Source organism: uncultured Endozoicomonas sp. (assembly GCF_947495845.1).
Taxonomy (GTDB): domain Bacteria; phylum Pseudomonadota; class Gammaproteobacteria; order Pseudomonadales; family Endozoicomonadaceae; genus Endozoicomonas.
In genome coordinates, this window is record NZ_CANMAO010000003.1 from 1 (window position 1) to 57,671 (window position 57,671).

The following is a 57,671-nucleotide window of genomic DNA, read 5'->3' on the forward strand; positions in this document are numbered from 1 at the left end:
ATTGTGCGGGCTGTGTTTTTCTACCTCCTCTGTACATCTTGCAGCTGTGAGGCTTCAGGAAAGAGCGGGAATTGCTGCAGATATAGCATCCTTTGAAAAACAAGTTACCTACTTTATCTCTGAATACAGAATCATTAAAGCATGGGCAGAAAGTGAATCACAAAAGCTGGAACAAGCACTGGCAATGTTAGGCCCAAACGATCAAAACCAAGTTGACGTTAGTGATATACTCCCGGAAGTGCTTAACCATCTGAACACTGAGGTTTTTGATCCATTAAATCAACTATTTCAACCTAAGAAGGGCGATGAGCTAAATTTATATAATTTTATCCGTGGTGAAAGCTATGTGGATTTAACCACCCTGGAATTAATAATAAAAACATGGCTGACCTTAAGCATTATTCCCACAAATGCCGAAAAAATTTTCACCATAGAAGAACTGCCACCAGGGAGAGGCAGTGTTGAAGACGAAATAAAATCCATTGAAAAAATAGTGCGTACTGTTAATGAATCGGTACTTCTCCTCCCCCCTACCTTGCCTGACACCGTAAGTGTTAACGTTGACGTTCAGATTTTAATGAACCAGCTCATTGACTTGGTTGATAGTGTTGCCAAATCATCATCACCAGCAACCAACAAAGAACTATCAGATAAAAATACTGTCAGGGCAGAGGTTAAACTGCTGCTTGATGAACTGGCAGATTCCATCGATGAATCAAAAGCGACTACTGGTGAATCATCAACACATGAAGAAAAGGTCCGAGAGGGCATTAAGACGATTCTAAACGAAGTAGTAAGTAATGCAATTGATGCTGCAGGTCAGAAATCGGAATCGAATGGAGAACCGGTTCAGTTGTTGAGTACTGACATACCAACCACTTCTAAAGCACCGGATATTTGTCAATCATCTTTGAAAGACCCTGAAAAAGATCCTCTTGTACTGATGACATTTTCGCGGCTTTTATTTTTTGTCTGCCGGTCATCAGAAATCTGTGACGATATGAAAAAACTGGCGCTAGATAATAAACTCACCCCCCTATCCCTCAATCATCTGACGACATATTATTTCAATAGTCTGAAGAATAAGGATCGCTTTACCCTTCTTGATCAGGCGATCGAGCAGACAAAAAACACAGATGATGTTGTCAAGTTCTTTTCTTCTGCCAAAATTCTGCATTTAATCACCATTGACTCAAAACTAAAAAAAGATGTTTCCAGCTCACTTCGCAACAACTTTTCACTCTACCCCAGTAAACTCAATAGCTTACTGGACAGTCTTATTGAACATCTGACCTTTTCTAACACTGAGCAGGAAGTCAATGCAGAAAACCAATTAGTGAGCATTTTCAAAGAATGCATACTACAGGGCAAAGCTCTACCACTGTTTATTGACAAAATTGCAATTCGGCTGGAAAAGGATCAACGGAGTGGCCTTATTTCCCTGATACAATACACGGTTAATCTTGCCACCTTGGAAGAATTAGCCTGGACCAAGCCACCCACCTTATCGAACCTGAGAAAATGGGGTCTCATCGAACCGGACGCGGTATATCCAAAGCTCAAGAGGGAAAATAACCCAGACGGTATTCTGCAAAGGCTGATCAGGCAGTGCATTAAAGAACAGCATGGTGACTTTATCGAGTTATTGCTATTAACCACTCTGAAACGGTCCCACTTTGAACCCGTTAACGGCCAGGTACTGATGCTGTTTGCCAAACAAGGGCTTATTCAGGGGATCACTCAGCTGATCCAGGATGGAGAAGATCTCACCAGGCTGGATATAAATAGCTGGAGTGCATTTATGCATGCTGCGGCCAATGGACAAAGTGAAACGGTCGAGTTTTTGTCCGGAAATATACCTCCCCAAAAATTAATGCAAAAAGACAATGAGGGTCTCGACGCAGCTCTACTTGCAATACAAGGAGGGCACGAAGACACGTTACGGACACTGATCCAATATTGCCCGGCATTGATTACCGCAAGAAAGGGTGAAAACAGCGGTTATTCTGCCCTTATATTTGCCATCAGACAAAAACAGAACAATTGCGTCAAAGTCATTGCTGAAGCGTTCCCTGACGCGATATGTACTCCTGTGACGACGACAACCTCGCCACTCTTACAGTCACTCTCCCCCGGTCACCTGGATTGTTTCCAACAACTCTTGCAAATATTATCTAAGCATAATCCTGTGAAGCGGGATTTCTGGAATTCTCCGATTTTTTATCAGACGCTCAACTGCAAAAACCCTGAAGCCGCTCGATGGATGATTCAAGAGCACCCAGATTTGATTCACTATCCTCATAACAGCTTCGAACAACCTCTGTCGTTGTCCATTATCCATGACATGGATGACCTCTCTCATGAAATGCTCAAACTTGAGAAGGTTGACATTAACGCAGTGAATACCAAGGGAGTCACTGCGCTGATGATCTCGTCCATAAAAAATAAAGACAACATTCTTCTCGAATTGGTGGATAGAGTAGAACTCAATGCCGCCAGTAAATGCCATGATGGTAAATCAGCCCTTCACCTTGCAGCTTTCTTTGGCTCTTTTCAATGTTTGCGCATACTGACTGATCGATACCCGGAACAGTTGTGGGAGACGGACGTTAATGGAAACACCGCTTTACACGCTCTCATTTTAGGGAATGCCATATCACGTGGTGCCTTTGATACGGCTATCAGCAGCGACGGGCTAACCCCCTCCGCCAATGATGGTGCTTTCGAAAACTGCCTGAACCTTGTGCTTTCCAACGCCATTGGCAGGCAGCAAATTAATAAAAAGAGTAACCACGGTTTATCGCCTCTGATGCATGCCGCCCAGTATGGCAACAAAAGCATAATCACCGAACTATTAAAAGTCGGGGATATTGACATCAATAGTCAGGATCATCAGGGGAAAACAGCACTCATGCACGCTGGCGCAGCTGGCTATATGGGCGCAATACAAACACTCTTAGAGCAGGACAAAACAGATGTATCTATTACTGACGTATACGGCTCTAGCTTCCTGTTACATATGGCTCGATCCGAACAATTCCAAGCGATCATAGAACTACTGACGACTGCTGATGAAAGCGTCCATGCAAAAATCCAATCTATCGTTAACACGCCCGATAGCTGGGGATGGACATTAGCCACTATTGCCGCGTTCAATGATAAAACTGAAACCTTTGGCTTATTACAGGCTTTATATACAGTCCAACTCGGAGCTGGGGAGGTCAGAATGAAGCGCAGAGAAAACGGCGTTCTCAGTGTGCCCCCTATATTTACCCCAATATGGGCAGACAGCGTTGAGCTATTCGATTCAATGCTATCACGAGGTGATAAGGCGAGCCTGCTCAACGCTGAGGATAACTTTGGTTACTCGTTATTAATGCGTGCCATTTCGGAAAAGAAGGGCAATAAGATTATCGATAGGCTACTGTCTGACGCCACCATGAATGTCGATATTAATCATGCTAATGATGAGGGAAGTACTGCACTGATGATGGCGGTTAAGGAGGATATGACCAACTTCATCAAAAAACTGCTCTCCCATAAGGACATAGAACTTGATATCAGGGACAAAACGGGTGAAACAGCTTTTATGAAAGCAATCAGTTTGGGTAAAACTGAAAGCCTGAAGTATATACTCAACACCGCAGGAAAAAACCTTCCCGCGATTGACAGGGAATACGCTAAAGAATGGGTCAGGGATTCTCATGACAATGAAGAGATTCTCAAACTATTGAAACCCTACCTGAAATCTAAAAGTGTTCTTCAAAAACTGTTCCGACATTGATTGGTTTTGATGCTTATGCAATTACTGCTTAAACTTGTCAGGCGACAAAGGCATTCTACATGTGACTCTTTGACACGCACAGTTGGGAATGCCCCCTAGGAGTGTTGTGGTCAAGTAAAAAAGGACACCTGATTAAGCCGCTTTCCTGAGTTCCCGCTGCTCAAAGTCCACAGGACTCACGTAATCAAGATACGAGCGCAGTCTGTGGTTGTTGTAGAACAAAATATAATCAACCACTGTCGCCTCTACATCTGCCCTTGTTTCGAAAATATAATGGTCAGTCCTCTCTCGTTTCAGACTGCCAAAAAAGCGTTCCGTTACCGCATTATCCCAGCAATTTCCCTTACGACTCATGCTGCATATCATGCCGTACTCCCTAAGTTGAGCCTGATAGTCCAGTGAGGCGTACCGGCTTCCTTGATCTGAGTAGTTGAAGAACTCCCGAGCCAGGCTTACGACTCCACCACGCCATTCTCAAAGCTTCCAGGGGCAGTTCTGTGGTCATGCGCTTGTCCATTGACCAGCCCACTATCTTCCTTGAATAGAGATCCATAACCACTGCCAGATACAGCCAGCCCTCTCGAGTCCATAAATAAGTGATATCAGTCGTATAGACCTTGTTTGCCTCCGTGACAGCAAACTCCCTGTTCAGAAGGTTTTCTGCTATCGGAAGCTTATGTTTGCTATTCGTCGTTACCTTGAATTTTTTCGCATACTTCACAACCAGTCCCAAGCGCTTCATCAGTGTTGCGGCTTGATAACGACCGATATTGTAGCCCTTGGCTTGCAGGGCTTTCACCATTCTCCGGCTGCCATAAGAGCGATCGGAGTCGATAAAAATCTGTTGTGTATCAGACTCCAGGCGGAACTGCTCAGCCAGAATGTTCTTCTGATGTATTTGTTGATTCTGCCAGCGATAAAAGCCACTGCGCCCAACCTGCATTACTTTGCAGAGTACCTGCACTGGGTAGGCCTCCTTCTCCCGTTGTATAAATGCAAATCTTACAACAGGTCTTTCGCGAAGAAGGCCGTCGCTTTTATGCCCTTTGGGTATTTTTTAATATTTCCTGCTCCATTTTCAACTGACGGTTTTCAGCTTCCAGCTCTTTTATTCGCTGCTGATCAGGCGTCAAAGCTTGCTGACCTTTGCCTGGAAAAGACATTTCCTTTTTTTCATCCTGTTCGCGTATCCAGCGTCTCAGGTTGTTGTCATTGATGCCAAGGCTCCTGGCAACCTCTGTTATACCAATGTCGTTTTTAAATTGTGGAGTGAGCAAGTTATTTTGGGCGACTGGGCAAGGCAAAGCGACGAGTCATAGCCGTAGCTATGGCGAGGAACTTCAACGCAGATCCAGTCGCCCAAAATGGCTGCACAGCCCATAATTTAAAAACAGAATTGGTATTACAGCCTGATTCTGCTCGACTACCATGGCAATGGCTTTGCGCTTGAATTCCGGAGAATAGTTTTTACGCTGCTTTGTCACTTTCTACCTCATCATTAACTGCACTATTGTGCTTAACGAGGTGTCCTAAGTCATTAGACCACTTCAGATACCATCGACACCCAAGGCCCTGTGCTTATCGCTGGTATTGGTCACTTTGGACAGATCGTGAACCACCTTTTAGTGGCTTAAGGCGTAAATACCGTGGTACTGGATAAATCCACCGACCAGATCGATATGATGCGCAGGATCAATGTACGAAGTTTCTACGGAGATGCCTGCCAACCGGATCTGTTGCACACCGCAGGCATCAACGAATGCAAGCTGATGGTTGTCGCCATTGATGACCCGCCTCGATCGGTCACCATCGTTCATTACATTAAGCAGCACTCCCCCATGTGCAGGTACTTGCCCGGGCTTTTGACCGCGGACATCACTATGAGTTATGCGACGCTGGTGCGGATTATGTCATTAGCGAAACCTATGATTCCGCCCTGAACCTGGGCGCCGAATCCCTTGTTCGCCTCGGGGTTCATCCATTTAAGGCGGAACAGATAAAACAGGGATTTATACCAATTCTGTTTTTAAATTATGGGCTGCGCAGCTATTTTGACCGCCTGGTTCAGCGTTGAAGTTCCTCGCCATAGCTACGGCTATGACTCGTCTCTTCGCCTTGCCCAGTCGCCCAAAATAACTTGCTCGTTCCACAATTTAAAAACGCCATTGGTATTATTCAACTGGAAAGAAGCCAGAAGGATGAACTTTACCGAAGCTGGCTATAAGAAGACGGGTTAAGGGGCTATGGCGAACACTATCAAAAACTGTTTATCCGACTGGAAGCATTACTGAAAGAGGCGTTTAACAGTGACCGCTCTGACCGCCACTCCAAATCAGAACGTGGCTGGACACCACCGCCCAAAGATTATCTTAAGGACTTTGACGACAAGCATTAAACGTCGGAAGACTTTTATATCTAAGGTAATTTAAAGCAGCCAAAGCTGGAATTTTTCATATCAAAACCCTATCCTAACGGCCAAAATACAAAAATAACAAGACATGAGCTGTATGAAAAAAACACTTATTACTCTCTCCATCACCGCCGCTGCTCTCGTTGCAGTGCCTCCTTACTTTCTGGGCTTCTCCATTTTTAACCTTGGCCATGCGGCTCAGGTTGCCACCAGCTTGAGCGCCAAGCTTGCCTGTTCTGCACGATATATTTCCGGGTTTGATGATCAGCAGATTGTCAGTGATTTGTCGTCTTATTCTCCGATCACTGAACTGGTGGAACTGCAGTGGAGCGAATCTCCTAGCCGTGTGTCTGCCAACCTGTTTGGTCTGGCACCAACGGTGGCCACCTATCGCGATGGCATTGGATGCTCTCTTGATCACGAAGAAGGTTTTGACCTGGACAGCCTCGCTGTGCAGAAAACCGAGATCCGGCCTGATTTAGAATGGCCTCGGGGAAGTCTTGTCACAACGATTAACTCCGAACTTCAATCCACGTTGGACAATATCATCCAACAAGACAATGAGCAGGGTTTGAACAGCCGCGCCATGGTCGTTGTTCAGGATGGAAAGGTTGTTGCTGAAGCCTATGGTGACAATACTCATCCAGAGACGCCTTTACTCGGCTGGTCCATGGCGAAAAGCGTTACTGCCATGATGCTTGGCCGTCTGGAACTCGAAGGCAAAGTTTCCAGAGATACCAGCGGTTTGTTCCCTGAATGGGATGATGAACGCGCCGATCTTAAACTGCGTGATTTATTGCAAATGAGCAGTGGCCTGACATTTGATGAAACCTATGCACCTGGCAGTGATTCGACCCATATGCTGTTCACCGCACCCAGCGCTTCTGGCGTAGCTATGACCAGCCCGCAAGGCCATGAGCCCGGCACTCATTTTTCCTACTCTTCTGGCACAACAAACCTTCTCTCCAGATACATACAACAGTTACTGGATAATCAGCCACAAAATACCATAGACTTTCTAACCCGTGAGCTGTTTGCTCCTGCTGGAATAGCCACGGCAACCTTTGAGACCGACCCTTCGGGCGTGCTTGTAGGCAGCTCTTATCTTTATGCCTCCGGCAGGGACTGGGCACGTCTTGGCCTGATGATGGCAGCAAATGGTGAAATCAACGGTTATCAGGTTCTTGCACCAGAGTGGGTTGAAGCAGCAAGCACTCCAAACAACAGTGACAATGAAAAAGCCTACGGCTATCAGTTCTGGTTGAATCGTGGTGATGATCAGCTTCGCTGGCCTTCACTACCGGAAGATGCTTACGCCATGATGGGAAACCGGAAGCAATCAGTTATGGTAATTCCTTCTGAACAAGTGGTTCTAGTTAGACTGGGCTGGACAACGGGTGAGTATCCGATGGAAACAAATTACAGAGGTTTGTTGCAGAGCATGTGACTATTAAATACTTATAGTTAGACTAAGGTTCCCGGCGCAGTTGAGATCACTGCGTCTGTGTCCATGAGTTGCCTGTGAGCAGCCTCATAATCGGTAATGGCTTTTGCAATGACATCTTCCACTGGCTCCAGTTTTATGTAATAGTTTGCGCCGTTTAACTTTAATACTTCAGAGATCTCTGTATATATTTGAGCCTGTAAAGTTCTAGCACGCAGAATCATATTATCTCTATCTTCTTCTATGCTTTTATCCTTACAGGTTACATTATCAACTCTTTCTGCTTTTTCCCTGACAATCCTTAAACAAAATGCAGTCATTTCACGTTGCAACAATTTCCGCAAACTGCTTACAATCTCACAACCAATCGTCAAAAGACCATTAGAGGTTCCTTCATCAACATATCTTTTTAATACTCCACGCATTTCTCTTACGAGAGAGCGTTTCATTTCCTCATTCACTTCACCAAAATTAATCAGATTAACTCCATATTTATCCAGAGGAATTGCAGACCTATGAACCCCAATAGCAATTTCGGTACCGTCCATACTGTTTTGCTCAGCAATAGCCGTAGCAAAATAAACAACATTTTCCAGATAACATAAGTTAAGGCTTGTCTTAGAAAAATCACTTTCAATATTCTTCATTGCTTCATAAGCCGCTATTTTTTGAGCAATAGAATCCTTTATATATTTATTAGCAAGTGCTTTACAGGCAGTTTCCATTTCATCAATAACTATTTTTTTTTGCTGAAAATACTTAATCAGTAAAAATACAATCATCCTTGTTTCCGACATATTCTGAGCACTCATACCCGTTATATGTTTCAGAACCGGACTCATTTTTTTATCACCATTACTGTTTCTCGTTTTTTTAAACTCCTTATCCAAAGACTTCCAGATTTTGGTTTTAGAACAGAGTCTAGTTTGATATTTCAGATTATTTCCATCCATCCTGACAACTTCCCCTTTGTCATCTTTAGGTTCTGTTCCTTCAATGACCGCTGAGACTTTCGTTACTTGAGTTTTAGGCTTCTTTATAATCACTACCTGCCGCTCTTCCTCTGTGACCAACAGCTTAACTTCAGCATATGGCCTCATTGACTCAATATATCCATCGCTCAATTGTATTACAGACCTATTACCAAAACGTGCTTCTGACATTGAAGCCTTATGCTTACAACCTTGCTCATTCTTATGCCTGAGTCCACAGCCAGAAAATAAGAAAGAAATGCAATTCAAATTGAAGCTCCAATTAACCAATACGATGGGATAACAATACTAGCAGCTGATAAACAACAAAAAACTGATATTGTGATTTTTTTTGAATAACACCTCTTTGATTCAAGCTCTACAGACAGGAAATAGACTCCACTGGTACTATACAAGCCAATATGTAGTAATATTTTCACATCACGTACTGCTCAATTGAGCGTGCACCCATTAGAAACCATCAAGTACTCGCCCATCAATGACTAGTACCGACCTATCAAGCCACACACCCATGATGCAGCAATACCTGCGCATCAAGCAGCAGCACCGGGATCATCTGGTGTTCTATCGCATGGGCGATTTTTACGAGCTGTTTTACGACGATGCAAAAACGGCATCGCAGCTGCTGGATATCACTCTGACCAAACGCGGGCAATCCGGCGGTGAGCCCATCCCAATGGCCGGCATTCCATACCATGCAGCCGAGGGTTATTTAGCACGCCTGATTCGTTTACGTCAGTCCGTGGCCATTGCCGAACAAATTGGCGATCCGGCCACCAGCAAAGGACCGGTAGAGCGCAAAGTGGTTCGCGTCCTGACACCTGGCACCGTCAGTGATGAAGCGTTGCTGGATGAGCGGCAGGACAATCTGTTGATGGCCGCCACCGGATACGATGGTCGTTACGGTTTGGCGTTTCTGGATATCAGCAGTGGTCGTTTTAATGTTCTGGAAGTCAGTGGTGAAGAAGCCCTGCTTTCGGAAGTGGAACGCTTAAGTCCCGCCGAGTTATTGGTAAACGATGATAAAAACTGGCCAGACGCTATTACCAAAAGAGCTGGCGCCAGCAAACGTCCGCCTTGGGATTTTGATCTTGAGGGAGCAAAAGAACAACTAAACCGACAGTTTCAAACCAAAAGTCTGGATGGTTTTGGTTGCGGACAGTTAACCCTCGCCATTGAAGCTGCCGGCTGTTTGCTGCAATACGCGCGAGAAACACAGCGCACTGCCCTGCCCCATATTCGCTCCCTTGCTCAGGAAAACCGGGAAGAGAGCGTGGTGCTCGATGCCGCCAGCCGTAAAAATCTTGAGTTGACCATCAATATGAACGGTGGTCGGGAACATACCCTTGCCGCCGTCGTGGATCAAACAGCCACTTCTATGGGCAGTCGACTGCTGGCACGGTGGATCAATCGTCCACTGCGTAATTTCGAGAAGCTTACCGCTCGACAATCCGCCATCAGCGCCATTAAAGAGGGCTTTCATTTTGAAAACCTCTACCCGCTGTTGAAAAACATCGGCGATATCGAACGGATACTGGCACGGGTTGCCCTGAAATCTGCTCGCCCAAGGGATCTGGCAAAACTGCGTGACTCCCTACAGGAACTGCCCGAACTTCAACAGCTGCTGGCAGTGATCGACAGTGAAACCATTCATTTTCTGGCTCAAGGGATTAGCGAACATCCGGAGTTGGCTGACCTGCTAACCCGTGCCGTTATTGAAAACCCACCAGTGGTGATCCGTGATGGTGGTGTCATCGCCGAAGGTTATGATGCGGACTTGGATGAACTGCGTTCCATAAGCGAGAACGCTGGTAACTATTTAGTCCAGATGGAATTGCGGGAACGTGAGCGCACTGGCCTGCAAAGCCTGAAGGTGGGTTATAACCGGGTGCATGGCTATTACATCGAATTAAGCCGCCGGGAATCCGATGACGCACCAGTAGACTATATTCGTCGTCAAACCCTGAAAAATACCGAGCGCTTTATTACGCCGGAACTGAAAGAGTTTGAAGACAAAGCATTGTCCAGCAAAAGCCGGGCACTGGCTCGGGAAAAAGCCCTCTACGAGGCATTGCTGGATCAGTTGCTGGAATCACTGGGCCCACTTCAGGAATGCGCCATGGCACTTTCTGAGTTGGATGTACTGAGCAATCTGGCAGAGCGGGCCGAATCCCTGAACTTTTGTCGTTCGGAACTGCATGAACAGCCCGGCATTAATATCACGGAAGGCCGTCATCCGGTGGTAGAACAGGTTCTGGATGAACCCTTCGTTGCCAACAATGTGTCTTTCCACGATGAACGACGCATGCTGGTTATTACCGGGCCGAATATGGGTGGTAAATCGACCTATATGCGACAAACAGCATTGATTGTATTGTTGGCGCATATAGGCAGTTATGTACCCGCCACCCAAGCAAGTATTGGTTTGGTGGATCGTATTTTTACTCGTATCGGTTCATCGGACGATCTGGCTGGCGGCCGCTCGACCTTTATGGTGGAAATGACTGAGACAGCCAATATTCTCCATAATGCGACAGAACAAAGCTTGGTGCTGATGGATGAAGTTGGCCGTGGTACCAGCACCTTTGATGGACTTTCTCTTGCCTGGGCCTGCGCACACTATCTGGCTGACTCAGTAAGAGCGTTCACTTTGTTTGCCACCCACTACTTTGAGCTGACTCAGCTGCCCGAAGAATGCGCTACCGTTGTTAACGTTCACCTGAATGCGACAGAACACGACGATCGCATTGTGTTTCTCCATGCGGTTCAAGAAGGTCCGGCCAGTCAGAGCTATGGTTTGCAGGTCGCCCAGCTTGCCGGCGTACCAAGGCATGTAATTAATCAGGCTCGCCAGAAGCTGTCGCTTTTGGAACAACTGGAATCCGGCACTCCAGCACTGAAGACCGTTCTGCCAGCCACGACGGTGAATCTACAGGCAGATCTGTTCGCCAGCCATGAACCTCACCCTGCTGTGACTCTGTTGGAAGAGACTGATCCGGACAGCCTGAGCCCCCGACAGGCGCTGGAACTGCTGTATACTCTCAAGGCATTAAAGCAATAATATTGTTTATTCCTTATATCCCGGGTTTTCTACTGACTATTCAGGATATAAGGTTATGGTAAACGCGGCTGTTCACCAGGTTTACAACTCTGGTAAACTGCTTCGAAATTTCGTATGACCCGATGCGAACGAAATGCTGTCAGGTCGATTTCGATAAAAAACTCTGAATTTATTTGGAGAATATAATCAAGGTCATACGCTTCCAGTCAAATCAAATGGAGTTTCAACACCATGGCTTTCGTAGTGGGTGAGAACTGCATCAAGTGCAAATACACCGATTGCGTAGAGGTCTGTCCAGTAGACTGCTTCTATGAGGGACCAAATTTTCTGGTCATTCACCCGGACGAGTGCATCGATTGCGCCCTGTGTGAACCAGAGTGTCCTGCCAATGCAATTTTCTCAGAAGATGAAGTACCTGAGGATCAACAGGAATTTATCGAACTGAACGCAGTTCTGGCGGATGTGTGGGAGAACATTACCGAGAAAAAAGATCAGTTACCTGACGCTGCCGAGTGGGATGGCGTAAAAGGTAAGCTCGATCAATTAGAGCGTTAAGTAGTATCTCAACTTTGTTTGACAAAGAAGGGTTAACGAAAAAGGCCATGACATTGTCATGGCCTTTTTGTTTGGTGACGATTGCTCCGACAAAACCGTTCTGACAAACAGCAGCTTCACGATTAATTAAACAGCGATTCTCCTGAAAGCCCCTGTTTCTCTAGAATTAAGCGCAGACGCTTTAGAGCTTCAACCTGAATCTGCCTGACGCGCTCTCGAGTCAAACCAATCTCACGCCCCACTTCTTCAAGCGTACTGGTTTCATAACCTCTCAAACCAAAACGGCGTGCAACCACCTCACGCTGCTTTTCTGAAAGCTCACCTAACCAGCGATCCAGACTGTCGTTCAAATCCAGATCCTGAAGCAACACCGCAGGGTCTGCTCCTTTCTCATCAGAAATGGTATCCAGTATGGATTTATCCGAATCCGGCCCCAAAGGTGTATCCACCGAAGTGACTCGTTCGTTCAGTCCCAACATCCGCTTAACATCAGCCACAGGCTTATCAAGCAGCTCAGCGATTTCTTCCGGACTGGGGTCGTGATCAAGTTTCTGGGTAAGTTCCCGGGCAGCCCGGAGATAGACGTTAAGTTCTTTCACCACATGGATAGGCAAACGTATCGTTCGGGTCTGATTCATGATCGCCCGTTCAATGGTTTGTCGAATCCACCAGGTGGCGTAGGTTGAAAAACGGAACCCTCTTTCAGGATCGAATTTTTCCACCGCTCTGATCAGACCGAGGTTACCTTCCTCAATCAAATCCAGCAGTGTTAGCCCACGATTCACATAACGCCGGGAAATTTTCACCACCAGACGAAGGTTGCTTTCAATCATCCGACGACGACCCGCCTCAACGCCTTTACGAGCCAAACGGGCAAAATGAACCTCTTCCTCCGGTGTTAGCAGAGGCGAGAAGCCAATTTCATTCAGGTACAGCTGAGTTGCATCAATGGACTTGTAAAAGCCATCGTCTTCTTTGCGACGCGTAGAGGTCGTAGCTGATACTGGCGCTACCCGAGTTTTCTCAGGAGATGCCTGCTCCTCTTCGATTTCCGAAGATTCTTCAACTGCTTCCACCAGCGCTTGTTCGGAAGAAGAATCATCCCCCTCCGAATCAAACCCATCCTGTCCCTGGATTACATCGTCAGCATAACTGCTTAGCTCTGCGTCATCCCTCTTCGATGCCATAAGAGTATGTCCTATCGGAAATTCCCACACTATGCCGGGCAGCAAATCTGCACCCGCACCCGTGAGATCCCTCTACCACAACCGCCGTTATCCTTCGTAATGAATCAACGTTTCGGCAGAAACCCCATAGGGTCTACCGGCTTGCCGTCCCGTCTGATTTCAAAGTGAAGCTTGGGTTCTGTTGTTCCTGTAGAACCTATTTCGGCTATCTTCTGGCCCGCTTTAACTGAGTCTCCCTCACTGACGAACAGATCCTTATTGTGAGCGTAAGCACTTAGATAGCTACTGTTATGTTTTAATATGATCAGCCTGCCATAACCAGACAGGTCGCTCCCTGCGTATACCACTTCACCATTGGCGGCTGCCTTTACAGGCTCTCCTAATTTGCCGCTAATATCAATCCCCTTATTAACCGGGGATCGAGTCGAATAAGCAGCAACCACCTTACCCTTCGCAGGCCATTGCCAGCCATTAAATGCTGCCGTTGGACTCTTTCTGGGCGGAGACACCGGTGTTGGTTTATTAACCGGTTTGACAACAGAAGGTCGAATTGGTTTCTTTTTTGGTGGAGTGGATTTTGCAGTCACTAGAGGATAGTACTTTCGTGCTGATAAATTAATCCTCTGCCCAGGGTAAATAGTATAAGGCGAACGTATGCCATTATTACGCGCTAACTCTTTGAAATCCCTACCATAACTCCAGGCAATAGAATAGAGTGTCTCACCGGTTACGACCCGGTGAGAACCTGAAGTAACTTTTGGAGGCGACCTTAATTCTTTCACCACTACGCGAGATGGATCGTGACTACACCCTGCCACAAACAGGGTAACCGCCCCGGTAAAAAGCAGAAAAAGCATTTTTTTTGAGCAATCACTCATTTTAATTTGAGCGGCCTTCCATAAACTCAACACTTTATCTACTCCGCCAACCTCGTCTGATTTTTGAAGAAAATTATCGATAATCGGAATAATAATAAAAATGAACAACAAAAAATATCATATTGATTTATGAAGTTTTACCTGTAACAGCTCAGCTCTCCGTGTTTTTTCCACCAAACCATTCGATGGTCGCAACCAGTACAATGGCAGCGATCATCAAAGCAAAGGACTCCAAAAGAAAAGCTGGATGGCCTGTCACCATTTCATAATCAAAAGGTGAGATATTCACCTGAACCAGTGGCACTTCTGATCCAGAGCTATTGACCCGGGTACTCAGGGTTTCTTTCCAGGGCCATACTTTGCCCAGCGCCCCCAGCATTAACCCGGTCAACAAAGCAATCGCCAAGTCACGATGACGCTTCAGCAACCATGAAAGTACATGGGAAAAACTTAACAGACCACCAATGCAGCCTGTTCCAAAAATCAGCAGAACCCCTAAATCCAAAGCTTTAACCGCTTCAATCACCGGGCTATACAACCCCATGAGCAGTAAGATAAAGCTACCAGAAATACCTGGTAGAATCATCGCGCAGATGGCAATGGCTCCGGCAAAAAACAACGTCATCGGTTCCGGCTCAAGACTGGTAGGCGATAATACGCCAATACCATAGGCAATCAGAACGCCCATCACCAAGGCAACCATTGTCGGCCCATGCCAGTGACTGACCTGACGAATCATATGCAAGCCCGAAATCAGGATCAGACCGAAAAAAAAGGCCCAGAGCATTTCCGGATAGCTGGCTAAAAAATAGGTGATGACATGGGCAAACGAGAGAATGCTGCTCAGCACACCACCAAAAACACACAGTAGAAATGTGCCGTCTATATGCCGCCAGACACCGGTCACGCCTTCGCTGCGCAAAACGTTCAGCAATGATGGATTGACACTTTTCAACGCATTCAGCAGGCGATCATAAATACCGGTAATAAAAGCAATTGTTCCCCCGGAAACCCCGGGCACTACATCCGCAGCCCCCATCGCCATTCCTTTGGCAACCAGCGAAAAATGGGTAGCAAATTTCGTCATACCATGACCTTTAATAAACACACTTGGGAACTGTCACAAAATAACTGTCACTCTTAACCAGAACCGTTTTTCGTTTTCCGTTATCCGTAAAAGCCTTGCTGTTTGTGCTTTTACGGATAACGGACAACGGACAACGGTAAACACTTCTCTGAGTAGTGAAGTTATCCAGGGACAGTTCCTTAGCTATAAAAAATAAGAACAAAACGCCGAAGCTTTCAGCGCACAACACCGGCAAGCAATGGTACAAAACGCACCGGCTCGAGCACTTTACGACGATACTCATCATCCTGTCGGGTCACCAACACCAGCTTCTGTTCGCCATCATGGCCAACAGGAATCACCATACGACCACCGTCTGGCGATAACTGGCTTAACAACTCTTTGGGAATATCCCCGGGTGCGGCCGTCACAATGATGCCATCAAAAGGGCTTTCGGCTGGCCAGCCCATACCGCCATCAGAATGCCGGAGCCTTATATTGAGCAACGACAAGCGACTTAAACGCTGACGAGCCTTTTCCTGTAGAGGACGAATCCGCTCCACAGAAAACACTCTCTCCATCAACTTTGCCAGAATGGCGGTCTGGTACCCTGAGCCAGTCCCCACCTCAAGCACTTTTTTCAACGGGCCCTGCTCAAGCAACGCTTCAGTCATTCTTGCGACAATATAAGGCTGTGACAGCGTCTGATTATGACCAATAGGCAGAGCGGTATCTTCATAAGCTCGATGCGCCAGCGCCTCGTCGAGAAAAAGGTGACGTGGCACTTGTCGTATAGTATCCAACACTCGGGTAGAACAAATACCCTGCTCTTCCAACCGCTGAATCAGACGATCCCGGGTTCGACGAGACGTCATGCCAATCCCTGCAAGTTCCAGATCCTTTGTCATGGTCATCTCATTGCCCCAACCCAATCCTCCAGTAACGACAAAGTACTGTGGCCCGTCTTGTCGTACTGCAATGGTGTAATAGAAACATAACCGGCACCAATCGCATGAAAGTCGGTACCTTCCTCTGCAATTCTAGGATTACCCACACCACCAATCCACCACACGGTGTGACCTCTGGGATCGCTGAGTTTGGTTGGCGGCAGCGCCGGGTCCCGATGACCAAGGCGGGTTATTTTCATACCTTGCAGTTCATCGTAATCGCAGGCTGGCACATTCACATTCAGGATAGTGCCCTCTGGCAATTGCAGGGTATCCAGTCGAGTCATAATGTCGTGTAATACACGAGCCGTGGTTTCCAGATGTCGATCTTCCCGCCCACAGGAGGAGATGGCAATGGCATTTTTTCCAAGCATTCGACCTTCCATGGCCGCAGCCACGGTGCCAGAATACAACACATCATCCCCCAGATTGGCGCAGTTATTAATACCAGACACCACCCGTTCCGGGATTTGTTCAAACAGGCCGCTGATAGACAGGTGAACACAATCTGCCGGCGTGCCATTCACACTGAAAAAACCATTGTCGTGTTCTTTAATGCGTAACGGTCTATCCAGGGTCAGGGCATGACTTTGACCAGAGCAATCATTGTCCGGAGCAACGACGATGCAATCACCAAACTGTTTCATTACCCCATAAGACAGCGCCAACCCTTTTGCGGTGACACCATCATCATTGGCGAGCAAAATGGTCATGATCCCTGAACTCCCTGATCCGTATTTTCAACGTATGCCCTGTCCTGTTCCTGACAGAGCAAAACCTCTCTTAACACGGTGGTGGCAAAGCAACCCTTTGGCAGACGAAACGATAACTCTAAGGTTCTGTCGTCTTTCCAATCCCATGTCATTTGCTCAGGTATCAACCGGTTAATACGTCGTTCCTGATTCAAACCCGCGTTTTCAAGCCCATCACAAAGTGCTGCGTAACCACTGGCCACCGATTCTTCAAAGGACTTAGCCTCATCCGCCACTTTGAGCATTCCCCTGCCCCACAGTGGCGATGTTGGGCTTAACTTGCCACTGTTCAGGCGCGCCATGATATCGTCATCTGCCGCATCAAAAATCAAACTACCACTGTCTGGAAAACCCAAAGCATCACCGGGCAGATATTGATTCCAGAGTTGCTGTTGAACCTTTTCCGACAAAACCCGATTGAATAACCAGGACCGTGCTGCGGATAAATAGACTGATCGCTTGTTGCGCTGAACACGAAATTTACCGGCCATCATGGCTGCGGCTTTTTCGATATTCCGCCCTTGATGACCAAACCGTTGCTCACCAAAATAATTAGGCACACCGGCCTGGGCAATCTGTTCAAGTCGCTCTTCCACTCGATCTCGATTCGCTTCAACCTCACGTAACGTGATACAAAAACCATTGCCTTTTAATGCGCCGGTTTTCAATTTTTTACGGTGTCGGGTCTGCTTTAAAATCCGAATAGCATCACTTTCAAAACCGCTCCAATCCGGATCAGCCATTCCCGGCAACGTGACACAAAACCATTGACGTGTAACCCCATGGCGATCCTTGCGCCCGGCATAACTGATCGACTGTCTTTTAACTTTTGCATGTCTTGCCAGTAAATCCGCCACCCAATCTGTATTATCACCTTTCTTTTCGATCAGCAGAAAAAGGTGCTCACCCTCACCTTCCGGCTCAAAAGGAAGGTACTCATCAACCTGAAAATCTTCATGACAGGACTTGAACTGACAACTACCCAGAGGACCACCAAAAGCATGATGCCAATCAATAGAGTAATCGGCATGCACCGGTACATCTGCATCCATTTATATGCACTCAAAATGTAATTTCGAAAGAAGTAACCATACCTTTTTTAGTACGGTTAGAGAACGCCCCTTAGTGAACATGGGGCGTGTTTTCCAACAACGTTTGAAAAGAGAATCTGATTATACAATTATGAAGGGAATCAAGATGTACTGGAAGTCAGTAAAACCACCGCATGGGCTGCAATACCTTCTTTTCGGCCAGTAAAACCAAGCTGCTCGGTCGTGGTTGCTTTGACATTGATCAGAGAAACGTCCAGCTCCATATCCTCACTGATATTTTTACGCATTTGATCAATATGCGGTGCCATTTTCGGAGCCTGGGCAATAATGGTACTGTCCACATTCACCGGCGTGAGATGGTGTTTTTGCAGCAGCTCAACCACATGCCTGAGAAGTTTGCGACTATCAATCCCTTTGAAGCGCTCATCCGTGTCTGGAAAGTGCTTGCCGATATCACCGAGGCCAGCTGCACCAAGTAACGCATCACATAATGCATGCAACAGTACATCGCCATCAGAGTGCGCGATTAACCCCTGAGGGTATGGAATGGATACGCCCCCCAGAACAACATGATCGCCTTCACCGAATTTGTGAACATCAAACCCATGACCAATGCGCATTAATGCCTCCACTAAGACATTTCTAATAATTTCGATTGCTGTTCGATATATAGAGAAGCTAACGCCAGATCAGTTCCCCGGGTGATCTTAATATTATCCCCATGGCCTTCTACCATGACCGGCTGACTGCCTGAATATTCGATGGCACTGGCCTCATCGGTGACGGGCATATTGTCATCAAGCGCTTTTTTCAGGGCATCGCGGAGCATGCTGAAACGGAACATCTGCGGTGTCATGGCATGCCAAAGCCCCTGGCGATCCACCGTTTTATTCACCACGCCATCGGCACTGGCGGCTTTGATCGTGTCCGTCACTGGCACTCCCAGCAAACCTCCGACGGGATGATCCTTTAATTGACCCACCAGCAAACCCAAATCAGACCAACGAATACAAGGGCGTGCCACGTCATGAACCAGCACCCAGTCGTTTGGTGCCGCAAGATCCACCAGCTCCTCTAAACCTTTTAGCACCGAGTGGTAACGTTCACTGCCGCCTTCGGCCAGAAGAATCCGAGGATCTCTGGCAACATCCAGCCTGTGGTAGTACTCATCATCACGGTCTACCACCACCACGATCTTTTCCAATAACGGTTTCTTGTCGATAGAAAAGCCCAGCAGGCGCTCAAGAGTGTGCACCATAATGGGCTTGCCATGAATATCGAGATATTGCTTAGGCATATCCGCATTCATTCTGCGCCCAACACCTGCAGCTGGCACTACCGACCAATAACGAACAGATTCCATGGTTTACTCACTACCCATCAAGGCAAGGATTTTTAATCCTTAATCATAAATCAGAAAGAACGTCTCATCACGCCGAACCATACCCAGTTCCTGCCGGGCTCTGGATTCAACGGTTTCCATCCCCTGCTGCAGTTCAACTACTTCTTTAGCCAGCTGGCGATTACGCTGATACAAACGCTCGTTTTCTAACCGGGATCGATCCAGCATCTCTTCCTGAGTAATCAGCTCAGCCACACTGCCCTCGCCAACCCAAAGCCGGATTTGTAGATAAACCAGTGATAGCGTTAAAAAAACAACGACCCATTTCTTCATAATGCTGTAGCGAATTAAAAAAGAGATTATCAACCAAATAAGGGATTAAAGGCAAAGGTAAGAGAATGAACTTTCTCCTGGAATACTCGCTGCGCATTCATATTGCTCCATTTTCTAACACCGCAGTAGGGCAACCTATTCTCGGTCAGCCTCCTAGCTCTGCCCCCATAAAGCAGGCGTAAACGTTAACTCTGGCATGCCCATACTCAATATAAATGAATATTATCCCTAAACCATAAAATGTTAGCTAAGCTGCCGTACTGGTCAGTTAAAAGCGCCATAAGTACCCGGCCATATGGAATCGAATATTTCTGGCTTGTTGATCAGGTTCTCTGCAAGGCGCAACGGCGGGAGCATAGCGAGCTATGTGACCAGAGTTGCAACGCAGTCAGAGGGGCTGATCAATGAGTCAGAAAATATGGTTGGGTACTTAAGGCTACGATCTCGTATTAACTGAACAGGGCGTAAGTATAGAAATTTCAAGACTGACTACCAGTAGGCTCATACACGTATCAGCGAGGAAATCATGAACAAAACACTACCTTTGAACGGAATAAGTGCTTTCTCATACTCTTGGAATACCTATAAAGACACAACTGCTCTAATGCGCCTGCCAATAGCAATTTGGGGTGGCGCTATGGGACTGCTTGGAAAATTCCAGGTTAGCGTAGATCAAGCCACTAAGTATCTTCAAACCCCTGACAACACAAACACTTTCTCCTACAAACCTCTTCTCGACGTTCATCCGCGCGAAGTTTATCGGCATAACATTAAAGAAAGAGGTGTAATGCTTATGCCTGATCCTCTTAATACTTTTCAGGGTGAGAGAACAATACTCTCCGAAAGTTACAGGCCGATAAATCGAAAAATAGCTGAGCTAAACCCAGAACTGAAAGTCAGTGCTAAAGAGGTTGAAAACTTGGAATACCGCATAGTGGCTGATGAAAAAAAAGTAATCCAAAAGCTTGCTAAAGCAAAAACAGCCGCTCTACAGGCCGGAACAACAGAAGCTATAGTACACTCGAATGATTACATACAAGGGGTGTTCAGAAACGACTCAATACACAACAAATTATTTAATGATCAACAGCAAAAAAATGGAAGCATAAAAGTCATGGATTCATATAATTACTCTAATTTTCATGATGTCCATTTCGATACACTCAAAGAGACACCTGAAGTTGCAGTAGCGCACTGTATAGGAAACCGAAAAACGATGGAGGACAACCATATTGCAGAACTATTTTCGGCAACGGTTAATGGAAAGACTGAACAAATTCAGGTGACCGGTGTATTCGATGGTCATGGATCCCGCACATGGGCTAATTATGCACCGAAGTACATTGTACAGCGCTTAAAAGAAACATTCGAACTTATCAATAATCCTAAAACCCCTACAGCAAACATCTGGAACGCCATTAAAATTGCTTTCGTGAATCTTGATCGAACGCTGGAAGAAGATTACCCAGACGATTACTCAGGAACAACAGCAAACATTGCCATCAAAATAGGCAAAAAACTATGGATCGCCAACCTCGGCGATTCCAGAGCAATACTGGTAGGTTCGGGGGGGCCTCATGGCTCATACACCCAACTCAGCGAAGATGCTAAACCCACAATTGAAAAGTATGCGTCATCTGTGCTTAAACGGGGGGGATTTATTTCCAAAGCCAGTCAAAGCGACTACCAGAGAGTCAACGGGGTATTAACAACTACAAAGTCGCTTGGCGACAACGATAAACGCCATGGCGGAACCGTCAGCGCACGACCTACAATAACTTGCTATGAAGAAGGCGAATACAAGGACAAGGCACTCGTTCAGGTATGCGACGGTGTTACGGATGCAGGCATTAGCGAGTCTATCGGACACGCCGTCAACAATGATTTAACCAACGGCAACTCCCCGGCGGTGACTGCCGCAAGGCTGGTTAGTCGCTCAGTTGACGGCATGTCAACAGACAACATGACCGCAATGATTACACTACTGTAAACAGCCTCTGGGTTAGGCCTTATAAGCACCCAAACAACAAGGGAGGCTGAACACCTCCCTAAAGCAGTTAACCACATGAAATCATATTTTCTGACTAAGTGTACATTCGCTCTCCTGCGTTACAGCTTTGGTCAAATAGCTACCACCCACAGGGCCGTAAAAGCTATGCTCTCTACGTTGTGCCTTGCAGGAATTGCCCTTAAATAACTTAACCATTTTGAACTCAGTTTCCCTTCACCCTGAGCCTGTCGAAGGTTGCTGCCAACGGACTTCGACAAGCTCATTCCGAACAGAAGTCTATAAAATGTGACAGTTATTTCGTGACAATTCCATAGGCCCACTCTGCCAGAAATATTCGATTCCAAGTGGCCAACTACTTATCTTTTAACGCGCCAATCTATTATCAGGCACGCTTAAATTCAGCAATACCACGATAAGGCGCTTTGCCTGCAAGCTGCTCTTCAATACGGATCAGTTGGTTGTACTTGGCAACACGGTCAGAGCGGCACAGAGAACCGGTCTTGATCTGGCCAGCACAAGTACCCACCGCCAGGTCAGCGATGGTTGCATCTTCCGTTTCACCGGAACGGTGAGAAATCACCGCGGTGTAACCGGCGTCTTTCGCCATCTTGATCGCTTCCAGCGTTTCGGTCAGGGAACCGATCTGGTTGAACTTGATCAGGATAGAGTTAGCGATGCCTTTATCGATGCCTTCTTTCAGGATCTTGGTGTTGGTGACGAACAGGTCGTCGCCTACGATCTGGATTTTGTCACCCAGAATCTTGGTCTGGTAGGCAAAACCGTCCCAGTCAGACTCGTCCAGACCATCTTCGATAGAGATGATTGGGAATTCTTCAGTCAGTTTCGCCAGATAATCAGAGAACTCGTTGGAGGTGAAGACTTTGCCTTCGCCTTTCAGGTTGTACTGGCCATCTTCGTAGAATTCGGAAGCCGCACAATCCATCGCCAGAGTGATGTCTTTGCCCAGAGTGTATCCTGCAGCAGCCACTGCTTCTTTAATGACAGCAAGCGCATCGGCGTTGGACGCCAGGTTAGGCGCAAAACCACCTTCGTCGCCTACTGCCGTGTTCAGGCCCTTGTCAGAAAGCACTTTCTTCAGAGCGTGGAATACTTCAGCACCCATGCGCAGCGCTTCCGCGAAGTTAGGCGCGCCCACTGGCTGAATCATGAATTCCTGAATGTCGACGTTGTTGTCAGCGTGCTCACCGCCGTTGATGATGTTCATCATCGGAACCGGCATGGTGAACTGACCAGCAGTACCGTTCAGCTCAGCGATGTGAGCATACAGAGGCATGCCTTTATCAGCAGCAGCGGCTTTGGCAGTTGCCAGAGAAACCGCCAGAATGGCGTTAGCGCCCAGCTTGGCTTTGTTGTCAGTACCGTCCAGATCGATCATCTTCTGGTCCAGACCACGCTGGTCGTTAGCATCGAAGCCCAGCAGCAAATCACGGATAGGGCCGTTAATGTTACCAACAGCTTTCAGAACGCCTTTGCCCAGGTAGCGGGACTTATCGCCGTCACGCAGTTCGAGGGCTTCGCGGGAACCAGTGGATGCACCGCTGGGAGCACAGGCAGTACCAAAGGCACCAGACTCAAGAATGACATCAGCTTCAACAGTGGGGTTACCACGGGAATCGAGGACTTCACGAGCCTTGATTTCTTTGATAGCGGTCATGGGGACACTCCGGGTGAGAATTCGGAAATTTCAATTCGTAAGCGCTTCTCGTTAACGCAAAGAAGCGTGAAGTGATGCATAAGACAGCGTAGCAGTATTTTCACCGGTCTATTTATTACCGATCGATTACCGATCCATTACGCTTAACAGTCACTTCAGGTTACCCGCTTACTCGCGACAGGGCAGAATAAAAACCATCCGGCGTTTTACGGAGCCAGATAGTAAAACATCATTTTTTCTGCACTGTAGACTGATAGAAGCCTAAGGCGCATCAGCAAGCATCGCAGTGCAGTAAAAACATCCTGCGAATTATTGAAGCATCATTGCGGGAGGCGTCACTATACCATCGGAAATTCCTGTGTCAAAGGCTACAAAAAAACCCGCCAAACCGCACCACAGTTGAGTTTGAGCACTTTGTGAAACTTTTTGTTATAAGCCATTCATGCTGTGTTTTTCTGTGTGAGAAGCGCATCATAAAATGCGAATATTAAGTACCCAACCATATGAAATCATATTTTCTGACTCATTGATCAGGCTCTCTGAATGCGTTGCAACTCTGGTCACATAGCTTGCTATGCTCCCGCCATTGCGCCTTCCAGAGAACCTGATCAATAAGCCAGAAATATTCGATTCCATATGGCCGGGTACTTAGACGTCAGTAAATGATTACCTGTTCATTTAAACCCAGGGGTTCTTACCTACCTTTGCAGCAACAGACGTATTTGATGCACGAAAGTTTTCATTATTTCTTTTGATAAGCTCGCCGGTTGGCACCACCCCCTCACTCACATCTTGAGCTCTTTTTTTATCATCAGAAGCATTACTACCGATATATCCGGTGGCTTTGTCATTTTTTTTTGGACAACAACCACTTTCAATTATCGAGAGCTTATGAATGAACCCCTCTTTCATTGTCACATTCAAAGGATTTAACTGCCCCACCGCCTTTTTCCCCTCACGAATATACTTGCACATTGTTTCCGAACACTTTTCCTCTTCATTCCGAACACTACGATTATTCAGCTCCTGACTTCCGCGTCCCATATTCTTACTACTGTTATTTGAAGCATGCATAAGACTATTCATAAGAATTTCTGAAAGCGCTATAAATCCTTCAAGCTCTTTGGTCATCTCAATCCTAGTAGCCTGCTCGGCATCTAAGCAACGTTGCGTATTTTCCAGCCTGCTTTGAAGCTCTTGAATCTCTCGACCTTTAAGATCACAGGCATTCAACAATTTAACACTCTCATCAGGAACAGAGCTCACTAGCCCCTCCCCTGACGCACATGCATAAACAGAATGGCCACAAAATTGACAAGCAATAGATTTATTTCTTTTACTGGAGCTATTACCGACTCCGCCCTCAATAGGGGCCAACGGAATAAAATTTAAACTGCGAGCAATAACACTATCCATAAATTTTCCTATATTCTATACATAAACTGTCCAAGGCGTATTACTCCAGCTTATAAATCGCAGTACCAAACACGGAAGTTGACTTGCCTGAGCACCATTAAAAAAACCCCAAAGTCGGGGTTTAACAATTGGAATAACTGGTCAATTAACTAATTACTTGTTTTATCTCCGAAGAAACGCTAAATACTTCTCAAGGAAATCCTGATCACAGATCACATATCTGAACTTAATGTTAGAACCTTTGTCTCATCCAATAGACGCATTTAATCTGATATAAACAGAGGTTTTCATATGTTAAACAAACTTAGTAAACACTCAATTCTGCAAGATATCATTGCGATGGAGCTAAACGCTCAAAAACATGAAAACGGCAATAAAAAAGCGGGGCTATTCAAGGGCAAAGTTATTGTTGGAGATCCTAATATTGACCCAACTTTTGCGACCTACGCACATGACCTCCAAGAATATTTTGATAAAGAATATTCTTTAGTTTATGACACTAACTGCACAATCAACCAAAATATAATGACATTTATGCGTGAACAAAAGAAGACAAAAACACCCATTCAAAACCCTACTAATTTCACTACCTCACCTATTGCTCAAGACTTATCCCTGGCCTATATGAAGGAAGCAAAAATCAATGAAATAATGGCGCACGCTTTATCTTTACCAGAGGAGGAAAAATCAGCATACTCTCTTACCTACGAGGAATACAAAGCATTAGCTGATGCTAATCCTAAGCTTGTTTTATCCACTGAAATCAATCAACACAATGTCTGCTCCGCTTTAATATTGTTCAAGTTAGAGCATGACAAACTGTCCTCTAAAACCTTTAGCTCAGAAAATAATAATCAGCCGACTGATGATTTGACATATGAGTCAGATGAAGACAGCCAGATTCAACGTTTGTTACCTACAGAGTTAATCCCCTTACCAAATCCAGTTGGACCTCAACTACCAAACCAGCAGCTTAAATGCTGGCTAAATTCTGCCTTTAATTTTCTTATGCTAAAACTTGAGACTCATTCTATACCTGAAATATTCGGATTAACCGCAGACACCCAAGCTCAAAGGCAAGCGCTTAACGAGCACATTTCAAAGTTAAACACCACTTTAAAGGGCTTTCAAAGCAACTATCGGGCAATAACAGAAGGAACAGTAAATGCATCATCATTAGAGTCCGATCAATTAACCATTCTCAATGACTTTAAGAAAGCTACAGCTAATTGCCCCGAAAATCATGCATTGCAGACATTTTTCTCTTCCGAAAATTATGATAAGCAACAGGATGCATCTGAATTTCTCAACCTTTTATTTGATTTACACAACATGAGACTGGCAGGAGAATTTTCACTATCAAGAACTGCCACACTTTCTACAGAATATCAGGGAACCACCCTACAGAAACAAGCTGGAACCGCAAATCAGTTTGCTTTAGTACCAATAGAAATCCTCCATCAAACTTCCAATCAAACTAACAATTCAATCACCATGAATGATTGTATTAATCAAAGCGGGAATACACAGGTTAATGTTAGATGGACTCCATCTGAGCACAGGCTTCATAATGACACTCTGAACCTTTCAGCGACACAGAATTATCAATGGAAAGGTCAGCTGGATAAATTAAAGTCCATTAGTTTCTCTCTGGGAGTTTTTGATTACGATATTGGTAAGCAGCAACGAGTCAAGCGGGATAAAATAGCACAAAAAATATTCAACCACGAAAATCCGACTATTCAATTCCCTGTCACAAATGACGTTGATGGTCGAATATATAACGTACATGGGCAATTAGTATCATTAATCTGTCATCAGGGGGAATCCCCTGATAGCGGTCATTACATCACCTTGTCATATGAAACCGATGGCAGTGTGATCGTCAGAGACGATGAAGTTGTCTGCAAGCTATCGGATTATGTGACCTACAAACAGCGGCAACAAGGCTTTGAGCCATCAGATTGCATTAATTCAGTGTATGAGTTTCTAATAAACTTCGGGTTTGCACCTTACATAGCCGATTATAAGATCGTTGATAAAACCCCTGCTTGAGCAGGGGTTTGCTATTTACGCTGTTTCTATGACCCTATTTACACTCAGGCAAAGCCAACCAAGTGAGCACCCACCACCACAAAGCTGGCCAGCACAAACAGAAGCACCATAAAACGCCAGACAAACTTTGCCCAATCGCCCCAATCTATACGACAAACGCCCAGCGTTGCCATGAGTGAGGCGGAAGTGGGCACAATAAGATTGGTAAAACCATCGCCTAGCTGGAATGCCAGCACCGACACCTGTCGGGTAACACCGGCAATGTCCGACAACGGCGCCAACAATGGCATCGTCAGTACTGCCTGACCAGAGCCAGAGGTCACAAAGAAGTTAAACCCGGATTGGAAGACATACATCAACCAGGCGGACGCAGCCCCCGGAAGACCACTGATCAAACCACCAGCACTGTTAAGAATACTATTCAGAACGCTGGCATCTCCCGTGTTACCACCGCCCAGCATCAGCAAAACGCCTTTGGCAAAACCCACTAATAGAGCAGGCGCCAACATGACGCCAGCGCCTTCTTTAAATGCACTGGCGACGTCGTTCAATGTCATGTCGTTCAAACGAAAGGTAACCGCAATCAGCCCTGCCACCAAACCCATAGTGAAGAACTGGGAAGCGATTTCACCGATATACCAGGCATGAACAATCACACCCCATACCACCCACACCATCGTGGCAGCCACTGTCAGCAAAACCAGGGTGTCGCCCATGTTCCAGCGGGAATCCACAATGTTCAATACTTGATTGCGAAAGTAAGCATCTGAACGACGACTGTAAGATGACTCCGGATCTTTTTTGATCTTCGCTGCATATATCATCGTAAACAGGATGCCAATCAGGGTAAAACCAAGCCACATCACCACACGGAACGTCATACCCGACAGCACTGGCACACCCGCAATCCCCTGGGCAATGGCGACGGAGAATGGGTTCATCCACGACGTACCAAAACCAATTTGAGTCGCAACGTAGGTCACCATCACGGTGGTGATGCCGTCATAACCCAAACGCACCATCAACGGCACGATAATAATTGCAAAGGCGACCGCCTCTTCCCCCATGCCAAACACAGCACCGCCCAGGGAAAACAGGAAAAACAGCACCGGAATAAACAGCGCTTCACTGCCTTTGGTTTTTTCAATCAATCGCAGAATGCCGTTATCAATAGTGCCAGTGCGCATCACTACGCCAAAAGCACCACCGATCACCAACATAAACATAATGACGCTGACTGCAGAACCTGAAGACAAACCTGCAAAAGCAAAGTTCATCAGCCCCGGCTCACTGCCAGTAGCAAACAGACCAACGGATTTGTAAATCTCTTTACCAGCGTCGTCAGTGGCATAGGCAAAGGAGTCTGGGTCAATCACAGTTCGGACTTTTTCGACACCGTCTACAACATAAGCAACCTGCTCGCTGGCAAAATTGCCAACAGGAATCAGGTAGGTCAGTAATGCAGCAAAAACGCCCACAAAGAAAATAAGAATCAGGGTGTCGGGCATCTGCCAGGATGTTGAACGGGGAACTTCTTGGGAAGGGTTCTGGGCAATTACTTCAGCCATAAATCTCATCTATCGACGTCAATTATTTGCATAGAATTTCATATATGGCGAATAAATAATCAATAGGTATAAATAACGCATCCTTTATTTCATTGACTCGACTCAAGGTTCAGGCATCATTCTCTAATGATTTGCTAATGACTTTCTAATAAAAGGTGTGATGTGGATTCAATCACTCAGGCAGCTCTTGGCGCCACCGTTGCTGCAGCATTTGCGGGTAAGCGATGCAATGGCAAAGTACTTCTGGCTGGCGCCCTGCTGGGAACACTCCCGGATCTGGATGTTCTGATCAATTATGGCGATGACATTAGCAACACCGTGAAACATCGGGGCTTCTCTCATTCGCTTTTTGTCCTGCCGATTTTCTCATTGTTTCTGGCATGGGTAATTCATTATTTCAAACCAATACAAGAATGGTCGTTCAATCGCCTCGGCCTGATGATAATGTCCGTTTTGGTCACCCACCCATTATTGGATTACTTCACCACGTATGGAACTCAACTGACCTGGCCAATACCCGGTTACTATGCACTATCCAGCGTATTTATCATTGATCCGCTTTACACGCTGCCATTATTGATCGGTGTTGGCTTTGGTTTGATAACACCGAAAAAAGCTGCAAAGAGCAGTGTTATCGCTCTGTTTATTTCAACCCTTTATCTCGGCTGGAGCCTGGTTGCCCAGCAGAAAATTCAGCAACGGGTAGACGACACTGTACAGACTCTTGCCTGACCAACAGAGAGCGTCTTTATCACACCTTCTCCTCTAAACACACTGCTTTGGCGAGTAGTGGTATTGGATGGCGACAGTTACTGGGAAGGACTTGCTTCTTTGCTGGATAAGGATGCGGAAGTGCGTTTTATTCGCCAACCCCGCGGCCATTGGCCAATGAAGGAAACACCAGAACAACTCATCGATCTGCAAACCTTTTCTCAAAACTATCTCAGCTACCGGGAAGACAACGGTCAGTTAATTGTTTCTGATCTTCGCATGGGAATGGCCGGCAACCTTGCCTTTCAGTTTGCTTTCGCAGAACGGAATCTGGAGGGGCAATGGCAACTTTATCAGACACCCGTCCGCTATAAAGGCATCAGCCTGGAAGGCGACTACGGCAAGTTAATTGAGCGTCTGCTCGGCAATGCAAACATTGATGCCAATCTTGGCATCTGCGCTCAGTGCACAACCATCGCAAAGTAATAAAGACGGATATAAAAAAGCCATGGCGGTAACCATGGCTTTTTGGGACACAATTTCAACAAAATACTCAGTGAGTATCCAGCTCTTCAAATGACTTCACCAGATCATCCAGTGCTTTAATTTGCGCCAGGAACGGCTCAAGCATGGAAAGGCGCAGAGCAGAAGGCCCGTCGCAACGAGCGTTGTCCGGGTCCGGATGGGCTTCCAGGAACAAACCTGCCAGACCAACACCCATGCCCGCTCGAGCCAGCTCAGTCACCTGATGACGACGACCACCGGAAGCCGCACCCAGTGCATCACGGCACTGCAGAGAGTGGGTGACGTCGAAGATCACCGGTGCGCCACCGCTGACCTGCTTCATGGTGTTGAAGCCCAGCATATCGACGACCAGGTTGTCATAACCGAAGTTCACACCGCGTTCGCAGAGAATCAGACGATCGTTGCCCGCTTCACGGAACTTGTCACAAATATTACCCATCTGCCCCGGGCTCAGGAACTGGGGCTTCTTGATATTGATAACCGCACCGGTTTTCGCCATGGATTCCACCAGGTCCGTCTGGCGCGCCAGAAACGCAGGCAGCTGAATCACATCCACCACTTCTGCCACCGCCTGACATTGTTGCGGCTCGTGCACATCGGTAATGATCGGAAAACCAAACGTCTCTTTCAGTTCCTGAAACAGTTTTAAGCCTTCTTCCAGACCCGGCCCACGATAAGAGGCGATGGACGAACGATTGGCTTTATCAAACGACGCCTTGAAGATATACGGGATGCCGAGTTTTTCAGTGACCCGAACATACTCTTCGGCAATTTTCATGGCCAGATCACGGGATTCCAGCACATTCATTCCGGCAAAAAGCACAAAAGGCAAATCGTTTGCCACTTTGATGCCGCTTACATCAACCACTTTGTTGTTCTGCATTTCTACAGCCTTAATTCTGTTGAAAAATCAGTGTTATCAAGATTTGTGCTTAAACGACAGTGCCGCATTAATAAATGCGGTGAACAAACCGTGACCATCGCGCGGTGTTGATGTGAACTCCGGGTGGAACTGACAGGCAACAAACCATGGGTGATCTGGCACTTCGATCATTTCAACCAGAGAGTTGTCTTCAGAACGACCAGAGATCACCAGACCGGCTTTTTCCAGTGCTTCAACATAGTTGTTGTTCACTTCATAACGGTGACGATGACGCTCGGTGATCACGTCCTTACCGTAGGCCTCATGAGAGTGCGTGCCAGCAGTCAGATTACAGTTCTGCGCACCCAGGCGCATCGTACCGCCCAGATCAGACGCTTCATCGCGTTTTTCAACGCTGCCGGCTGCGTCAATCCATTCGGTAATCAGACCAACCACCGGATGAGCCGCCTGGCGTTCAAATTCGGTACTGTTGGCACCTTCAAGGCCAGCCACATGACGGGCGTATTCAATCACCGCCACCTGCATACCCAGGCAGATGCCCAGATAAGGAATCTTATTCTCACGAGCGTAACGAACCGTGGAAATTTTACCTTCCACACCACGATGACCAAAACCACCCGGTACCAAAATGGCGGACACCCCTTCCAGAACCGACAGGCCTTCCTGCTCAATGGTTTCAGAATCGATGTAACGAATTTTCACCTTGGTGCGGGTTTTCAAACCTGCGTGCTTGATGGCTTCAATCAGGGATTTGTAGGCATCCAGCAACTCCATGTACTTGCCTACCATGGCGATGGTGATTTCCGTGGAGTAATTGAACTCACGATCCACCACATCATCCCACTCAGACAGATCAGCCGCCTGACAACCCATATTGAAACGATCAACAATCAGCTGATCCAGGCTTTGCTCATGGAGCATACGGGGGATTTTATAAATGCTGTCGGCATCTTTCAGCGAGACAACCGCACGCTCTTCCACGTTAGTGAACAGAGAAATCTTACGACGGGCAGAAGCATCAATATGCTCTTCGCTGCGACACACCAGAATATCTGGCTGCAAGCCAATAGAGCGCAGTTCTTTAACAGAATGCTGAGTCGGCTTGGTTTTGGTTTCGCCAGCGGTTTTGATGTAAGGCACCAGCGTCAGGTGCATCAGCATGGCACGCTGGGAACCCAGTTCTACTTTTAACTGTCGGATGGCTTCCAGGAACGGTTGGGATTCGATATCACCCACGGTACCGCCCACTTCTACCAGGGCGATGTCCGCATCGCCAGCACCTTTGATCACACGACGTTTGATTTCATCTGTGATGTGCGGAATCACCTGAACCGTGCCACCGAGATAATCACCACGACGTTCTTTACGGAGAACATCCTGATAGATACGACCAGAAGTAAAGTTATTACCCTGCTTCATGGTGGTGCGGATAAAACGCTCGTAGTGACCCAGATCCAGATCGGTCTCGGCGCCGTCTTCCGTCACAAACACTTCACCGTGCTGGAAAGGGCTCATGGTGCCCGGATCAACGTTGATGTAAGGGTCCAACTTGAGCATCGTCACCTTAAGACCACGTGCTTCAAGGATGGCAGCAAGGGATGCCGATGCAATGCCTTTGCCCAATGAGGAAACAACACCGCCGGTGACGAAAATATAACGCGTCATGCTAACCTGCTTTGAAATATAAAACTGACGGGGGAACTGTTTTCAGCTCAAAAACCGCGGCTGAAAATAAAGTCTCAAGATGGGGGATCAGGATACCAAAAGCTGCAGGAAACGTAAAACAGTTATGGTTTACCCATCAAGTTTAATCGGCGCCTGATAGAACCGTTGGCTCAAGCTTGAGTACACTGGCTCGACCAACAACGCCTTGGTAGCCCTCACAAACCCAAAAACCGGGAGCAGCCACCATTTGCTCGTCATTATAAATAAAAGGCAAATATTCTCTGAGCCAAGGTGGAACATGATACTCCTGAAGCCAGCGCTTTAAGGTTTTTCGCCCTGCGCGTCCGGCAATGGCTATTTTTGCATCTTTATCGATATGACGCCGCTGACATAACAACAGAGGGATTTCTGGCAATTGAACCGGCAAACAATTCATCGTTACCCCATCACTCACCGTCAGACAATGATCACCTAAAGCCACTACCGATGACGATTGCCAGTGCCAGATGAAAGGCTCAAAAGATGTGAGAGAGTAACGCTCATCAACCATAACGAGACAGTGTTGAAACCGGTAAATCCAGATATGCCGGTCAACTTTCAACCTGGGTTCACCATCAGCCCTGGCATTTATCACCTCATAAAAAATCTGACCCAACAGACGCCGTGAAGACAGTAAGATATTCTGCTGTTTCAACCAACCACGAACAATTCTATTTTGCACATCTTGTGTAAACGATTCGAGTCGCTTTAAATTCAGCAGGGGCTGATCGCCCAACAGCCATTCAGGATGGTATTCAATACAGGTCTGCAACTGTCCTGTAGTATTACTTTGTTGTTCCAAACTCAGCACTGTCACTTCTTTTGCCAATTCGACAACTCGCTCAGAGGCTCCGGGCCAGCGAGTTTCAATGGCTGGGATCAATGACTGACGAAGAAAGTTGCGAGCAAAGTGTTCATCACTATTGCTGTCATCCTCTATATGCTGAAGGTTCTTATCCTTTGCATAAGATTCAATGGATAATCGGGGTATCGACAGCAAAGGTCGCAACAACGTTCCGGTACCGATAGGCCGCTGTTGTGGCATCCCCTGAAAACCATCCACACCGGTGCCACGAAATAAACGTTGCAGTATGGTTTCCGTTTGATCGTCCCGGTGATGCCCCTGCAACAAAACGCCACCGTCTTTCACAGCATCCGTGAAAATACCATACCGTGCATCACGGGCAGCCTGTTCAATACCCTGCCCCTGGTTTTTTAACACGACGCTTTCCACAGTGAGAGGAACATTCCACTGCTGACATAAGCTGCGACAATGGTCAGCCCATTGATCAGCAAAAGTACTCAACCCATGATGAATATGCACAGCGTTAAGCGTCTTGATATGACCTTGATTCCGCAGCTGCACCATCAGGTGAAGCAACACCGTAGAATCAACACCGCCACTGAAAGCAACGGTGAAAGGCACAGATTGCAATGATATGTGAAGGCTGGTATTCAACCTTTCAAGAACCCACTCAGAGTTGAGTGGGTGACTGGATAAAGAAAGCTCTGTACTCAAATGGAACCAAAATCCCTGATTTTCTGATAGCGTTTTTCCAACAATGTATCACTATCCAGCGCCGACAATTTATTCAGTTGCTCCACTAGCACGGCCTTCAAACTGCTCGCCGCTTTTTCAGGGTGACTGTGGGCTCCGCCCAGCGGCTCAGGAACCAAAGTGTCTACCAAGCCAAGTTCTTTTAATCGGCTTGCCGTCACACCCATGGCTTCTGCCGCTGTAGAAGCAAACTCTGCCTTCTTCCACAATATAGAAGCACAACCTTCCGGTGAAATCACCGAGTAGGTGGAGTAACCCATCATCACCAGATGATCACAAACACCAATCGCCAATGCACCTCCAGAGCCACCCTCACCAATTACGGTAGATATGACCGGCACTTTCAGGCGTGACATCACCGCCAGATTATAAGCAATGGCTTCACTTTGACCACGCTCTTCAGCACCGATACCCGGATAGGCACCCGGTGTATCAATAAAGGTCAGAATGGGCATCTTAAAACGCTCTGCCATTTCCATCAGACGGCAGGCTTTGCGATAACCTTCCGGCTTTGGCATGCCGAAATTGCGGCGTACTTTTTCTTCGATTTCACGGCCTTTCTGGTGCCCAATAATCATCACCGGACGATCATCCAAGCGAGCAATACCGCCCACCAGAGACTGATCATCGGCAAAATGGCGATCACCGTGGAGCTCGTCAAACTCTGTGAAGAGGTAACGAATGTAATCCAGCGTATAAGGGCGCCTTGGGTGGCGAGCCAGCTGAGAAACCTGCCAGGAAGAGAGGTTACTGAAAATAGACTCAGTCAGACTGCGACATTTATTCTGCAGTGTTGTTATCTCTTCCGTAATATTCAGTTCCGCATCGCTGCTCACCAGCCGGAGTTCTTCAATCTTGGCTTCCAGCTCAGCAATGGGCTGTTCAAAATCCAGGTAGTTCGGGTTCATGAAATCCACTTACCATGTCCGGAGGTAAATAGGGTCAAAAATACGGAAACCGTAAAGGAAAGTCGAGTTAAAAAGCGTAATGACCTGTAAACATTGCCTACAACACGTATCCATCGAATAACCAGTGGGAAGAACAGAAGTGATTTATACCCATCGCCTTTCAAGATGCTACGTTGTTATCAGCGTTCGCTCACCCCGATCACCTACTACTTGTAGGCTCACGGGGCTTCGCTCACTTGTCGCCTAGTAGCATCTTGAAATCCAATGGGTATAGAACTGTCTACACTATCGAGTCACTATTTGTTTTCAGTTAGAAGGTGTAACCCCATGTCTCCCTATAATCTTCAACCACCGCAGCCCTTTTATCAGCCATGTACCTGGCCACTCAACCCGACAGGGCATGACGTACACCATCTACCCCCCCCTTTTCCATACGGCCAAATTATGTTGGTAGCCGATCCCGTATCACACATGGGAGGCTTTACACTTGCCCCCCAACAAGCACAAGAAAGTCAACTTTACAACATGGTCATCAGCCAACCAACGCATACCAGCACCTATATACCCAAACCCCCATTAATAGAGCATCCGGCAACAATCACCGATATTGCCGGCTCAGCGCTAAACCCTTGTGCTCCTGAGTTTGTCAGTCAACATAATGACCAGCTTAAGATGTTAATGGGGGATGAGGTGATTAATATCCAGTTACCCGATCCAGCCTTTGATCCTGATGACCAATCCAGTGACCTATTGCCATTATGGAATGCCAAAGAAATCTCCACCACGGCCATCCGCTCACTAGCAGAAGCATTTACGAAAAAAAAGCACTTCAATGTAGATGAGGACATGAAAGTCATCTTTACACATAAGGATGAAGCATCGAGTTCAAAGGGTAAATCTAACAAAACCAAGCAATCCAAAATCCCCGATCAATCTATATTAACATCACCCGCTCGTAAGCCCGTAGTGGAAAGCCTTACCCGCTTTATGGAAGACAGTCAGCATTTCATTGATTCTGGAAGAGAGCTTGTGGACAATCTAAAGGACATGGCTGCATCAAAGTGCCTCAATGCGCACACCATGGACACCAGTCACTCAAAGCAACAGAAATCTACCACAGTATCTCCAATCGCTTTTTTTGACTTTATAATTACTATTTTTTCCACCCCCCTCCAATCAACAAAAAGCAGCCTATATTTCAGCCCCTTAACCGCTTTTGTCATTCCATACGACATAACCACTTTCCCAAAAATAGATATGCCTAAACAAAAAATAGGCTCATTATCTAGCGCTCTAATGAAAGGAGTTGTCAAAAATTCGCCTGAGAATCAAATACACATCATCACTTCTCTCATCAGAATCATGGCAGAAACCTTCCCCAAAAAACTACTTTCCTACCAGCAGGGAAAACTAGAATCATCCGTTTTATTATTGCATATTGAGTTTATAAATCACCTCAGTCTTCTTGCCGCACGCCACTTAAATACAGAAGTTAGAATCAGCAACACACGACAGGCAGCAGATTCATTAAACCTGCTGACAGTACTAATGATCAAGCATATATCAGCTATCAAACAGGCATACCCAAAAAAAATGAACAGTGAGACCTACACCGTCTTACTCGAAATAGTCAGAGGGCTATTGACTCTAATGAATACTGAAGCCATGAAATCTTTATTCTCAAAGCCATTCAGTAAAATCATGCAACACAACCACAATCAATCAATAAAAAACATTGAGATTTTACTCATCAGCATTATTAAAACATCACTAAAAAATAATGAAAACTTTAAGTTCTCAATCGCCTCTCTCATAGCGCTTGCTCAAAACCCCGAATTACTGACTGACACGACTGACGAAAAAGAACGATCCAGTCTGATCAATTCACTCTCCAGCCTACTCATCGCTTTCAATGATTATATCTGCGAACACAACATATATGGAGATAAGGAATCCGATGTACAGACAACCGATACTATAAGAACTCACTGTTTGCTTCCCATCATTCAGTTGATATCCAAGTTATCAAATCGATCCGCACAAACCAATGGAATGCTTAGGGATCTAAAATCAGCCATCTGCTGGCTCGAGCGCGAGAACAGAAAGTTAGACAATGACACTCTGACCCAAAACTACCAGAGCATCCAGTTTCTTGTCAGTGAAGCTGCCAGCCTTGCAACTCTCGTATCATTAGAAACCAAGCGAACTGGATTTTTGCAGCATATGCAAGCACTAATTAAACAGTACAGCACAGAGAACCAGGCTGAAAAGGGTATAGCATTTAAACCGGTTAGAAAAAGAACTAAACATCAAGAACCGCTTATTGGAAAATGCAAAAACACATCACCCTCCCTCCCTGAACAGAGAACAACCGAAAATTCTGAAGCAGACTTTTTTAAAAAACAAGATACGTTTATCGAGTCGGTCAATAGCGTTACTAAAAAAGCTGTGGCTTCAGGGCAATATCCAGAAATAATCGCCTATTTAAAAGAACAACTCTCAGACTATTTTGACACTCCTGCCAATGCATTTTGGATTTTGATCGAAACCGCAGGCCAAATACTACAACCCCTCCCACCTCGCATCCAAGATATTAGAGTTAGCATTGACTCTATCAATATGCTGTATGAAAACTCAAGAACTATCACAGAGCCTCTTAAAAGAGAAAAGCTGCCAAGACATTTAGCAATAAAATGGCTAAACGAGAACGGCCTACAAGATCTGACCCTTAATAGTATAACGGTGGCAACCAGTAAATTTAATCCAACGACATTAACAGAGACACAATCACGAATCTCTGATGCTATCCACATTCTTGAATCCGCCCTTGAATCGGCTAAACATATCATCGAAACGGTCACAAAAAACAGCAATCAACATATTCTCGGAAATTTAACTTATGACGATGTAATTGGAAATATTTATTTCATTAATGACTTGCTAGAAAAGTTAGAAAAATGGTGCCATTCCATAAGCCAGAAATGCTACCTCAAAGAACTACTCGATTATCGAAAATCACTTCTCAAAGACATCGGTTTATACGGCCAAACATCTAAAAACAATCAATCAGCCAATCAAAAAATGTCGAATGCAAACATGATGAAATTAAAAAGAATTTCACAGAAATTAGATACTAGCCAAGACACTTCGGAACTAAACGCTAGACTTGGTACTGTTAAAACAATTCATAGTGAACTAACACACCGGCTTCATACCGAGCCTCACTTCCAGCGTGCAAACAATGTGCATGGCTGATCTAGATTTGCCTCATCCATCAATAAACACCAGAGATTATTAATCTATGCTTTCTAATTTTCGCTATATCTGCTTGCTAATATTCACTCTATCGAGTCATCTCTATTCTCAAAATATCACGATATATTCTACGGAGACCGTTGCTCAATATTCAGCGTTGAGCTGGATAGAACGAAGCTATTTCCGACCATTGATAAAAGGTATTTTAGAAGCACACTCAGCAAGTCTGGTAGCGCCTATGGCTTTAGATTACGGCTGTGGAACTGGTGTAGCAACAACTCTACTCAAAGATACAAGCTATGAAGTCGAGGGCATGGATATCGAGCCGAATATGCTGTCAAACGCCATAACCCATAACCCATAACCATAACACGTCGTTCACATTAATTGAGTCCGGTAACATTCCACGAGCAGATAATACCTATGATCTGGCATTGCTGAGCTTTGTCATTCTTGAAATAGACGACAGAGAGGAAATCATCAGGATAGTTTCAGATATACAGCGCACACTAAAACCCGGTGGCATTCTGGTGATCATTGGCAGTTCGGAAGAACGTCATAATCCCGAAAGGCACTGGGCGAACAGAAAGGTGGATTACCCAGAAAACGAGCACCGCTTCAGTGGCTCCAAAGTTCGCTCTCTTTGCCAAATAAGCGGTATCGAGTTTCTAGACTATTACTGGAGCACTTCGGATTATCAGGACTTTATCCAGCAAAGCGGCTTGCAGTTAGTTCAGCAACTTCACCCCTTAGCACCCATGGACAGTGACTATCTGGATGAAAAGACACACTCACCGTATTCCATTTTTGTCGCAAAAAAACCATGAGCTTTTGTGAACAGAGGGAATCTTACCCTCTGGTCAACTTGCCAGGGGCTAGGAGTATTCAACCTTAGCGGCCTGTTTACCCAACCACTGCCGTAATTCCAGCACCAACTCATCACTTGGGCTAACCCGCCACTGGTCTCCCAACTGTAAGCTGGCACTGGCATCTTCCCGGTGATAATCAATTCGAACTGGCAGGTTGCCCCGCTGCTCACTGACCATGGCCGATAATTTTCGGCTAAAATGCCCATCAACCTGATCGTGATTCACTTCAAGCACCAGTCGTTTGGCATAATGACTACGGGCATCCACCAGTTTCATCACTTTCTTACCGCGAACTTTCAGGCTGCCGGAATAATCATCGAAGGTCACTTCACCTTCCACCACTAATACTGCGTCCTTGTGCAGCAAGTGTTGATACTCGTTAAACACATCTGAAAACACCGACACTTCAATACGCCCGGTTCGATCATCCAGGGTAACAAAGCCCATCTTGTCGCCCTTCTTATTTCTCATTGCCCGAAAATCCACCACCAGCCCGGCAATGTTCTGGCTATCGCCTCTGGCTGGCTGAAGATCCTTGATGCGATTACGAATAAAATGTCGTATTTCCGATTCATACTCATCAATGGGGTGGCCGGTGAGATACAGGCCCAGCGTATCTTTCTCGCCACCAAGACGAACCTTATCTGTCCACTCGCCGGTGTTCAGATACTTGTCGTATACATTCTCTTCACCGGCAGGCACCAGTGCGCCAAACATATCCATCAACCCGGAGCTGAGATTTTTCGCTGCCTGATCCGCCGCCTTGATGGCTTCCGCTTGACTGGCATCCAGCACCGCACGGTTAAAATTGAGTTTTTCTGGTTTGTTGGCAGCAGGCCCTAATAAATCCAGCGCACCAGAACGAATCAATGCTTCCAGCACTCGTTTGTTTAAACTCTTTGGATCCACACGGGAGCAGAAATCAAACAGATCTTTGAACTCACCACCTTCATTGCGCGCGCGCACAATGGATTCAATAGGGCCTTCACCCACGCCTTTGATCGCACCCAGACCATAAATAATATGACCTTCGTCGTTCACGCCGAACATATAGGCGCCACTGTTCACACTGGGCGGCAATACATTCAGCCCCATATCCCGGCATTCTTCGATAAAGGTCACCACCTTATCGGTGTTCTGCATATCGGAACTCATGACCGCCGCCATAAATTCCGATGGGTAATGGGCTTTCAGCCATAAAGTTTGATAAGAAACCAGCGCATAGGCGGCAGAGTGCGACTTGTTAAACCCGTAACCGGCGAATTTTTCCACCAGGTCAAAGATTTTCATGGACAACTCGCCATCAATCCCCTGCCCTGTGGCGCCGTCTTTGAACACTTCCCGCTGCTTGGCCATTTCTTCGGGCTTTTTCTTACCCATGGCACGCCGGAGCATGTCCGCACCACCCAAGGTATAACCCGCCAACACCTGGGCAATCTGCATAACCTGTTCCTGATACAGGATAATGCCGTAGGTGGGCTGCAGAATGGGTCGCAGGGATTCATGCTGATATTGGGCATCCGGGAAAGACAACTCTTCCCGGCCGTGCTTACGGTTGATGAAGTTGTCCACCATGCCGGATTGCAAAGGACCAGGACGGAACAACGCCACCAGTGCGATAATATCTTCAAAACAATCGGGCTGAAGTCGTTTAATCAGATCCTTCATACCCCGGGATTCCAACTGGAATACCGCCGTCGTCTCTGCCCGCTTTAGCATATCGTAGGAAAACTTGTCTTCCAGATCGATGGCTTCGATGTTCAGAGGTTCTTCGCCCTGCTTTTTGCGCCTTGGGTTGATCAGCTTCAACGCCCAATCGATGATGGTCAGCGTACGCAAGCCCAGGAAGTCAAACTTCACCAGCCCGGCGTACTCCACATCGTTTTTATCGTATTGGGTAACAACGCCTTTGCCGTGCTCATCACAATATAAAGGGGCAAAATCGGTTAGCTTGGTGGGGGCAATCACCACACCACCGGCATGCTTGCCAACGTTCCGGGTCACACCTTCGAGCTTGAGCGCCATTTCCCAGATTTCAGCGGCTTCTTCATCACTGCCCAGAAATTCCCGAATGGTTTCTTCCTGTTCGTACGCTTTGCCAAGGGTCATGCCGATTTCAAAGGGAATCATTTTCGACAGACGATCTGCCAGACCATAGGACTTACCCTGAACCCGGGCAACATCCCGCACCACCGCTTTGGCCGCCATGGTACCGAAGGTGATGATCTGGGAAACCGCATCACGTCCGTAGGTGCGGGCCACATAATCGATAACCTTATCCCGGCCTTCCATGCAGAAATCGACGTCAAAGTCCGGCATGGATACCCGTTCCGGGTTGAGGAACCGTTCAAACAGCAGGTCGTACTTTATAGGATCAAGGTCCGTGATCTTCTGGGCATAAGCCACCAGAGACCCGGCACCGGAGCCACGACCCGGCCCAACGGGAATGCCGTTGTTTTTGGACCACTGAATAAAGTCCATTACAATCAGGAAGTAGCCGGGGAACCCCATCTGCAGAATGGTATTCAGCTCAAAATCCAATCGATCACGATAAAGCTTTTCGATTTCCGGATAATCCGGTGCGCTGGTGTCGAACAGAAACTCTAGACGCTCCGTCAAACCTTCGTGGGAAAATTCCCGAAAAAACTCATCCATGGTTTTTCCTTCCGGCACCGGATATTCAGGCAGGAAGTATTCACCCAGTTTCACATCAATGGAACAACGACGGGCAATCTCTACCGAATTGGTCAGCGCTTCAGGAATATCGGAAAACAGTTCCGCCATCTCATCGACAGATTTCAGATACTGCTCTTCGCTGTAACGGTGCTCACGGCGCGGGTCGTCCAGCACCACGCTTTCACCAATACAGACTCGGGATTCATGGGCTTCAAAATCCTCCCGGCGGGGAAACATTACATCGTTAGTGGCTACCACCGGACAATCAAACTCTGCCGCCAGAGCCACAGAACCATGCACACACTCTTCATCCCCTGCCCGGTTTGTACGATGCAGCTCCAGATAAAAGCGCTCAGGAAAAGCAGCCATCCATTCTTTTAACAGCTCTGCGGATTGCCCCTGTTTTCCGGAGAGAATGGCGCGTCCAACCTCACCTTCACGAGCGCCAGAAAGGGCAATCAACCCTTCAGATTGAGCCATCACCCACTCCCGCTTCACCAGCGCCTTGTCACCGCGCTGATTCTCCATAAAGGCCCGGGAGATTAACTCCGTCAGATTGTGATAGCCCTGCTCATTCATGCACAGCAACACCAGTCGGCTTGGGGCATAAACATCCGCCGGATTCTCAATCCATAGATCAGCCCCACAAATGGGCTTGATACCGGCATACATGGCACCAGAGTAAAACTTCACCAGTGAGCAGAGGTTGGATTGATCGGTCACTGCCACCGCCGGCAATCCAGCTGCCGCCGTATCGCTTATTAACGATTTAATACGGATTAAGCCGTCACTGAGAGAGTACTCCGTGTGTACCCGAAGGTGGATAAAAGGTGCAGTCATGAATGGGGGAAATCCTGAATGGCAATCTCGATATGATACCAACGGGGGTCTGGTGTCACAAATGGTTGTCGCTTCGATATCCTGCTAACTCGCTGAGTAGCTCGTTGAAAGCAGAGCCGCTTGCCAACACCAGAACTTGATCTATCTTTAAATGCTTTAGATCCATTAACAATAAAATAGTCGTTAACAATGAAGAGCCGCACTTAGGCCATGCTACCTCTACCCCAGTTCATTAATGCCCGGCATTCATCGATTGACCGCTGCACGTCTGTGGAAGCCAGCGGACGTAAAAAACCAGCAGCCTATGAAGGCCAACAACGGATACCAGCTGCCAATAAAAATTCACCTTTGTTGGAGCAAACTGACTTATTCCAAAGAAAAAAAACAGTCTCCGAGGAACCGCCCCTTCTCAACGTTTTGTCGATTCAGCCATTTTTACAAAATCGTCTGATAAAGAAGCAAGCCATAAACCGGAGAAAACGCAATAACAAGGCCTTGAAACAGCCATCGATCATCAGTTATTGGGATAACCGATCCCCCATTGCCGTTTTTGAGAACAATGCTCGGGTTCTGCAGCAGTCATTAGCAAAGTATCCCTCAACTACCAGCGTCCACCTTCCGGAAAACCTCAAAACGTATCTATCGCAACACGACAAAAAACATGCGTTTCTTTCATCGGACTTTTGGGAGTCTCACATTGAATACTGGCTATCGCTCAATAGCGAGAAAAGAAAGAACACGCTGGATCAACGTATGATGTCTTTTCTTATTCCTGCATCAGACCCTCGAAAAAAACTGCACGGCCAGTTTGGCGTTATAGCAGCAAGAGATATTCCACCACTTAGCATTATTGCGCCCTACGGTGGTATGTACTGTGTGGGTAATGACCTTCACAGCGAGCGAAATCGACACGGTGCCAACATTGGCCGCTATTCCGTAGACTGCTCTATGCACGGTATGCAGATTAATCTGTTTGGCTACGCACATGGCAATATCACCATTTGTATAAATGCCAACACCACCTATGTTGAATCTGATCCGTATTATAAGGACAACTGCTGTTTTGTTATCGTCGTCTACAGGAACTGGCCCTATGTTCTTATCACCAGTACTGCGCCGATTAAGCAAGGCTCCGAACTATTAATTGACTACGGCAGGCATTACTGGAAGTAAGCCTTCCCATACCAACGGAAACAAGAGTTGTAGAAATGAATAGATTATCCTTATACGCTTTATTTATATTCATCCTATCAGGGAGTTTTATTGCAACACTGTCTGCAGATGAACCTGGTCAAACAGCATTTGAGCAACCCTCTACATTATCTTCTGCACAGCGACCCACCGTTCAAGAAGAAGACATTCTTTATGAAATAGAACGCATCAATCAAAAAATTGAGAAGCTGGAAGGTTCTGGCCAAATAAGCGGTACAACCAAACTGGCTATTGTCGGTATTTTGGGAACCATTGTTTATGGGGTTGTCCATGGGCAACTGACATGGATGTTTAACCCTGAGTTTTATTTGGCAAAAGGCATCGCGGTGGTTCAAGGGCCAGCCTGGATCAATGCCGTTCTTCGAGGTGTGTTGGATACAGCAATACCCGGGATTGCCATTGGAGCACTGCTGGGTTTTGCTAATGGATGCCACGATAACCTGCCCACCATTAATCTAGAAACGGAAGATTTAGTAAAAGTCGGTGTTATATCTGTGGTTTCAACGCTGGCAGCGACCACATTACTTGCCACAACCTGTGTCGCACTTTCCAGCAACTGCCTCCCGTTTGGTAACGGAATGTTTGTCTCTGCAGTTTACACAATGCCTGTAATGGCAATCATTTTAGTTGCCAATATTTATCAGCAGCGGGTCAATTTGAAAACGTTAAAAATGCAATTAAAAGAAGCTCACGACACTCTGGCCGAAAAGAGAAAGCTTGCTAATCAACAAGCACAAGCGCTTCCCGCACCGGCTTGAAAGACCGCCGGTGAATGGGCGTAGCCCCCAATTTCTTGAGTGCGTCCATATGAACTTTGGTTGGGTAGCCTTTGTGACCTGCAATACCATAACCGGGCCACTCTTTATCAAGAACAGCCATTTCCCGATCTCGAGTGACTTTAGCAACAATGGAAGCGGCAGCGATCTCAGCTACACGACTGTCGCCTTTCACTACCGCCTCTGCACGACAAGCCAGTTTTGGACAACGATTGCCGTCAATATAAGCCAGATCAGGCGTTACGCTTAAACCTTCCACCGCCCTTTGCATGGCAAGCATGGTTGCGTGGAGTATGTTTAGCTCGTCAATCTCAGCCACTTCAGCTCTGCCAAGCGACCAGGACAGAGCATCACGACAAATCAAATCGAACAGTTCATCGCGCTTTTTCTCAGACAGTTTTTTGGAATCATTAAGGCCGGGGATCGGTCGAGCAGGGTCAAGAACAACGGCAGCTGTAATCACTGGACCGCACAACGGGCCTCGCCCGACTTCATCAACACCGGCAATAATCAAACCGGGCTCTTCTTCATGACTGAGCAGGTCAAATTGATGCTGTTTCATGGCTGTTTATTCCGTTTATGAGGCTGTCGCGAAACCTTTAGGTCGGTAATTCTGTAAGAATTGCCGACATCTCGAAGGCCTGCAGGTGTTGATTGTCGGCAACCCTTTGGGTTACTGACCTACGACTCAAGGCTCAGAAATCACCGACATCACGCCGTCAAAAGCCAGCTTACTGGCATCCTGTTTCAGCTGTGTATGAATCTGAGAGAAATCACGCTGCAATGACTCTCGATAAGACGAATCATTCAATGCCCTAACCATAGCTTCACAGAGGTTTTCTGCGGTCGCATCATCCTGAAGCAACTCAGGAATCAGCTCTCTGTCGGCCAACAGGTTCGGCAAAGCCACATACTTCACCTTTACCAGCCTGCTGATGATGGCAAAACTCAGTGGTGCCATTTTATAGCTCACCACCAGTGGCTTTTTGTGCAGAGCCGCTTCAAGCACCGCGGTGCCTGAGGCAATCAGGATCGCATCCGCCGCCGTCATCACCGCTTGCGCCTGACCATCATAAGCCGTCACATCCAAATCCGGGTATTGTGCCACCATGGGCAGAATCTGCTGCTTCCGTCGTTCATTAGCACAGGGGATCAGAAACCGGGCGTCCGGGTATTCTTTGCAAAGTAAACGCGCCGTATCCAGAAACAATGAACCCAGTCGAGACACTTCACCGCTGCGACTTCCAGGTAAAAGACCGATCACAGGCTGGACATTATCACTAATGCCAAGCTCCTTTCGGGCTGCATTTTGATCAGGATTCATAGGAATTTGATCAGCCAGTGGATGACCAACAAAAGTAACAGGCACATCGTGCTTACGATAATAATCTACTTCGAAGGGCAGCAGCGCCAGCATGTGATCAACACCGCTCTTAATCTTCTTTAATCGACTCTCGCGCCATGCCCATACCTGCGGGCTGACGTAATGAACGGTTGGAATACCCGCTGATTTTAGTTTTCGCTCAAGCGCCAGATTAAAGTCTGGTGCATCAATACCAATAAAAACATCCGGCTGATCCGCGATGAACCGCTCCCGTAAATCACGACGGATACCCAGTAACTCACGAAGGCGACCCAACACTTCCACAAGCCCCATAACGGACAGCTTTTCCATGGGAAAAAGTGTGTTAAATCCCTCCGCCTGCATCAACGGACCACCAATGCCATAGCATTCTACATCAGGATAGTGCTGTTTTATTTCTCGTACCAGCCCTGCCCCCAGCAAATCACCAGAGGCTTCACCGGCAACGATGGCAACACGCTTTAATGTCTTCCGTGAGGTGCCAGCATTGATCATTAACGGGTAATTCCACGGGTGGATGCTTTAAGAGAATCAATCAACAATAGGATTTCCGGCACGGGTTCCATGGCTTCAAGGCGCTCAATCGCTTCTGTAGTTCTGAGGCCCTGACGGTAAATAATTTTGTAGCACTGACGGAGTTTACCAATCAATTCCTGACTGTAGCCCCGACGACGCATGCCTTCGAAGTTCATACCATGGGCAGCAGCCGGGTTGCCACTGGTCATGACAAAAGCGGGTACATCTTTAAACAACGCCGTATTCGCCGCGCTCATACTGTAATTGCCAATCTGACAAAATTGATGAACCGTCGTATAACCACCGATAATGACACTGTTACCCACAATCACATGGCCTGCGAGGGCAACATTGTTGGCAATCACACAGTTGTCACCAATGACACAATCGTGAGCGACATGAACGTAAGCCATCAGCAGATTATTGTTACCGATGGTCGTTAACCAGTTATCTTGAACGGTGCCACGGTGAATAGTACAACCTTCGCGGATAATATTGTTGTCACCAATCACCAGTCGGGTTGGTTCACCTGCGTATTTTTTGTCCTGATTCTCTTCGCCAACACTGGCAAACTGATAAATCCGATTCTCTCGGCCTATCGTCGTTTTACCATTAATGACAACATGGGAATGAACGCGGGTATCCGCTCCGATTTCGACATCGGCACCAATAAAGGTCCATGGACCAATTTCAACCCGTTCACCAATACGGGCACCCGGCTCAACGATGGCCTGGGGATGGATATTTGCCGTTGGATGAATATCCACCGTCGTAGGATCAACCGCCTCTATACGGTCAACCACTTCATATTCTTTGGACAGTGTGTCACTCAAGACGCTATTTCCTTTCTTGCACACATAACTTTTTCAGAACAGACAATACTATCATCAAACTACCATCATCAAACCACCATCATCAAACTAGGCTTTTCAGGCAAAGAATGACCGGAAAAGTTTGACCGGCAAAAATGGAAAAGGCTGTACAACAGCCTTTTCCATTTTTGAAGGTACTTCCATCAGTCAGGTGTTTCGTTCGAGTTTCTTTAAACGCTTGGCAAGGTCGTCCAGCTGTCTGAAGCGAACCACATTTTTCCGCCATTCCCGACTATCCATAAAACCGGTACCGGAAGAATAAGACCCCGGGGTTTTAATGGAGTTGGTAATCATTGCCATACCACTGATAAAGGTGTTATCAGCGATGATTAAATGACCGGCAAAGCCTGCGGCACCGGCGATAGTGCAGTTTTTACCAATTCGGGTACTGCCAGATATGCCGACACTGGCAGCAATTGCTGTGTTCTCACCAATCACCACATTGTGAGCAATCTGAATCAGGTTATCCAAACGAGCGCCGTCGTGAATTTCAGTATTACCCAGAGCACCACGGTCAATGCAGGTGTTATTGCCAATTTCGACATCGCAACCAATAACCACGCCGCCAATCTGTGAGATTTTGTGCCACTTACCATCAGAGTGCGCATTGCCAAAACCATCACCGCCAATCACTGCGCCAGAATGGATAATGGAGCGAGCACCAATGGAGACACCATGGCAGATCGTGACATTTCGATGCAATCGAACATTTTCACCAATGACCGAGTCGTGCCCAATCACCGTGCCCGCATCAATACGCACACCCGCTGCAATGTGAACGTTCGCTTCAATAACGACATTGGCACCAATAGCTGCACTACCGTCTATCTGGGCACTGCCATCAACCACTGCACTTGGATGAACGCCTGATGCAAGCCCACGATCGGTATCAAACAAGGAAGACAGCCTTGCATAACCAAGATAAGGGTTATCAAGGATCAGAGCATTCCCTGAATAATCTTCTGCAATCTTTGGACTAAGGATAACAGCACCAGCCTGGGTCGTTTCCAGATATCTGGCATAGGCTGGATTGGCAAGAAAACTTAATTCATGACTGCGAGCATCCTGAAGGGTGTTCAGGCCAGAGATCGCTGTATCACGATCTCCTTTCACCTGGGCTCCACAATACTCAGCCAGTTCTGCCAAAGAGTATACATCACTCATGGAACATCACTTCATTTGGTTCAGGGTGTCAACAACATCTCGGGTTATATCAATACTCGGGCTAACATAGATAGCAGCCTGGCGATCCAGTACGAGATCCAGTTTCTTGGCTTTAACTACCTGATCAATGGCAGACTGAACCATAGGGATAAGCTTCTGCATTTCAACATTATCAGCTTCAGACTTTTCTACTCTCAATTGACGATCTTTCAATTGAAGATCTTCAACCTTACGGCGCATTTCCAACTGACGAATTTTCAACTGTTCTTCACTGAGCGTCTGGCCATCTTTGCGCAGCTTTTCTTCCATGGTTCTCAGCTCGGTTCTGAGCTTCTCAATACTATCAATCTGCGGTTTGAATTTAGCTTCGGACGCTTTTGCATAACGTTTTCCCGCATTGGATTCGCTCAACACAGCCGCTTGGTTCAATACGCCAACCTGTGCGGCTTCAACTGCACTGGCAAAGGGTGCAAGCATAATCAGGGCAAGAATAGCCAGTCTGATGGATTTCAACATATCTCTCCTGTGATTTAAGTAATCTGTACCAATAAGCAGTGACAACATTGCAATAAAACACCTGCAAATATCGGCAAAAAGGCCATTCTATAAAGAAAAGGTGCCGTTTGGCACCTTTTAAATCAGTTAAAACACTAATATCAGAACGGTGTTCCCAAAGAGAACTGGAACGTCTGAGTTTCATCTTCGCCTTTGGAGTTCAGCGCTTTAGCCAAACTAAACGTCAACGGCCCCAGTGGTGTAATCCAGGTAAGACCCAAACCACCACTATAGCGCAGCTCGTTTAACTTAGGCTTGGTACAATCTTTAAGATCGGCAGTGGTACTGCAGGAAGTATCAAACACATTACCGTAATCAAAGAAAACACTGGTTCGCAGGGAACGCTGATCTTTCACAAAAGGTAATGGGAAGAGCACTTCAAAAGTACCTTCCACCAGAACATTACCACCAATGCTGTTCAAGTCATTTGGGTTACCGCCACTTTGTGGAGCCTTTGGACCGAGGGAGTTATCTTTATAACCCCGCACAGAACCAAAGCCACCCGCATAAAAGTTTTCAAAGAACGGAATTTCAGATGTGCTGCCATAAGCATCACCATAACCCAGACGGGCTGCGAAACGCGCAGTCAGGCTGCGGGTAATCGGCTGAAAATACTGCCCCTTATAAACCAGTTTGTAGAACGTGGTCGTGGAGCCCGGAACAGCAGCAGACAACGACAGGCTCTGAGAGTGCCCCGCCGTAGGCAACAGGCCACGGTTCAATTCGGACTGAGACCAGGCTAACGATGTTTTGATGTTGGTAAACTTTTTACCTTCTTCATCGAGATACTCTGTAATGACTTTTGGCGTACCTGAGCCTGTTGAAATCTCAGTACCATCAACACCCAGACTAAAACTGACGGATTCCGTTTCCGACAGTGGGTAACCGTATCGAACATTTCCGCCGAAGGTGTCCGCAGCGTAGCTGGAAATATCCGTATCGCTGTAGTCATAGGTTCTGTAATACACGTCAAACCCACGGGAAACACCATCGATGGTGTAGTACGGATCCATGAAGCTGAAGTTATAGAGTTGGCTGACATCACTCTTGTTCAGACCAACGCTGACTTTGTTACCGGAACCCAGGAAGTTACTTTGGCTGACAGAGCCACCCAACAGCAAACCATCGGATTGCGAGAAACCCACACTGGCGGTCACACTGCCAGAAGGCTGCTCTTCGACGGTGTAGTTAACGTCGATCTGATCATTAGTTCCAGGTACCGGTGGCGTTTCTACGTTGACTTCTTTGAAGTAACCCAGACGCTCAAGACGCACCTTGGACTGCTCAATTTTATGGGTACTGGCAGACGCACCTTCCATCTGACGCATCTCGCGGCGCAGTACTTCGTCATCCGTCTTGGTATTACCGGAGAAGTTAATCCGGCGGACGTAAGCACGACGACCCGGATCAACAAAGAACGTCAATTCAACCGTTTGATTATCGTGATCGGGTTTTGGAATGCCAGTGATGTTGGCAAAGGTATACCCTTCATTCCCCAATCGACGACTGAGAATTTCTTCCGTGGTGGTGATCAGCTTACGGGAGAACACCTGATCCTTTCTCGCCAGCAGCAGCTTTTCAGCTTCCGCTTCGGGAATCACCAGATCACCTGCCAGCTTAACGTCACTGATCGTATATTTATCACCTTCATCAATATTGGTGGTGATATAAACGCTTTGCTTATCCGGGCTGATGGAAACCTGAGTAGACGTGATATTGAAATTAATATAGCCGCGATCGAGATACCAGGACCTTAACCGCTCCAAATCACCAGAAAGTTTTTCACGGGAATATTTATCAGCCGAGGTAAAGAACTGATACCACTCAGCCGTTTGAAGCTCAAACAACTCCAGCAGTTCTTCTTTTGGAAAAGCGTTATTGCCCACAATATTCATATGTTGAATCGTGGCAACCTTGCCTTCCTTCACATCAATACTGAGCTTTACACGATTACGGGGCTGTGGCTCCACATTCGCTGTAATGCTTGCGCCATAACGACCCTGAGCAACGTACTGGCGCTCAAGCTCCAGACGAATACCTTCAAGGGTTGCCTGCTGAAAGATTTCACCTTCAGCCAAACCCGAACGTTCAAGACCTTTCATCAGGTCTTCTGTTTTTATGGCTTTATTGCCTTTGATATCAATAGCGCTGATCGAAGGCCGCTCAACCACCGCAACCACCAGCACATTGCCATCCCGGGACATACGAATATCATTAAAGTAGCCTGTCTGGTACAGAGCTCGGGTTGCTCCGGCTATTTCAGGCGATTGAATATCGTCTCCAACCTCCATAGGCAGAGCATTAAAAACTGTTCCGGCTGAAACCCGCTGAAGGCCATCAATCCGGATATCTGAGACGACAAAGGCGTTGGCGCCAGGCGCCATGGCTAGTGAGCCAATCAGCAGAGACAACAGTGATCGCTTCATGGAATCCGTTCTTATCCGTGTTCATTGTGCATTAACGTGAAAAACATAATACTTCAACGTTCTTCGCTAGTCGCAGAGAAGACAATGCTTCTCCATCCATAATTAAGCCTGTTAAGACTACTGAAATAAACGACTCAAGTCGTTATACATGGCCAGCATCATGACGCCGGCCACCAGAGTCACTCCCACTTTTATACCAAAAGTTTGAGCCTGCTCTGAAAGCGGTTTGCCTCTTACCAGCTCCACCAGATAAAACAGTAGATGACCACCATCCAGCACCGGTATAGGAAGTAGATTTAATACGCCAAGGCTGACACTCAACATGGCCAGAAAGTAGAGAAAATTCTCAAGCCCTGATTCAAAGGACGCGCCAGCCACTTTAGCAATGGTTATCGGACCACTCAAGTTTTTCACTGAAACCAGCCCTTTAATCATCTTCCAGATGGACTCCAGTGTCATACTTGTCAGCGACCAGGTGGCTTCTGCACCTTTTACCAAAGCATCCACAGGGCCATATTGAAGATGACGAATCATGGTTTCAGGCCAACTGACCCGGGCAACACCGGCACCAATGTACCCAGTCTCAACACCCTCCACTTCGCGACTACCAGGGATCAAATCAAGAGAGACCGGGGCTCCATCACGAAGCACATCCAGTTGAACACGTGTCTCTGGGTTGGCACGAATAATCTCGACAAAATGCATCCAGTCAAAAACCGGTTCGCCGTTGGCTTCAAGAACGGTATCACCGGATAACAGGCCATCTCGATGGGCCGCACCCTCTTCAGCGATCTGGCCGATCACCGCAGGAATTTCAGGGGAAAAAGGAATAATACCAAGAGAACGAATGGGGTCTGGCTGCTCTTCACCTACCAGCCAGTGGGAAATCTGAACCGTTTTATCGCGAACCGGGCTATCAGACGCCACTTCCCCAGGTACGCCCGGCTGCACAGCAAAGGTAACCGAACCGGTTTCGCCAAGACTGCCCAGCAGTTCCATATTGACAGACTGCCATCCCGGCGTCTCCACGCCATCCACTGCAACAATTTCATCACCGGGTAAAATACCCGCAACCGCGGCGGGGGATTCTGGCAACACCTCGCCCACCTGAGGCATTAACGTGCGAACACCCACCAGATACATCAACCAGAGAGCCACTATTGCCAGTAGAAAATTCGCAATAGGCCCCGCAGCCACAATCGCAATTCGCGAAAGAACGGGCTGACTATTAAACGACAGGTGTTTCTCTTCATCGGAAACCGGGCCTTCGCGCTCGTCCAGCATTTTTACATAGCCGCCCAGAGGAATCAGGGCAATGGAATATTCAGTACCCTGTCGATCAGTACGACTCCAGAGCGACTTACCAAAACCAACAGAAAAACGAAGCACCTTCACACCGCATCTGCGCGCTACCCAAAAATGCCCAAACTCATGAATGCTCACCAGAATCCCAAGGGTGATCACAAAGGCAAAAATGGTTTGAACGGAGCTTCCTACTTGCGCCAACAGCATTTCCATAGTTACGCAACACCCTGTAATTGAGATACTTGTTTCTGTGCCAGATCACGGGCTTCTTTATCCGCTTCCAACACCAGTTCCAACTCGGTAGCACCCACGACCGGCAATGTCTGAAGCGTTGCATCAATAACATCAGGAATGCGATCAAAACGCAGTTTGCGATTCAAAAAGGCGCCTACGGCCACTTCATTAGCGGCGTTCATCATAGCCGCTGCAGTTCCACCGCTGACTGCCACATCCTGAGCCAGTTTAAGACAACGATAGCGATTCATATCAGGCACTTGAAAGTCCAGACGAGCCACCTCCATTAATGACAAAGGCGCCACACCGGAAGGAATCCGTTCAGGCCATGCCAGCGCATGAGCGATGGGTGTTCGCATATCAGGATTGCCCATTTGAGCCAGTACGGAGCCGTCAATATAGTCCACCATGGAGTGGATCACACTTTGAGGATGAATCACCACTTCCACCTGATCAGGCCTCGCATCAAACAGCCAGCAGGCTTCGATAAACTCAAGACCTTTATTCATCATGGTGGCGGAATCCACGGAAATTTTACGTCCCATACTCCAGTTCGGATGTGCACACGCTTGCTCTGGGGTAATCTGCGCGTAACTTTCCACGGGCGCGTTGCGGAATGGCCCACCAGAAGCCGTTAACAATATGCGCCGGACACCGGTAACCTCAAGCCCCTGTTGATAATTGCCCGGAAGACACTGAAAGATCGCATTATGCTCACTATCAATAGGCAACAAAACAGAGCCCGATGCTTTCACTGCATCCATAAACAAAGCACCGGTCATGACCAGCGCTTCTTTATTAGCCAGAAGGATTTTTTTCCCTGCATTGACCGCTGCCAAGGTTGGCGCCAGTCCAGCTGCGCCAACGATTGCCGCCATCACCACATCAACATCGGCATCAGAAGCTGCGCTGCACATGGCTTCTACACCCATCTCCAAGGCGAGCTTTATGCCTTCTTGCGTCAACACACTCTGTATTTTTTTTACAGCATCCGCATCCGCCATCACCACCCGTTGAGGGCGAAACTGGCGAATCTGCTCGAGCATCACATCACTATTCTGACCAGCAACCAGTGAATGCACCTGATAACGATCCGGGTTTCTGGCAATAACATCCAGAGTGCTTTTGCCAATAGACCCGGTAGAGCCCAGCACGCACACCTGCTGAATAGAAGCCGACGTCATTCAGTTATATTCCTCTGAAAACAACAACTGTCAGTAAGTAAATCGGGATTGCGGCAGTGAGGCTATCAATTCGATCCATCACGCCTCCGTGCCCGGGAAGAAGACTACCACTGTCTTTCACTCCCCGTTCGCGCTTCAGGACACTTTCCCATAGATCACCAAGCACCGAGAACAAAACGGTGGCGATGGTCGTCAATAAAAAGAGTACGCCTCGATCCAATCCATTTCGGCCTACGATAATCGCAACTGCAGCCAGAAGCACCGCCAGAAGTAATCCTCCGACCAACCCTTCCAGAGTCTTTTTAGGGCTGACACGCTCAATCAATTTAGTACGACCAAATCGTTTGCCGGCAAAATACGCCCCACAATCCGCCGCCCAGACGACGATCAATACGGTTGCGATCTGCAAAGAGGCATCACTCATCTGTTTCATAATAAACAGTGAGAACCACGCAGGAACCAGAGTCAATACACCCATAACCAAACGAATGTAGCGATTTTTAAGACAGACTTTGCTTTTCGGATAACCCTTTACCAACATCAGTGACACCAGCCACCACACACCAGCAATAGCAAGCATCCAATTGGTTGGCATATAAATAGAGGCCGCGCATAAGGCACCAATAGCGGAAGCATAAAGCAATCGGGGCAGTTTACGCTCAAAGCCAGAGAGATTTGCCCACTCCCAGGCGCCTATCATAATGATCAAGCCGATAAATAATGCAAATCCGGTTAATGGCAGGAGAAACACTCCTGCCAGAGCCAGCGGCGCTAATATCAAGGCAGTTATAATTCTTTGTTTCAGCACGCAGTTTCAGCCTCCACCTGCTCGCTGGTTTTGCCAAATCGTCGCTGTCGGCAGGAATAATTCGACAATGCCTGTCGAAATGCATCCCGCCCAAAATCCGGCCATAAAGTTTCGGTAAAATAAAATTCGCTATAGGCACACTGCCAGAGCAAAAAATTACTGATTCGTTGTTCGCCACTGGTTCTGATTAACAGATCCGGTGCCGGCAGTCCCGCCGTACTGAGATGACTATCCAGTACGGACTCAGTGACATCTTCCGGCCGCAACTCCCCGCGGGATACTTTTTCCGCAACCTGTTTTGCTGCCTGAGTAATATCCCACATACCGCCATAGTTTGCTGCAATCACCAGTGTAACCGCAAAATCTTCCGCGGTGGACGCTTCAGCCTCACGAATGTACTTTTGAATATCTCTGCTGAACCGGGAAGTATCACCAATCACTTTCAGACGAATCCGGTTCTTTTTAAGCTTGCCAGTCTCTTTTTTCAGCGCTCGCAGAAACAGGCGCATAAGACCATTCACTTCAATAGCAGGTCGATTCCAGTTCTCACTGCTAAACGCAAACAGCGTCAGCACTTCAACGCCAAAATCGCCACAGGCCTCAACCACTTCACGTACCCGCTCAACACCAGCGCGGTGACCGGAAAGCCCGGGCAGGTTGTTCTTTTTGGCCCAGCGATTGTTACCATCAAGAATTATTGCGACATGGCGAGGCAGGTTATCTGGCAGACTCTCCGTAAGAGAATCCTGATTATAACTGCTTGACTGAGATGAGGAATTGGCCATGAATAAAAGATCTGACAATGGGCAGGTTTAATAAGTGTAACTTTCAACCTTGAAGGAGCCGGAAACAAAAAGCAAGCTCATGACGACACACATATGACAACTGACGCCTGTCTAATCCAAAGGGAGTAGCCAATGCGTACTCCCAATGTTAGCCCCAGCCGAGGCCAGACAGTAAAGCCAGCAATCAGATCGCCATCAGATCCTGCTCTTTTGCTGCGAGATTTTTATCCACTTCAGCAACAAAATGATCAGTCAGCTTCTGGATATCATCCTGAGCACGGCGCTCATCGTCTTCACTGATCTCTTTTTCTTTTTCCAGCTCTTTCACGTCAGCCAGCGCATCACGGCGAATGTTACGAATAGCAATTCGCGCGTGCTCAGCATCCGCACGAGCCTGCTTGGTGTAACCCTTGCGAGTCTCTTCTGTCAGCGGCGGCAAAGGGATACGAATCACTTCTCCGGCAGTGGATGGATTCAACCCCAGATCAGACTTCATAATCGCCTTTTCGATATCCGGAACGACTTGTTTTTCCCAGACACGTACCGCCAGCGTACGACCATCTTCTACAGAAATGTTCGCCAGCTGGCTGAGTGGTGTTTCAGAACCGTAGTAAGAAACACGAACGCCGTCCAAAAGACTTGGATGAGCACGACCCGTACGAATCTTGTTGAAGGCAACCGTCAACGATTCAATGGTTTTACCCATGCGTTCTTTTGCATCATCTTTAATTTCATTGATCATCATTAACCCCCGTTTACCAGTGTTCCTTCATTACCACCGACCACCAGATTCAACAGTGCGCCAGACTTATTCATGTTAAATACACGCACCGGCATCTGCTGATCACGAACCAGACAGATAGCGGTTAAATCCATCACGCCTAATTTACGTTCGAGGACATCATCATAGGTCAGCTGATCAAATTTCACCGCATCAGTGTGTTTGACCGGATCTTTATCGTAGACACCATCCACCTTGGTCGCTTTCAATACCGCGTCTGCACCCACCTCAATGCCTCGCAGGCAAGCAGCGGTATCAGTAGTAAAGAATGGGTTACCGGTTCCGGCAGAAAAGATCACCACATCACCGGTACCCAGATATCGGATAGCACGACGATGGTCGTAATGTTCAACCACACCACTGATAGGTGTTGCTGACATCACACGAGTATTGATATTGGAACGCTCCAGGGCGTCGCGCATGGCCAGGGCATTCATTACCGTTGCCAGCATCCCCATATGATCGCCGGTCACCCGGTCAAGGCCCGCCGCACTCAGCTGCGCACCGCGAAAAAGATTACCACCACCAATAACGATGCCTACCTGGACACCGATGCCAACCAGTTGACCGATCTCCAGCGCCATGCGATCCAGCACCTTGGGATCAATGCCAAACTCACCTTCGCCCTGCAGGGCTTCACCACTGAGTTTAAGCAGAATTCGTTTGTATTTGGGTTGACTATCACTTGCTGGCATATTCAGTTTCCGGATCTGTTAACAATACCCAACGTACATTCTACCTAGAAAGTGCATTGGGTATACACTCTTAATGGACATAAAAAAGACCCGCCCTGTTATCCAGGACGGGTCTTTCTAAACTTACAGTCCAGCTTGAGCGCGAACTTCAGCAGCGAAGTCGACAACTTCTTTCTCGATACCTTCACCCACTTCGAAACGTACGAAGGCAGCAACAGTGGCATCAGCCTGCTTGGCGAAAGCACCAACAGTCACTTCAGGGTTCTTAACGAAAGGCTGTTCAACCAGACTGTTTTCAGCCAGGAATTTGCCGATACGACCGCCGATCATTTTCTCAACGATCTGCTCTGGCTTACCAGCCATGTCTGGCTGAGCCTTGATGATCTCTTTCTCTTTCTCAACGATCTCAGCAGGCATGTCTTCTGTGTTAACCACTTGTGGATTAACCGCAGCAACGTGCATGGAAACATCGCGAGCAACGTCAGCGTTACCGCCTTCCAGCTTGGTCAATACCGCAATACGGCTGTTGCCGTGCACG

The 57,671-nt window shown here is 47.1% G+C and carries 50 protein-coding genes (1 of these 50 running past the window's edge); 15 read left to right on the forward strand and 35 right to left on the reverse strand.

Annotation, left to right across the window (positions count from 1 at the left end; all coding sequences use genetic code 11):
* Positions 1-3,784: ankyrin repeat domain-containing protein (locus Q1B11_RS03090; RefSeq protein ID WP_299727256.1), on the forward strand; the 3,784-nt coding region annotated here is incomplete at its 5' end.
* A gap of 132 nt (positions 3,785-3,916) precedes the next feature.
* Here the strand turns inward: Q1B11_RS03090 and Q1B11_RS03095 are convergent.
* The 4 genes from Q1B11_RS03095 to Q1B11_RS03110 all read right to left on the reverse strand — a co-directional run bounded on the left by Q1B11_RS03095 (position 3,917) and on the right by Q1B11_RS03110 (position 5,268).
* Positions 3,917-4,150, reverse strand: coding sequence for an IS3 family transposase (locus Q1B11_RS03095; RefSeq protein WP_299727258.1), 234 nt, complete (start codon positions 4,148-4,150; stop codon positions 3,917-3,919).
* Positions 4,151-4,160: 10 nt separating this feature from the next.
* Complete coding sequence (locus tag Q1B11_RS03100) at positions 4,161-4,838, reverse strand: IS3 family transposase (RefSeq protein WP_299728065.1); 678 nt, start codon at positions 4,836-4,838, stop codon at positions 4,161-4,163.
* Entirely contained in the window at positions 4,822-5,061 is a 240-nt protein-coding gene (locus tag Q1B11_RS03105) for a transposase (protein WP_299727260.1), read from the reverse strand. The genes Q1B11_RS03100 and Q1B11_RS03105 overlap by 17 nt, the downstream gene beginning before the upstream one ends.
* Positions 5,062-5,124: 63 nt before the next feature.
* Entirely contained in the window at positions 5,125-5,268 is a 144-nt protein-coding gene (locus tag Q1B11_RS03110; RefSeq protein WP_299727262.1) for a transposase, read from the reverse strand.
* 198 nt (positions 5,269-5,466) lie between these two features.
* Here Q1B11_RS03110 and Q1B11_RS03115 point away from each other — a divergent pair, with 198 nt between their 5' ends.
* The 3 genes from Q1B11_RS03115 to Q1B11_RS03125 all read left to right on the forward strand — a co-directional run bounded on the left by Q1B11_RS03115 (position 5,467) and on the right by Q1B11_RS03125 (position 7,641).
* A complete protein-coding gene (locus tag Q1B11_RS03115; protein ID WP_299728068.1) occupies positions 5,467-5,724 on the forward strand; it encodes an NAD-binding protein in 258 nt (85 codons plus the stop codon).
* Positions 5,625-5,858, forward strand: coding sequence for a hypothetical protein (locus Q1B11_RS03120; RefSeq protein WP_299728092.1), 234 nt, complete (start codon positions 5,625-5,627; stop codon positions 5,856-5,858). Before Q1B11_RS03115 ends, Q1B11_RS03120 begins: the two co-directional genes overlap by 100 nt.
* Positions 5,859-6,291: 433 nt before the next feature.
* A complete protein-coding gene (locus Q1B11_RS03125; RefSeq protein WP_299727265.1) occupies positions 6,292-7,641 on the forward strand; it encodes a serine hydrolase in 1,350 nt (449 codons plus the stop codon).
* Between the two features lie 17 nt (positions 7,642-7,658).
* On the opposite strand, the gene Q1B11_RS03130 is transcribed toward Q1B11_RS03125, so the two are convergent.
* Entirely contained in the window at positions 7,659-8,801 is a 1,143-nt protein-coding gene (locus Q1B11_RS03130) for a hypothetical protein (protein WP_299727268.1), read from the reverse strand.
* Positions 8,802-9,108: 307 nt separating this feature from the next.
* Between Q1B11_RS03130 and mutS the strand changes: the two genes are divergently transcribed.
* Together mutS and fdxA are read left to right on the forward strand one after the other, a co-directional pair.
* Positions 9,109-11,691, forward strand: a complete 2,583-nt coding sequence (gene mutS, locus Q1B11_RS03135; protein ID WP_299727271.1) for a DNA mismatch repair protein MutS — start codon at positions 9,109-9,111, stop codon at positions 11,689-11,691.
* Positions 11,692-11,922: 231 nt separating this feature from the next.
* Positions 11,923-12,246, forward strand: coding sequence for a ferredoxin FdxA (gene fdxA / locus Q1B11_RS03140; RefSeq protein ID WP_299727274.1), 324 nt, complete (start codon positions 11,923-11,925; stop codon positions 12,244-12,246).
* A gap of 122 nt (positions 12,247-12,368) precedes the next feature.
* Here fdxA and rpoS read toward each other — a convergent pair whose 3' ends face one another.
* The 9 genes from rpoS to Q1B11_RS03185 all read right to left on the reverse strand — a co-directional run bounded on the left by rpoS (position 12,369) and on the right by Q1B11_RS03185 (position 19,803).
* Entirely contained in the window at positions 12,369-13,433 is a 1,065-nt protein-coding gene (gene rpoS / locus Q1B11_RS03145; RefSeq protein WP_299727277.1) for an RNA polymerase sigma factor RpoS, read from the reverse strand.
* A 104-nt stretch (positions 13,434-13,537) separates the two neighbouring features.
* Entirely contained in the window at positions 13,538-14,419 is an 882-nt protein-coding gene (locus tag Q1B11_RS03150) for a peptidoglycan DD-metalloendopeptidase family protein (protein WP_299727280.1), read from the reverse strand.
* 43 nt (positions 14,420-14,462) lie between these two features.
* Entirely contained in the window at positions 14,463-15,398 is a 936-nt protein-coding gene (locus Q1B11_RS03155; protein ID WP_299727283.1) for a DUF368 domain-containing protein, read from the reverse strand.
* Between the two features lie 215 nt (positions 15,399-15,613).
* Positions 15,614-16,285 (reverse strand): protein-L-isoaspartate(D-aspartate) O-methyltransferase, encoded by a 672-nt coding sequence (locus tag Q1B11_RS03160; protein WP_299727286.1) that lies wholly within the window; start codon positions 16,283-16,285, stop codon positions 15,614-15,616.
* Between the two features lie 2 nt (positions 16,286-16,287).
* Complete coding sequence (gene surE, locus Q1B11_RS03165) at positions 16,288-17,037, reverse strand: 5'/3'-nucleotidase SurE (protein WP_299727289.1); 750 nt, start codon at positions 17,035-17,037, stop codon at positions 16,288-16,290.
* Entirely contained in the window at positions 17,034-18,128 is a 1,095-nt protein-coding gene (gene truD, locus Q1B11_RS03170) for a tRNA pseudouridine(13) synthase TruD (protein WP_299727292.1), read from the reverse strand. The genes surE and truD overlap by 4 nt, the downstream gene beginning before the upstream one ends.
* Positions 18,129-18,268: 140 nt before the next feature.
* Positions 18,269-18,748 (reverse strand): 2-C-methyl-D-erythritol 2,4-cyclodiphosphate synthase, encoded by a 480-nt coding sequence (ispF, locus tag Q1B11_RS03175; RefSeq protein ID WP_299727295.1) that lies wholly within the window; start codon positions 18,746-18,748, stop codon positions 18,269-18,271.
* An 11-nt stretch (positions 18,749-18,759) separates the two neighbouring features.
* On the reverse strand, positions 18,760-19,491 hold the full coding sequence (ispD, locus tag Q1B11_RS03180) for a 2-C-methyl-D-erythritol 4-phosphate cytidylyltransferase (RefSeq protein WP_299727299.1): 732 nt from the start codon (positions 19,489-19,491) through the stop codon (positions 18,760-18,762).
* Positions 19,492-19,530: 39 nt separating this feature from the next.
* Positions 19,531-19,803, reverse strand: coding sequence for a septum formation initiator family protein (locus Q1B11_RS03185; RefSeq protein WP_299727301.1), 273 nt, complete (start codon positions 19,801-19,803; stop codon positions 19,531-19,533).
* A 526-nt stretch (positions 19,804-20,329) separates the two neighbouring features.
* Here Q1B11_RS03185 and Q1B11_RS03190 point away from each other — a divergent pair.
* Positions 20,330-21,793, forward strand: a complete 1,464-nt coding sequence (locus Q1B11_RS03190) for a PP2C family protein-serine/threonine phosphatase (protein WP_299727303.1) — start codon at positions 20,330-20,332, stop codon at positions 21,791-21,793.
* A gap of 403 nt (positions 21,794-22,196) precedes the next feature.
* Here the strand turns inward: Q1B11_RS03190 and eno are convergent, their stop codons facing one another.
* Positions 22,197-23,489: a phosphopyruvate hydratase gene (gene eno, locus Q1B11_RS03195; protein WP_067586656.1), complete on the reverse strand. Its 1,293-nt coding sequence runs from the start codon at positions 23,487-23,489 to the stop codon at positions 22,197-22,199.
* Positions 23,490-24,167: 678 nt separating this feature from the next.
* Positions 24,168-24,905 (reverse strand): hypothetical protein, encoded by a 738-nt coding sequence (locus Q1B11_RS03200; protein WP_299727388.1) that lies wholly within the window; start codon positions 24,903-24,905, stop codon positions 24,168-24,170.
* A 291-nt stretch (positions 24,906-25,196) separates the two neighbouring features.
* On the opposite strand from Q1B11_RS03200, the gene Q1B11_RS03205 reads away from it, so the two are divergent.
* Positions 25,197-26,960, forward strand: a complete 1,764-nt coding sequence (locus tag Q1B11_RS03205; protein WP_299727391.1) for a ubiquitin carboxyl-terminal hydrolase family protein — start codon at positions 25,197-25,199, stop codon at positions 26,958-26,960.
* 44 nt (positions 26,961-27,004) lie between these two features.
* Here Q1B11_RS03205 and yfcC read toward each other — a convergent pair whose 3' ends face one another.
* A complete protein-coding gene (yfcC, locus tag Q1B11_RS03210; protein ID WP_299727394.1) occupies positions 27,005-28,528 on the reverse strand; it encodes a putative basic amino acid antiporter YfcC in 1,524 nt (507 codons plus the stop codon).
* Positions 28,529-28,690: 162 nt separating this feature from the next.
* Between yfcC and Q1B11_RS03215 the strand changes: the two genes are divergently transcribed.
* Complete coding sequence (locus tag Q1B11_RS03215) at positions 28,691-29,260, forward strand: metal-dependent hydrolase (protein ID WP_299727397.1); 570 nt, start codon at positions 28,691-28,693, stop codon at positions 29,258-29,260.
* Between the two features lie 63 nt (positions 29,261-29,323).
* Positions 29,324-29,725: a hypothetical protein gene (locus tag Q1B11_RS03220; RefSeq protein WP_299727400.1), complete on the forward strand. Its 402-nt coding sequence runs from the start codon at positions 29,324-29,326 to the stop codon at positions 29,723-29,725.
* A 67-nt stretch (positions 29,726-29,792) separates the two neighbouring features.
* Here Q1B11_RS03220 and kdsA read toward each other — a convergent pair whose 3' ends face one another.
* The 4 genes from kdsA to accA all read right to left on the reverse strand — a co-directional run bounded on the left by kdsA (position 29,793) and on the right by accA (position 34,817).
* Positions 29,793-30,647 (reverse strand): 3-deoxy-8-phosphooctulonate synthase, encoded by an 855-nt coding sequence (gene kdsA, locus Q1B11_RS03225; protein WP_299727403.1) that lies wholly within the window; start codon positions 30,645-30,647, stop codon positions 29,793-29,795.
* Between the two features lie 36 nt (positions 30,648-30,683).
* Entirely contained in the window at positions 30,684-32,312 is a 1,629-nt protein-coding gene (locus tag Q1B11_RS03230) for a CTP synthase (RefSeq protein ID WP_299727406.1), read from the reverse strand.
* Between the two features lie 142 nt (positions 32,313-32,454).
* Positions 32,455-33,870: a tRNA lysidine(34) synthetase TilS gene (gene tilS / locus Q1B11_RS03235; protein WP_299727412.1), complete on the reverse strand. Its 1,416-nt coding sequence runs from the start codon at positions 33,868-33,870 to the stop codon at positions 32,455-32,457.
* Entirely contained in the window at positions 33,867-34,817 is a 951-nt protein-coding gene (accA, locus tag Q1B11_RS03240) for an acetyl-CoA carboxylase carboxyl transferase subunit alpha (RefSeq protein ID WP_299727415.1), read from the reverse strand. The genes tilS and accA overlap by 4 nt, the downstream gene beginning before the upstream one ends.
* A gap of 327 nt (positions 34,818-35,144) precedes the next feature.
* Here accA and Q1B11_RS03245 point away from each other — a divergent pair, with 327 nt between their 5' ends.
* From Q1B11_RS03245 to Q1B11_RS03250, 3 genes are all read left to right on the forward strand, one after another.
* Complete coding sequence (locus tag Q1B11_RS03245) at positions 35,145-38,072, forward strand: hypothetical protein (RefSeq protein WP_299727418.1); 2,928 nt, start codon at positions 35,145-35,147, stop codon at positions 38,070-38,072.
* 238 nt (positions 38,073-38,310) lie between these two features.
* Positions 38,311-38,436, forward strand: a complete 126-nt coding sequence (locus tag Q1B11_RS20415) for a methyltransferase domain-containing protein (RefSeq protein WP_366139430.1) — start codon at positions 38,311-38,313, stop codon at positions 38,434-38,436.
* A 37-nt stretch (positions 38,437-38,473) separates the two neighbouring features.
* Complete coding sequence (locus Q1B11_RS03250; protein WP_299728071.1) at positions 38,474-38,899, forward strand: methyltransferase domain-containing protein; 426 nt, start codon at positions 38,474-38,476, stop codon at positions 38,897-38,899.
* A 48-nt stretch (positions 38,900-38,947) separates the two neighbouring features.
* Here the strand turns inward: Q1B11_RS03250 and dnaE are convergent, their stop codons facing one another.
* A complete protein-coding gene (gene dnaE / locus Q1B11_RS03255; protein ID WP_299727421.1) occupies positions 38,948-42,457 on the reverse strand; it encodes a DNA polymerase III subunit alpha in 3,510 nt (1,169 codons plus the stop codon).
* A gap of 210 nt (positions 42,458-42,667) precedes the next feature.
* On the opposite strand from dnaE, the gene Q1B11_RS03260 reads away from it, so the two are divergent.
* Positions 42,668-43,630 carry an SET domain-containing protein-lysine N-methyltransferase gene (locus Q1B11_RS03260; protein ID WP_299727424.1) on the forward strand — a complete coding sequence of 321 codons (963 nt, stop codon included), beginning with the start codon at positions 42,668-42,670 and terminating at the stop codon, positions 43,628-43,630.
* A 35-nt stretch (positions 43,631-43,665) separates the two neighbouring features.
* Entirely contained in the window at positions 43,666-44,427 is a 762-nt protein-coding gene (locus Q1B11_RS03265; RefSeq protein WP_299727427.1) for a hypothetical protein, read from the forward strand.
* Here the strand turns inward: Q1B11_RS03265 and rnhB are convergent.
* The 13 genes from rnhB to tsf all read right to left on the reverse strand — a co-directional run.
* Entirely contained in the window at positions 44,390-45,007 is a 618-nt protein-coding gene (rnhB, locus tag Q1B11_RS03270; protein ID WP_299727430.1) for a ribonuclease HII, read from the reverse strand. The two genes, Q1B11_RS03265 and rnhB, sit on opposite strands and share 38 nt — an antisense overlap.
* A 126-nt stretch (positions 45,008-45,133) precedes the next feature.
* Entirely contained in the window at positions 45,134-46,303 is a 1,170-nt protein-coding gene (lpxB, locus tag Q1B11_RS03275) for a lipid-A-disaccharide synthase (RefSeq protein ID WP_299727433.1), read from the reverse strand.
* The gene (lpxA, locus tag Q1B11_RS03280) at positions 46,303-47,085 is read right to left on the reverse strand and encodes an acyl-ACP--UDP-N-acetylglucosamine O-acyltransferase (protein ID WP_299728074.1); all 783 of its coding nucleotides are present in this window, start codon (positions 47,083-47,085) and stop codon (positions 46,303-46,305) included. The genes lpxB and lpxA overlap by 1 nt, the downstream gene beginning before the upstream one ends.
* A 258-nt stretch (positions 47,086-47,343) precedes the next feature.
* A complete protein-coding gene (gene lpxD, locus Q1B11_RS03285; protein WP_299727437.1) occupies positions 47,344-48,360 on the reverse strand; it encodes a UDP-3-O-(3-hydroxymyristoyl)glucosamine N-acyltransferase in 1,017 nt (338 codons plus the stop codon).
* Positions 48,361-48,366: 6 nt separating this feature from the next.
* The gene (locus tag Q1B11_RS03290; RefSeq protein WP_299727444.1) at positions 48,367-48,876 is read right to left on the reverse strand and encodes an OmpH family outer membrane protein; all 510 of its coding nucleotides are present in this window, start codon (positions 48,874-48,876) and stop codon (positions 48,367-48,369) included.
* A gap of 140 nt (positions 48,877-49,016) precedes the next feature.
* On the reverse strand, positions 49,017-51,341 hold the full coding sequence (gene bamA, locus Q1B11_RS03295; protein WP_299727447.1) for an outer membrane protein assembly factor BamA: 2,325 nt from the start codon (positions 51,339-51,341) through the stop codon (positions 49,017-49,019).
* 117 nt (positions 51,342-51,458) lie between these two features.
* The gene (gene rseP / locus Q1B11_RS03300; protein ID WP_299727450.1) at positions 51,459-52,847 is read right to left on the reverse strand and encodes a sigma E protease regulator RseP; all 1,389 of its coding nucleotides are present in this window, start codon (positions 52,845-52,847) and stop codon (positions 51,459-51,461) included.
* A gap of 14 nt (positions 52,848-52,861) precedes the next feature.
* The gene (gene ispC, locus Q1B11_RS03305) at positions 52,862-54,064 is read right to left on the reverse strand and encodes a 1-deoxy-D-xylulose-5-phosphate reductoisomerase (RefSeq protein ID WP_299727453.1); all 1,203 of its coding nucleotides are present in this window, start codon (positions 54,062-54,064) and stop codon (positions 52,862-52,864) included.
* A gap of 4 nt (positions 54,065-54,068) precedes the next feature.
* Complete coding sequence (locus Q1B11_RS03310) at positions 54,069-54,872, reverse strand: phosphatidate cytidylyltransferase (RefSeq protein WP_299727456.1); 804 nt, start codon at positions 54,870-54,872, stop codon at positions 54,069-54,071.
* Positions 54,866-55,657 carry an isoprenyl transferase gene (locus tag Q1B11_RS03315; RefSeq protein WP_299727459.1) on the reverse strand — a complete coding sequence of 264 codons (792 nt, stop codon included), beginning with the start codon at positions 55,655-55,657 and terminating at the stop codon, positions 54,866-54,868. Before Q1B11_RS03315 ends, Q1B11_RS03310 begins: the two co-directional genes overlap by 7 nt.
* A 184-nt stretch (positions 55,658-55,841) precedes the next feature.
* The gene (gene frr, locus Q1B11_RS03320) at positions 55,842-56,399 is read right to left on the reverse strand and encodes a ribosome recycling factor (protein ID WP_299728077.1); all 558 of its coding nucleotides are present in this window, start codon (positions 56,397-56,399) and stop codon (positions 55,842-55,844) included.
* 2 nt (positions 56,400-56,401) lie between these two features.
* A complete protein-coding gene (pyrH, locus tag Q1B11_RS03325) occupies positions 56,402-57,133 on the reverse strand; it encodes a UMP kinase (RefSeq protein ID WP_299727462.1) in 732 nt (243 codons plus the stop codon).
* A gap of 123 nt (positions 57,134-57,256) precedes the next feature.
* Positions 57,257-57,671, reverse strand: partial view of a translation elongation factor Ts gene (tsf, locus tag Q1B11_RS03330; RefSeq protein WP_299727465.1) — the end only. It continues 446 nt past the right edge of the window; 415 of the gene's 861 nt are visible here — the last part of the coding sequence; the start codon falls outside the window, past its right edge — the gene reads right to left on this strand; the stop codon is at positions 57,257-57,259.

Coding starts and splice junctions, on each gene's coding strand:
- Q1B11_RS03095 (WP_299727258.1), bottom strand. CDS start 4,150: ATGATATGCAGCATGAGTCGTAAGGGAAATTGCTGGGATAATGCGGTA.
- Q1B11_RS03115 (WP_299728068.1), top strand. CDS start 5,467: ATGCGCAGGATCAATGTACGAAGTTTCTACGGAGATGCCTGCCAACCG.
- Q1B11_RS03125 (WP_299727265.1), top strand. CDS start 6,292: ATGAAAAAAACACTTATTACTCTCTCCATCACCGCCGCTGCTCTCGTT.
- Q1B11_RS03130 (WP_299727268.1), bottom strand. CDS start 8,801: ATGTCAGAAGCACGTTTTGGTAATAGGTCTGTAATACAATTGAGCGAT.
- mutS (WP_299727271.1), top strand. CDS start 9,109: ATGACTAGTACCGACCTATCAAGCCACACACCCATGATGCAGCAATAC.
- fdxA (WP_299727274.1), top strand. CDS start 11,923: ATGGCTTTCGTAGTGGGTGAGAACTGCATCAAGTGCAAATACACCGAT.
- rpoS (WP_299727277.1), bottom strand. CDS start 13,433: ATGGCATCGAAGAGGGATGACGCAGAGCTAAGCAGTTATGCTGACGAT.
- Q1B11_RS03155 (WP_299727283.1), bottom strand. CDS start 15,398: ATGACGAAATTTGCTACCCATTTTTCGCTGGTTGCCAAAGGAATGGCG.
- Q1B11_RS03160 (WP_299727286.1), bottom strand. CDS start 16,285: ATGACAAAGGATCTGGAACTTGCAGGGATTGGCATGACGTCTCGTCGA.
- surE (WP_299727289.1), bottom strand. CDS start 17,037: ATGACCATTTTGCTCGCCAATGATGATGGTGTCACCGCAAAAGGGTTG.
- truD (WP_299727292.1), bottom strand. CDS start 18,128: ATGGATGCAGATGTACCGGTGCATGCCGATTACTCTATTGATTGGCAT.
- ispF (WP_299727295.1), bottom strand. CDS start 18,748: ATGCGCATTGGTCATGGGTTTGATGTTCACAAATTCGGTGAAGGCGAT.
- ispD (WP_299727299.1), bottom strand. CDS start 19,491: ATGGAATCTGTTCGTTATTGGTCGGTAGTGCCAGCTGCAGGTGTTGGG.
- Q1B11_RS03185 (WP_299727301.1), bottom strand. CDS start 19,803: ATGAAGAAATGGGTCGTTGTTTTTTTAACGCTATCACTGGTTTATCTA.
- Q1B11_RS03190 (WP_299727303.1), top strand. CDS start 20,330: ATGAACAAAACACTACCTTTGAACGGAATAAGTGCTTTCTCATACTCT.
- eno (WP_067586656.1), bottom strand. CDS start 23,489: ATGACCGCTATCAAAGAAATCAAGGCTCGTGAAGTCCTCGATTCCCGT.
- Q1B11_RS03200 (WP_299727388.1), bottom strand. CDS start 24,905: ATGGATAGTGTTATTGCTCGCAGTTTAAATTTTATTCCGTTGGCCCCT.
- Q1B11_RS03205 (WP_299727391.1), top strand. CDS start 25,197: ATGTTAAACAAACTTAGTAAACACTCAATTCTGCAAGATATCATTGCG.
- yfcC (WP_299727394.1), bottom strand. CDS start 28,528: ATGGCTGAAGTAATTGCCCAGAACCCTTCCCAAGAAGTTCCCCGTTCA.
- kdsA (WP_299727403.1), bottom strand. CDS start 30,647: ATGCAGAACAACAAAGTGGTTGATGTAAGCGGCATCAAAGTGGCAAAC.
- Q1B11_RS03230 (WP_299727406.1), bottom strand. CDS start 32,312: ATGACGCGTTATATTTTCGTCACCGGCGGTGTTGTTTCCTCATTGGGC.
- accA (WP_299727415.1), bottom strand. CDS start 34,817: ATGAACCCGAACTACCTGGATTTTGAACAGCCCATTGCTGAGCTGGAA.
- Q1B11_RS03245 (WP_299727418.1), top strand. CDS start 35,145: ATGTCTCCCTATAATCTTCAACCACCGCAGCCCTTTTATCAGCCATGT.
- Q1B11_RS20415 (WP_366139430.1), top strand. CDS start 38,311: ATGGCTTTAGATTACGGCTGTGGAACTGGTGTAGCAACAACTCTACTC.
- dnaE (WP_299727421.1), bottom strand. CDS start 42,457: ATGACTGCACCTTTTATCCACCTTCGGGTACACACGGAGTACTCTCTC.
- Q1B11_RS03260 (WP_299727424.1), top strand. CDS start 42,668: ATGCTACCTCTACCCCAGTTCATTAATGCCCGGCATTCATCGATTGAC.
- Q1B11_RS03265 (WP_299727427.1), top strand. CDS start 43,666: ATGAATAGATTATCCTTATACGCTTTATTTATATTCATCCTATCAGGG.
- rnhB (WP_299727430.1), bottom strand. CDS start 45,007: ATGAAACAGCATCAATTTGACCTGCTCAGTCATGAAGAAGAGCCCGGT.
- lpxB (WP_299727433.1), bottom strand. CDS start 46,303: ATGATCAATGCTGGCACCTCACGGAAGACATTAAAGCGTGTTGCCATC.
- lpxD (WP_299727437.1), bottom strand. CDS start 48,360: ATGAGTGATGTATACTCTTTGGCAGAACTGGCTGAGTATTGTGGAGCC.
- Q1B11_RS03290 (WP_299727444.1), bottom strand. CDS start 48,876: ATGTTGAAATCCATCAGACTGGCTATTCTTGCCCTGATTATGCTTGCA.
- bamA (WP_299727447.1), bottom strand. CDS start 51,341: ATGAAGCGATCACTGTTGTCTCTGCTGATTGGCTCACTAGCCATGGCG.
- ispC (WP_299727453.1), bottom strand. CDS start 54,064: ATGACGTCGGCTTCTATTCAGCAGGTGTGCGTGCTGGGCTCTACCGGG.
- Q1B11_RS03315 (WP_299727459.1), bottom strand. CDS start 55,657: ATGGCCAATTCCTCATCTCAGTCAAGCAGTTATAATCAGGATTCTCTT.
- frr (WP_299728077.1), bottom strand. CDS start 56,399: ATGATCAATGAAATTAAAGATGATGCAAAAGAACGCATGGGTAAAACC.
- pyrH (WP_299727462.1), bottom strand. CDS start 57,133: ATGCCAGCAAGTGATAGTCAACCCAAATACAAACGAATTCTGCTTAAA.